The 57,367-nt window shown below is 71.0% G+C and carries 54 protein-coding genes and 1 pseudogene (1 of these 55 cut by a window edge); 35 read left to right on the forward strand and 20 right to left on the reverse strand.

Annotation, left to right across the window (positions count from 1 at the left end):
* Together FCN22_RS09705 and FCN22_RS09710 are read left to right on the forward strand one after the other, a co-directional pair.
* Positions 1-918, forward strand: a 918-nt coding sequence (locus FCN22_RS09705) for an ABC transporter substrate-binding protein (protein ID WP_238384644.1), incomplete at its 5' end; no start/stop codon positions are given.
* Between the two features lie 63 nt (positions 919-981).
* Positions 982-1,239 carry a WhiB family transcriptional regulator gene (locus tag FCN22_RS09710; protein ID WP_274381573.1) on the forward strand — a complete coding sequence of 86 codons (258 nt, stop codon included), beginning with the start codon at positions 982-984 and terminating at the stop codon, positions 1,237-1,239.
* Positions 1,240-1,267: 28 nt separating this feature from the next.
* On the opposite strand, the gene FCN22_RS09715 is transcribed toward FCN22_RS09710, so the two are convergent.
* Positions 1,268-2,245, reverse strand: coding sequence for an SAM-dependent methyltransferase (locus tag FCN22_RS09715; RefSeq protein ID WP_137121354.1), 978 nt, complete (start codon positions 2,243-2,245; stop codon positions 1,268-1,270).
* Positions 2,246-2,289: 44 nt separating this feature from the next.
* On the opposite strand from FCN22_RS09715, the gene FCN22_RS09720 reads away from it, so the two are divergent.
* From FCN22_RS09720 to FCN22_RS09755, 8 genes are all read left to right on the forward strand, one after another.
* A complete protein-coding gene (locus FCN22_RS09720) occupies positions 2,290-3,189 on the forward strand; it encodes a Rossmann-like and DUF2520 domain-containing protein (protein ID WP_137121355.1) in 900 nt (299 codons plus the stop codon).
* Complete coding sequence (gene panC / locus FCN22_RS09725) at positions 3,186-4,118, forward strand: pantoate--beta-alanine ligase (protein WP_137121356.1); 933 nt, start codon at positions 3,186-3,188, stop codon at positions 4,116-4,118. The genes FCN22_RS09720 and panC overlap by 4 nt, the downstream gene beginning before the upstream one ends.
* Entirely contained in the window at positions 4,115-5,806 is a 1,692-nt protein-coding gene (locus tag FCN22_RS09730; protein ID WP_137121357.1) for an L-aspartate oxidase, read from the forward strand. Before panC ends, FCN22_RS09730 begins: the two co-directional genes overlap by 4 nt.
* Positions 5,803-6,696 carry a carboxylating nicotinate-nucleotide diphosphorylase gene (nadC, locus tag FCN22_RS09735; protein ID WP_137121358.1) on the forward strand — a complete coding sequence of 298 codons (894 nt, stop codon included), beginning with the start codon at positions 5,803-5,805 and terminating at the stop codon, positions 6,694-6,696. Before FCN22_RS09730 ends, nadC begins: the two co-directional genes overlap by 4 nt.
* A gap of 138 nt (positions 6,697-6,834) precedes the next feature.
* A complete protein-coding gene (locus FCN22_RS09740; protein WP_137121359.1) occupies positions 6,835-8,313 on the forward strand; it encodes a DNA-3-methyladenine glycosylase 2 family protein in 1,479 nt (492 codons plus the stop codon).
* A 69-nt stretch (positions 8,314-8,382) separates the two neighbouring features.
* Positions 8,383-8,946 carry a methylated-DNA--[protein]-cysteine S-methyltransferase gene (locus FCN22_RS09745; RefSeq protein ID WP_238384646.1) on the forward strand — a complete coding sequence of 188 codons (564 nt, stop codon included), beginning with the start codon at positions 8,383-8,385 and terminating at the stop codon, positions 8,944-8,946.
* 117 nt (positions 8,947-9,063) lie between these two features.
* Positions 9,064-9,249, forward strand: coding sequence for a hypothetical protein (locus tag FCN22_RS09750; RefSeq protein ID WP_137121360.1), 186 nt, complete (start codon positions 9,064-9,066; stop codon positions 9,247-9,249).
* A 70-nt stretch (positions 9,250-9,319) separates the two neighbouring features.
* Positions 9,320-9,646, forward strand: a complete 327-nt coding sequence (locus FCN22_RS09755; RefSeq protein WP_137121361.1) for a histone-like nucleoid-structuring protein Lsr2 — start codon at positions 9,320-9,322, stop codon at positions 9,644-9,646.
* A gap of 53 nt (positions 9,647-9,699) precedes the next feature.
* Here FCN22_RS09755 and ligD (FCN22_RS09760) read toward each other — a convergent pair whose 3' ends face one another.
* Together ligD (FCN22_RS09760) and ligD (FCN22_RS09765) are read right to left on the reverse strand one after the other, a co-directional pair.
* Positions 9,700-10,626: a non-homologous end-joining DNA ligase gene (gene ligD / locus FCN22_RS09760; RefSeq protein ID WP_373681294.1), complete on the reverse strand. Its 927-nt coding sequence runs from the start codon at positions 10,624-10,626 to the stop codon at positions 9,700-9,702.
* A gap of 3 nt (positions 10,627-10,629) precedes the next feature.
* Positions 10,630-11,589, reverse strand: coding sequence for a non-homologous end-joining DNA ligase (ligD, locus tag FCN22_RS09765; protein WP_137121362.1), 960 nt, complete (start codon positions 11,587-11,589; stop codon positions 10,630-10,632).
* Positions 11,590-11,678: 89 nt separating this feature from the next.
* On the opposite strand from ligD (FCN22_RS09765), the gene ku reads away from it, so the two are divergent.
* Complete coding sequence (ku, locus tag FCN22_RS09770; RefSeq protein WP_137121363.1) at positions 11,679-12,662, forward strand: non-homologous end joining protein Ku; 984 nt, start codon at positions 11,679-11,681, stop codon at positions 12,660-12,662.
* Positions 12,663-12,665: 3 nt separating this feature from the next.
* On the forward strand, positions 12,666-13,547 hold the full coding sequence (locus tag FCN22_RS09775) for an Fpg/Nei family DNA glycosylase (RefSeq protein ID WP_137121364.1): 882 nt from the start codon (positions 12,666-12,668) through the stop codon (positions 13,545-13,547).
* Positions 13,548-13,917: 370 nt separating this feature from the next.
* On the opposite strand, the pseudogene FCN22_RS22805 reads toward FCN22_RS09775, so the two are convergent.
* The 4 genes and pseudogenes from FCN22_RS22805 to FCN22_RS09795 form a co-directional block, all read right to left on the reverse strand.
* Positions 13,918-14,148: pseudogene (locus tag FCN22_RS22805) on the reverse strand (FAD-linked oxidase); the annotation flags it as partial.
* A gap of 63 nt (positions 14,149-14,211) precedes the next feature.
* Complete coding sequence (locus tag FCN22_RS09785; protein WP_137121365.1) at positions 14,212-14,892, reverse strand: LutC/YkgG family protein; 681 nt, start codon at positions 14,890-14,892, stop codon at positions 14,212-14,214.
* Entirely contained in the window at positions 14,889-16,436 is a 1,548-nt protein-coding gene (locus FCN22_RS09790; RefSeq protein WP_202911507.1) for a LutB/LldF family L-lactate oxidation iron-sulfur protein, read from the reverse strand. The genes FCN22_RS09785 and FCN22_RS09790 overlap by 4 nt, the downstream gene beginning before the upstream one ends.
* Positions 16,433-17,257 (reverse strand): (Fe-S)-binding protein, encoded by an 825-nt coding sequence (locus FCN22_RS09795; RefSeq protein ID WP_137121366.1) that lies wholly within the window; start codon positions 17,255-17,257, stop codon positions 16,433-16,435. The genes FCN22_RS09790 and FCN22_RS09795 overlap by 4 nt, the downstream gene beginning before the upstream one ends.
* A 197-nt stretch (positions 17,258-17,454) precedes the next feature.
* Here FCN22_RS09795 and FCN22_RS09800 point away from each other — a divergent pair, with 197 nt between their 5' ends.
* The 8 genes from FCN22_RS09800 to FCN22_RS09830 all read left to right on the forward strand — a co-directional run bounded on the left by FCN22_RS09800 (position 17,455) and on the right by FCN22_RS09830 (position 29,051).
* On the forward strand, positions 17,455-19,329 hold the full coding sequence (locus tag FCN22_RS09800; protein ID WP_137121367.1) for an ABC transporter substrate-binding protein: 1,875 nt from the start codon (positions 17,455-17,457) through the stop codon (positions 19,327-19,329).
* 88 nt (positions 19,330-19,417) lie between these two features.
* Positions 19,418-20,464 (forward strand): ABC transporter permease, encoded by a 1,047-nt coding sequence (locus tag FCN22_RS21875; protein WP_202911508.1) that lies wholly within the window; start codon positions 19,418-19,420, stop codon positions 20,462-20,464.
* The gene (locus FCN22_RS21880; protein ID WP_338016644.1) at positions 20,461-21,381 is read left to right on the forward strand and encodes an ABC transporter permease; all 921 of its coding nucleotides are present in this window, start codon (positions 20,461-20,463) and stop codon (positions 21,379-21,381) included. The genes FCN22_RS21875 and FCN22_RS21880 overlap by 4 nt, the downstream gene beginning before the upstream one ends.
* Complete coding sequence (locus tag FCN22_RS09810) at positions 21,381-23,192, forward strand: dipeptide ABC transporter ATP-binding protein (protein WP_137121368.1); 1,812 nt, start codon at positions 21,381-21,383, stop codon at positions 23,190-23,192. Before FCN22_RS21880 ends, FCN22_RS09810 begins: the two co-directional genes overlap by 1 nt.
* A gap of 303 nt (positions 23,193-23,495) precedes the next feature.
* A complete protein-coding gene (locus FCN22_RS09815; protein WP_137121369.1) occupies positions 23,496-26,027 on the forward strand; it encodes an ATP-dependent Clp protease ATP-binding subunit in 2,532 nt (843 codons plus the stop codon).
* A gap of 270 nt (positions 26,028-26,297) precedes the next feature.
* Complete coding sequence (locus FCN22_RS09820; RefSeq protein WP_162308178.1) at positions 26,298-27,185, forward strand: phosphatase PAP2 family protein; 888 nt, start codon at positions 26,298-26,300, stop codon at positions 27,183-27,185.
* 281 nt (positions 27,186-27,466) lie between these two features.
* The gene (locus FCN22_RS09825) at positions 27,467-27,724 is read left to right on the forward strand and encodes a CBU_0592 family membrane protein (RefSeq protein WP_137121371.1); all 258 of its coding nucleotides are present in this window, start codon (positions 27,467-27,469) and stop codon (positions 27,722-27,724) included.
* 103 nt (positions 27,725-27,827) lie between these two features.
* Positions 27,828-29,051, forward strand: coding sequence for an LCP family protein (locus FCN22_RS09830; RefSeq protein ID WP_137121372.1), 1,224 nt, complete (start codon positions 27,828-27,830; stop codon positions 29,049-29,051).
* A 74-nt stretch (positions 29,052-29,125) separates the two neighbouring features.
* Here the strand turns inward: FCN22_RS09830 and FCN22_RS09835 are convergent, their stop codons facing one another.
* A complete protein-coding gene (locus FCN22_RS09835) occupies positions 29,126-30,094 on the reverse strand; it encodes a sigma-70 family RNA polymerase sigma factor (RefSeq protein ID WP_137121373.1) in 969 nt (322 codons plus the stop codon).
* A 39-nt stretch (positions 30,095-30,133) separates the two neighbouring features.
* Between FCN22_RS09835 and FCN22_RS09840 the strand changes: the two genes are divergently transcribed.
* Positions 30,134-30,628, forward strand: a complete 495-nt coding sequence (locus FCN22_RS09840) for a DinB family protein (RefSeq protein ID WP_202911509.1) — start codon at positions 30,134-30,136, stop codon at positions 30,626-30,628.
* 39 nt (positions 30,629-30,667) lie between these two features.
* Here FCN22_RS09840 and FCN22_RS09845 read toward each other — a convergent pair whose 3' ends face one another.
* A complete protein-coding gene (locus FCN22_RS09845) occupies positions 30,668-31,420 on the reverse strand; it encodes a DUF4352 domain-containing protein (protein ID WP_137121374.1) in 753 nt (250 codons plus the stop codon).
* Between the two features lie 166 nt (positions 31,421-31,586).
* Between FCN22_RS09845 and FCN22_RS09850 the strand changes: the two genes are divergently transcribed.
* The 3 genes from FCN22_RS09850 (at position 31,587) to FCN22_RS09860 (ending at position 34,248) form a co-directional block, all read left to right on the forward strand.
* Positions 31,587-32,972, forward strand: coding sequence for a sensor histidine kinase (locus FCN22_RS09850; protein ID WP_137121375.1), 1,386 nt, complete (start codon positions 31,587-31,589; stop codon positions 32,970-32,972).
* On the forward strand, positions 32,962-33,645 hold the full coding sequence (locus tag FCN22_RS09855; protein ID WP_238384647.1) for a response regulator: 684 nt from the start codon (positions 32,962-32,964) through the stop codon (positions 33,643-33,645). The genes FCN22_RS09850 and FCN22_RS09855 overlap by 11 nt, the downstream gene beginning before the upstream one ends.
* 105 nt (positions 33,646-33,750) lie before the next feature.
* Complete coding sequence (locus FCN22_RS09860) at positions 33,751-34,248, forward strand: amino-acid N-acetyltransferase (RefSeq protein ID WP_238384648.1); 498 nt, start codon at positions 33,751-33,753, stop codon at positions 34,246-34,248.
* Between the two features lie 128 nt (positions 34,249-34,376).
* Here FCN22_RS09860 and FCN22_RS09865 read toward each other — a convergent pair whose 3' ends face one another.
* The 3 genes from FCN22_RS09865 to FCN22_RS09875 are packed head-to-tail and all read right to left on the reverse strand — an operon-like array spanning position 34,377 to position 37,061.
* Positions 34,377-35,423, reverse strand: a complete 1,047-nt coding sequence (locus FCN22_RS09865; RefSeq protein ID WP_238384649.1) for an ABC transporter ATP-binding protein — start codon at positions 35,421-35,423, stop codon at positions 34,377-34,379.
* Positions 35,420-36,259, reverse strand: a complete 840-nt coding sequence (locus FCN22_RS09870) for an ABC transporter permease (protein WP_238384650.1) — start codon at positions 36,257-36,259, stop codon at positions 35,420-35,422. Before FCN22_RS09870 ends, FCN22_RS09865 begins: the two co-directional genes overlap by 4 nt.
* A complete protein-coding gene (locus tag FCN22_RS09875; RefSeq protein ID WP_238384651.1) occupies positions 36,252-37,061 on the reverse strand; it encodes an ABC transporter permease in 810 nt (269 codons plus the stop codon). The genes FCN22_RS09870 and FCN22_RS09875 overlap by 8 nt, the downstream gene beginning before the upstream one ends.
* Before the next feature lie 112 nt (positions 37,062-37,173).
* On the opposite strand from FCN22_RS09875, the gene FCN22_RS09880 reads away from it, so the two are divergent.
* Both FCN22_RS09880 and FCN22_RS09885 read left to right on the forward strand, forming a co-directional pair.
* A complete protein-coding gene (locus FCN22_RS09880; protein ID WP_137121377.1) occupies positions 37,174-37,701 on the forward strand; it encodes a gluconokinase in 528 nt (175 codons plus the stop codon).
* Complete coding sequence (locus FCN22_RS09885) at positions 37,698-39,188, forward strand: GntP family permease (protein ID WP_137121378.1); 1,491 nt, start codon at positions 37,698-37,700, stop codon at positions 39,186-39,188. The genes FCN22_RS09880 and FCN22_RS09885 overlap by 4 nt, the downstream gene beginning before the upstream one ends.
* Here the strand turns inward: FCN22_RS09885 and FCN22_RS09890 are convergent.
* From FCN22_RS09890 to FCN22_RS09920, 7 genes are all read right to left on the reverse strand, one after another.
* Positions 39,181-41,583, reverse strand: a complete 2,403-nt coding sequence (locus FCN22_RS09890) for a patatin-like phospholipase family protein (RefSeq protein WP_162308179.1) — start codon at positions 41,581-41,583, stop codon at positions 39,181-39,183. The two genes, FCN22_RS09885 and FCN22_RS09890, sit on opposite strands and share 8 nt — an antisense overlap.
* 150 nt (positions 41,584-41,733) lie before the next feature.
* Entirely contained in the window at positions 41,734-42,624 is an 891-nt protein-coding gene (locus FCN22_RS09895; RefSeq protein ID WP_137121380.1) for an iron-sulfur binding domain-containing protein, read from the reverse strand.
* 16 nt (positions 42,625-42,640) lie between these two features.
* Entirely contained in the window at positions 42,641-43,717 is a 1,077-nt protein-coding gene (gene disA / locus FCN22_RS09900) for a DNA integrity scanning diadenylate cyclase DisA (RefSeq protein WP_137121381.1), read from the reverse strand.
* A gap of 175 nt (positions 43,718-43,892) precedes the next feature.
* The gene (locus FCN22_RS09905) at positions 43,893-45,851 is read right to left on the reverse strand and encodes a S53 family peptidase (protein WP_137121382.1); all 1,959 of its coding nucleotides are present in this window, start codon (positions 45,849-45,851) and stop codon (positions 43,893-43,895) included.
* A 184-nt stretch (positions 45,852-46,035) separates the two neighbouring features.
* On the reverse strand, positions 46,036-47,403 hold the full coding sequence (radA, locus tag FCN22_RS09910) for a DNA repair protein RadA (RefSeq protein ID WP_137121383.1): 1,368 nt from the start codon (positions 47,401-47,403) through the stop codon (positions 46,036-46,038).
* 74 nt (positions 47,404-47,477) lie between these two features.
* Entirely contained in the window at positions 47,478-48,191 is a 714-nt protein-coding gene (locus FCN22_RS09915; RefSeq protein ID WP_238384652.1) for a class I SAM-dependent methyltransferase, read from the reverse strand.
* Positions 48,188-49,063 carry a DUF3109 family protein gene (locus FCN22_RS09920; protein WP_238384653.1) on the reverse strand — a complete coding sequence of 292 codons (876 nt, stop codon included), beginning with the start codon at positions 49,061-49,063 and terminating at the stop codon, positions 48,188-48,190. Before FCN22_RS09920 ends, FCN22_RS09915 begins: the two co-directional genes overlap by 4 nt.
* 263 nt (positions 49,064-49,326) lie before the next feature.
* On the opposite strand from FCN22_RS09920, the gene FCN22_RS09925 reads away from it, so the two are divergent.
* The 8 genes from FCN22_RS09925 (at position 49,327) to FCN22_RS09960 (ending at position 55,383) form a co-directional block, all read left to right on the forward strand.
* The gene (locus FCN22_RS09925) at positions 49,327-50,112 is read left to right on the forward strand and encodes a sugar phosphate isomerase/epimerase family protein (RefSeq protein ID WP_137121384.1); all 786 of its coding nucleotides are present in this window, start codon (positions 49,327-49,329) and stop codon (positions 50,110-50,112) included.
* Positions 50,109-50,705, forward strand: coding sequence for a TetR/AcrR family transcriptional regulator (locus FCN22_RS09930; RefSeq protein WP_137121385.1), 597 nt, complete (start codon positions 50,109-50,111; stop codon positions 50,703-50,705). Before FCN22_RS09925 ends, FCN22_RS09930 begins: the two co-directional genes overlap by 4 nt.
* 101 nt (positions 50,706-50,806) lie before the next feature.
* Positions 50,807-51,562 carry an ABC transporter ATP-binding protein gene (locus FCN22_RS09935; RefSeq protein ID WP_137121386.1) on the forward strand — a complete coding sequence of 252 codons (756 nt, stop codon included), beginning with the start codon at positions 50,807-50,809 and terminating at the stop codon, positions 51,560-51,562.
* Positions 51,559-52,293: an ABC transporter permease gene (locus FCN22_RS09940; RefSeq protein ID WP_137121387.1), complete on the forward strand. Its 735-nt coding sequence runs from the start codon at positions 51,559-51,561 to the stop codon at positions 52,291-52,293. Before FCN22_RS09935 ends, FCN22_RS09940 begins: the two co-directional genes overlap by 4 nt.
* Positions 52,294-52,342: 49 nt before the next feature.
* Positions 52,343-53,296 carry a proline dehydrogenase family protein gene (locus FCN22_RS09945; RefSeq protein WP_444965518.1) on the forward strand — a complete coding sequence of 318 codons (954 nt, stop codon included), beginning with the start codon at positions 52,343-52,345 and terminating at the stop codon, positions 53,294-53,296.
* Positions 53,297-53,301: 5 nt separating this feature from the next.
* Positions 53,302-54,108 carry a pyrroline-5-carboxylate reductase gene (proC, locus tag FCN22_RS09950; RefSeq protein WP_137121388.1) on the forward strand — a complete coding sequence of 269 codons (807 nt, stop codon included), beginning with the start codon at positions 53,302-53,304 and terminating at the stop codon, positions 54,106-54,108.
* Positions 54,109-54,174: 66 nt separating this feature from the next.
* Entirely contained in the window at positions 54,175-54,636 is a 462-nt protein-coding gene (locus tag FCN22_RS09955) for a GNAT family N-acetyltransferase (RefSeq protein WP_137121389.1), read from the forward strand.
* Between the two features lie 207 nt (positions 54,637-54,843).
* A complete protein-coding gene (locus FCN22_RS09960; RefSeq protein WP_137121390.1) occupies positions 54,844-55,383 on the forward strand; it encodes a GNAT family N-acetyltransferase in 540 nt (179 codons plus the stop codon).
* Between the two features lie 82 nt (positions 55,384-55,465).
* Here FCN22_RS09960 and FCN22_RS09965 read toward each other — a convergent pair whose 3' ends face one another.
* A complete protein-coding gene (locus FCN22_RS09965; protein WP_137121391.1) occupies positions 55,466-56,134 on the reverse strand; it encodes a potassium channel family protein in 669 nt (222 codons plus the stop codon).
* A 162-nt stretch (positions 56,135-56,296) separates the two neighbouring features.
* On the opposite strand from FCN22_RS09965, the gene FCN22_RS09970 reads away from it, so the two are divergent.
* Positions 56,297-57,367, forward strand: partial view of an acetoin utilization protein AcuC gene (locus FCN22_RS09970; RefSeq protein WP_137121392.1) — the 5' portion only. Its footprint extends 126 nt past the window's final position; 1,071 of the gene's 1,197 nt are visible here — the first part of the coding sequence; the start codon lies at positions 56,297-56,299; its stop codon lies beyond the right edge, outside the window.

Below are 57,367 nucleotides of genomic sequence, written 5' to 3' on the forward strand. Positions count from 1 at the left end.
AACGAGATCATCGCCCAGCGGCTGATCGCCGACAACGGCAATGACAAGTACGCCGTGTCCGACCGGTCCGTGCCGCCATCCCTGCAACCGCAGGTGATCGGCAACCCCAAGGCCAAGGAGCGGGCCACCAACCCCGTGTCTCCCTACGTCTACTACCTGGTGCCGAACTTCGCCAGCAAGACGATGCAGAACCCGAAGGTCCGCGAGGCACTGGCGCTGTCCACCGACAAGAGCGCCTACATCACCGCGAACGGCGGACCGACCTTCGGCACACCTGCCACGGGGATCATCAATCCCAACACCCCCGGCTACAAGAAGTTCGACGTCTTCGACGCACCGCCGCAGGGCGACCCGGCCAAGGCCAAGCAGCTGTTGAAGGAGGCAGGCGTCTCGACGCCGGTCAAGATCAACTACATCTACAGCGGTGGCACCCCGACCTCCGACAAGGCGGCCGCGGCGCTGAAGGAGGGCTGGGAGAAGGCGGGCTTCAAGGTGAGCCTGCAGCCGGAGACCCAGAACTTCTACACGATCGTGCAGAACCCGGCGAAGCAGTCCACCTGGGACGTGGCGTGGGGAGCGTGGGGTGCCGACTGGCCAGGGGCCTCGACGGTGATCGCGCCGCTGTGGGACTCACGCGTCAACCTCGCCAAGGGCACCAACGGCCAGGACTACGGCCGTTACCGGAGCGACAAGGTCAACAAGGCGATCGATGCGGCCTACCAGCTCACCGACCCGGACAAGCAGAACGCCGCCTGGGGCGACATCGACGAGATGCTGGCCAAGGACGGCGCCTACGTCCCGCTCACGGCCACCAAGTTCTTCCTGATCCGCGGGTCGGGCGTGACCAACTGGATCGACAACCCCGCCATGGCGGACGCGCCCGACCTGGGCTCGCTCGGCACGACCGCCAGCCGGTGAGACCGCCGCTCGGGGGAGGTGTCACCTGTGGGACCCACCAGGTCTGATCGACGACTCGAGCGGGTGTCGGCATCGGGAGCCGAGATCCCTTGCCGACAGGAGGATCCCGAGCTGTGGTTTGCCGAGCACCCGCGTCACATCGAGCGGGCGAAGGCGTTGTGCCGCTCGTGTCCCGTCAGGGCGGAGTGCCTGGGCGCAGCCATGGAACGAGGTGAACCCTGGGGCGTCTGGGGAGGCGAGCTCTTGGTCCGGGGCAGGATCCTCGCGCACAAGCGGGCCCGTGGCCGGCCGCGCAAGGTGCCTGCTCCGGGTGTGGCGTAGCCAGCCAGAACAGGCCGAGTCGCGACCCTCACGGTATGCCGTCCGCCCCCCGATTCACGACCACCCACCAGAATCCGCCCAGCCCCTCGGGGGCCAGCAGCGCCGTGGCAGCGCTCGAGCGGGTGAGGGCGGCCAGGTAGGCGGCGGGGTCCTTGGCGGCGAGCTCGCGGTCAGGGAGCGAGCCAGCGATTCCCAAGCGCCGCAACGCCTCCCGCTGGGTCACCAGCTCGGTGTGCGCCAGCGAGTCGACGGCGACGTGCGCCGTCAGGTCGCAGCTGCCGTCGGCGATCGGCGCGCAACTGCTCCCGCGCCGGAAGCCGGTGAGCGACCCGCCGGCCGGCCGCGACGTCCGCAGGTGCCCGTAGTCGATGGCCACGGCCAGGCCGTGGTCGACGCGGGAGACCAGGTCCGACCAGGCGCGGTCGCGCGCCAGCCCGACCTCCACCCGGTCTCCTGGCTGGGCGCCCTGCATCGGCCAATTTTGTGCTTCGCCTCGACACCAGTCGAGCTCGGCGTCCGAGAGCGTCTCGCCAAGTCGTTCCGCGCCGGTGCAGGGGTCGACCAGGACCGTCCGCGGCACCAGGTCCTCGTCCAGCTCGGCGACGGTGCACGGCACCACGTCGAGCCACTCGTTGGCCACGACGAGGACGCCCGTGAGCCCGGTCAACCGGTCCGGCAGATCCGGGCCCCCGTGCGAGGTGAGCCAGCCGACCGGCTCCGGCACCGAGGGTCGGTCAGAGACGTCGACCCCGAGGCAGGACAGATCGGGGGCGATCCGGTGGACCTGCTCGAGCAGCTCACCGCGCCCGGCACCGATGTCCACGAAGGACGTCAACGAGGCGTGACGGGCCAGCGCGACGAGAGCCTCCGCGAAGGTCTCGCCGAGACCGGGCGCGCCCTGCGTCGAGGTGGTGAAGTGCCCCCCGGGCCCGCGGTCCGCGCGATAGAAGCCCCACCCGCCATACAGCGCCTCCTGCCACGCCTGCTGCCACGGGACCCACGTCATGACCGACACGGTAGGGCCCGGTCCGGCGCGCTAGCGTTTCGGTCGTGACGTCACCGCCGGACCGCCCCGCCCGCCTCGAGGTGGGCATCGTCGGAGCCGGCCGGGTCGGTGCGGTCCTGGGGGCCGCGCTGCGCCGGGCCGGTCATCGCCTCGTCGCCGCCTCCGGGGTGAGCGAGGACTCGCGTCAGCGTGCCGGGAGGTTGTTGCCGGACGTGCCGCTGCTGCCGGTCGAGGAGGTGGTCGCCCGTTCGGAGCTGGTCCTGCTCACGGTGCCCGACGACGACCTCGTGGACCTGGTGCGGGGACTGTCCGCGACGAGCAGGTGGCAGGCCGGCCAGCTGGCCGTGCACACCTCGGGACGGCACGGCGTATCGGTCTTCGAACCGGCGCTGCCCCAGCACGTGCTGGGGCTGGCGCTGCACCCGGCGATGACGTTCACCGGCACCGCGATGGACCTGGACCGGCTGGTCGACTGCTGTTTCGGAGTCACCGCGCCGGAGCCCCTGCGGCTGGTGGCCGAGGCCCTCGTCGTCGAGATGGGCGGCGAGCCGGTGTGGGTGGCGGAGGAGGACCGCCCTCGCTACCACGCTGCCCTCTCGCACGGCTCCAACCACCTGGTCACCCTCGTGGCGCAGGCGATGCAGGTGCTGGAGTCGGCCGGGGTCGAGGACCCGAGGCGGGTGATCGCGCCGCTTCTCCAGGCTGCCCTGGAGGGTGCGCTCAGCTCGGGAGACCTGGCCCTCACCGGGCCGGTGGCGCGCGGGGATGCCGGTACCGTCGCGGCCCACCTGCACGAGCTGATCGACGAGACGCCCGACGTCCGACCGACGTACCTCGCTCTGGCCCGGGCCACCACCGAACGGGCCCTCGCGAGCGGCCGGCTCACGGCCACGCGGGCGCAGCCGTTGCTCGACGTCCTCGCCACTCCCGAGGAGCGACCGTGACCACACCAGCACCAGGCACCTCACGAGCGCCCCGCGTCGCCCATACCAGGCACGAGCTCGCGCAGGCACGGGCAGAGCTGAGCGACGGGCACGTCGCCGTCGTGATGACCATGGGCGCCCTCCACGAGGGACACGCGACGCTGATCCGCCGTGCCCGGGAGCGGGCGGCCCACGTCGTCGTGACGATCTTCCTCAACCCCCTGCAGTTCGGCGCCGGCGAGGACCTGTCGCGCTACCCGCGCACCGTCGACGACGACCTCGCCATCTGCTCCCGTGAGGGGGTCGACCTCGTCTTCCTGCCGACCCCCGACGTGATGTATCCCGACGGGGACCCCGGCGTCCGCGTCTCGGCGGGTCCGCTGGGCGCAGTCCTGGAGGGGCAGTCGCGACCGGGGCACTTCGACGGCGTGCTGACGGTCGTCGGCAAGCTGTTGCACCTCACCCGTGCCGACAGCGCCTACTACGGGCAGAAGGACGCCCAACAGCTGCTGCTCATCCGGCGGATGGCACGCGACCTCGACTTCCCCGTCCAGATCGTCTCCGTCCCCACGGTCCGCGAGCCCGACGGCCTGGCCATGAGCAGCCGCAACACCTACCTCACCACGTCCGACCGGCAGGTCGCGCTGTGCCTGTCCAAGGCCCTGTATGCCGGTGCTGACGCCGCCTCCGAGGGGCCGTCGGCGATCCGCCGGGCCGCCCGGGAGGTGCTGGTGCGTGAGCCCCTCGCCCTGGTCGACTACCTCGTCCTCGTGCACCCGAGCACGCTCGAGGACGTGCCGGAGTGGTATCGCGGCGAGGCCCTGCTCGCGGTCGCCGGCCGGGTCGGCACCACGCGCCTGATCGACAACCTGCCGGTCGCGGTGGGCCCGGGCGGCGGGGCGCGCGAAATCTTCTCCGGGACCGGGGACGTCACCGGGGGCGGTGCATGACGCCCTACCTTCCGGACCGGCTGGTGTCCCCCGAGCCGGGCTGGACGACGACCGCCGACGTCATCGTGGTCGGATCGGGCATCGCCGGGCTCACCGCGGCGCTGCGGCTGCGGCAGCGGGTCGACCGGGTGCTGCTCGTCACCAAGACCGTGCTGTCGGAAGGCTCGACCCGGTGGGCCCAGGGCGGCATCGCCGCCGCCCTCGACCCGGCCGACTCCCCGGCCGAACACCTGCACGACACCCTCGTCGCCGGGGTGGGCATCTGTGACGTGGCGGCGGTCGAGGCGCTGGTCTCCGAGGGGCCGGTGCGGGTGCGCGAGCTGGTCGCGCTCGGCACCGAGTTCGACCGTGGGCCGGACGGCCAGATCTCGCTGACCCGCGAGGGCGGGCACCACCGCGACCGGATCGCCCATGCCGGAGGAGACGCCACGGGCAAGGAGATCTCGCGCGCGCTCATCGCGGCGCTCGACGCCGTCATCGACGACCCGGGCATCGAGCTGCTCGAGCACGCCCTCGTGGTCGACCTGCTGCGCGGCGGCGACACCGACCCGCGCGTGTGCGGGGTGACGCTGCACGTCATCGGCGAGGGGGAGGTCGACGGCGTCGGTGCCGCCTACGCCCGGGCCGTGGTGCTCGCCACCGGAGGCATCGGACAGGTCTACTCGTCCACCACCAACCCCTCGGTGGCGACCGGTGACGGCGTCGCGGCGGCGCTGCGGGCCGGTGCCGTGGTCACCGACCTCGAGTTCGTGCAGTTCCACCCGACGGTCCTCTGGCTGGGGGAGGGTTCGCGAGGCCAGCAGCCGCTGATCTCAGAGGCGGTGCGCGGCGAGGGGGCCATCCTCGTCGACGCCGAGGGCGTGCGGTTCATGCAGGGACTGCACGAGCTCGCGGAGCTGGCGCCGCGCGACGTGGTGGCGCGCGCCATCGTCGACCGGATGGCGCAGACCGGCGCCGACCACGTCTTCCTCGACGCCAGACACCTCGGCCGCGAGTTCCTCGAGCGCCGATTCCCGTCGATCGTCGCGCGATGCCGGGAGCTCGGTTTCGACCCCGCGACGGAGCTGCTGCCCGTCGCGCCGGCCCAGCACTACGCGAGTGGTGGCGTGCGGACAGATCTACGGGGACGCACCTCGCTCGATGGCCTCTACGCCGCGGGCGAGGTGTCGTGCACCGGGGTCCACGGGGCCAACCGGCTGGCCTCCAACTCGCTCCTGGAGGGCCTCGTGTTCGCCCACCGCCTCGCCGACGACGTGAGCGCCCGCCTCGCGGCCGGTGAGCTGCCGCCCGCGGCGGCGACCGGGCCGGCGACCCGTCCGGGAGGGCCTGCCCTGGTGTCGCCACGCGAACGCACCGCGATCCAGCGGACCATGACCACCGGCACCGGTGCGGTGCGCTCGGCCGGCACCATGTCGCGGGCGGAGAAGGAGCTCGCGGCGATCGCGGAGGCAGAAGCGGCCCAGACGCTGCCCGGCCCGGAGGCGTGGGAGACCACCAACCTGCTGCACCTCGCCCAGGTCCTCACGCATGTCGCCGCCCTGCGTGAGGAGACCCGCGGCGGGCATGTCCGTTCCGATCACCCGCATCCGGACGATGCCCACTGGCGCGGACACACCACCGCTGTCCGTGGCGAGGACGGCCTGCTCTCGACGGCATACCACCCCGTTCCCGCCCAAGAGCTGACATGACCGAGTTCCCCGAGCAGGCCGCTGGACTCGTGGTTGACACTGCCCTCACCGAGGACCTGGGCGGCCACCCGGGTGTCGATGTGACGAGCAGTGCCACCATCCCGACCGAGCAGGTTTCGGCGGCTCACGTCGTGGCCCGCGCAGAAGGCGTCATAGCGGGAACCCCGTTGATCTCCATGGTTTTTCACGCGGTCTGCGAACGGCTGGGACTGAGTGGAGTCGACGCCGAGGTGGTGCGGCAGGACGGCGACCCGGTGGCACGGGATGACGTGATCGCCGTCCTCCGCGGTTCGACCCAGGCGACCCTCGTCGGCGAGCGCACCCTCCTCAACCTGCTCAGTCGCCTCTCCGGCGTGGCGACCCACACCCGGCTCTGGGCGGATGCGCTCGAGGGCACCGGCGCGCGCGTCCTGGACACCCGCAAGACGACTCCCGGGCTGCGGGCGCTGGAGAAGTATGCCGTGCTGTGCGGTGGCGGCACCAACAAGCGAATGGGCCTGTTCGACGTCGCGATGATCAAGGACAACCACAAGCTGGCCGCCGGCTCGGTGTCGGCGGCCTTCGACCTGGTGCGGACGGCATACCCACACGTCGATGTCCAGGTGGAGGTGACCACGACCGCGGAGGCGCTCGAGGCGGTGGCCGCGGGAGCCCGGTTCCTGTTGTGCGACAACATGTCCGTGGACCTGCTGCGCACCACGGTGGAGTCCGTCCGGAACACGGGCGAGCGGGTGGAGCTGGAGGCCACCGGCGGCCTGACGCTCGGCGTGGCCCGCGACTACGCGTTGACCGGCGTCGACTACCTCAGCGTCGGGGGGCTGACCCACTCCTCCCGGATCCTCGACATCGCCCTCGACCTGGTGCCCCAGCCTTCGACAGGACACCCGTAGCGCGAGTGCACCCTGCTGCAGGTGGGGCGAGCATCCCCGGTGTTGCCTCGGGAAGGCGCGCGGAATGGCCGGGGCACACAGCTCGTCCGTGTCGTATTTCGGCTAGACCTCGAGCTGCCCGGAGGACATGCTTGCGGCATGCACGAGGACCGAGACAGCTGCCTGCGCGCCGTGGCGTCCCACGATGCGCGGTTCGACGGCTGGTTCATCACCGCCGTCCTGACGACGGGGATCTACTGCCGGCCGAGCTGTCCGGTGCGCCCGCCCAAACCCGAGAACATGCGGTTCTACGCGAGCGCCGCCGCCGCGCAGCAGGCGGGCTTCCGCGCCTGCAAACGCTGCCGACCCGACGCCAGCCCCGGATCCCCGGAGTGGAACGTGCGGGCCGACGTGGTGGCCCGCGCGATGCGGCTCATCGCTGACGGGGTGGTCGACCGGGAGGGCGTGAGCGGCCTCGCCGCACGGCTCGGATACAGCGTGCGCCAGCTCGAGCGTCAGTTGCGGGCCGAGCTCGGGGCCGGTCCCCTGGCCCTCGCACGAGCGGGGCGCGCCCAGACGGCGAGGCTGCTCATCGAGACCACCGCGCTGCCGATGACGCAGGTGGCCTACGCCGCAGGCTTCTCGAGCATCCGTGCCTTCAACACCACCGTCCGGGAGGTCTTCGCCCTCACCCCGACGCAGCTGCGGTCCCGCCGGCGCCGGGCCGTGGCTGCGGCGCCCGGGGAGGTCCGCCTGCGGCTTCCCTACCGCCAGCCCTTCACACCGTCGAACGTCTTCGGCCACCTCGCCGCGACGGCGGTGCCCGGCGTCGAGGAGTGGCGCGACGGGGCCTACCGGCGCACGCTCCGGCTGCCGCACGGCCCGGGCGTGGTCGCCCTGCGACCGGAGAGTGACCACGTCGCATGCCGGCTGTGGCTCACCGATCTGCGCGACCTCGGCATCGCGACGAGCCGGTGCCGGTGGCTCCTCGACCTCGATGCAGACCCGATGGCCGTCGACGAGGCCCTGTCGGGTGATCTGCTGCTGCGTCCCCTGGTGCGCAGAACGCCGGGGCGCCGCGTGCCGCACACCGTCGACCCCGACGAGATGGCCGTGCGCGCCGTGTTGGGCCAGCAGGTCTCCACCGCCGCTGCCAGGACGCTGGCGGCCCGGCTCACGATCGCCCACGGGCAGTGCGTCGAGGACCCCGGTGGCGGGCTCACCCACCTCTTCCCCGCGGTGCAGGACCTGCTCGGCCTCGACCCGGAGGCGCTGGCGATGCCCCAGGCTCGGCGCCGCACCCTCACCGGCCTCGTCGGGGCGCTGGCGCAGGGACGGTTGGTCCTCGACATCGGCAGCGACTGGGATGCGGCCCGCACCGTCCTGGCGGCGTTGCCGGGAGTGGGACCGTGGACCATCGAGACGATCGCGATGCGCTGTCTGGGTGATCCGGACGCGTTCCTGGCCAGCGACCTCGGTGTGCGAAGCGCCGCCCGGACGCTGGGCCTGCCGGACAACGCCCGAGCCCTCGCGGCGCGCGCCGGAGACTGGCGACCGTGGCGCGCGTATGCCGTGCAGTACCTCTGGGCCGCGGGTGACCACGCCATCAACCGGCTGCCGAGCGACTCGGCCGCGTGACCGGTATCCCCGCCAGCGACCCGCCCGACCCCGTCCGGAGACGAGCACGATGAACCCGAGGACAGACACATGACACACATGACAGGCACGACACGGACAACGCAGACGCCTCCCGCGGGACCGACGACCAGCCCGGCCGGCGAGCGTGCCCACACGGTCCTCGACAGCCCGATCGGGCCGCTCACCCTCGTCGCCGAGGACGGCGCGCTGACCGCGCTGCTGATGGAGGTGAACCGGCACGGCCCCCGCAACCCCGACCGGGGCCGGCGCCACGACGCGGTGTTCGGCGCGGCCGCCGAGCAGCTGCAGGCCTACTTCGCGGGGGAGCTCACCGAGTTCGACCTGCCGTTGGCGCCCGAGGGCACCGCCTTCCAGCAGCGGGTCTGGGAGGCGCTGCGCCAGATCCCCTACGGCGAGACCCGCTCCTACGGCCAGATCGCCACGTCGCTGGGCACGCCGGGCGCCTCTCGCGCCGTGGGACTGGCCAACGGACACAACCCGATCAGCATCGTCGTGCCCTGCCACCGGGTGATCGGAGCGGACGGCAGCCTGACCGGCTACGGCGGCGGCCTCGAACGCAAGCAGTACCTCCTCGACCACGAGCGCCGGGTCCGGGGAGACCTGCTCTTCTGATCGCCGGTGGGACGGCTCCGGGAGCGCGGTTATCCTTGGTCGGACGGGCACGAGGCGCCGACCGGCGCTCTCGACGCCCGACGAAGCGACCCGGCACCAAGACCAGGAGGAACAGCCATGGACCAGGTCTGGCCGGCCATCATCACCTTGATCCCCTCGGTCGGGATCTTGTACCTCTTCTGGTACATCATGAAGCACATTCTCGAGGGCGACCGGCGAGAACGTCTGGCCCACGCACAATGGGAAGCCGAGCAGGACCGGCTGCATTCCTCCGAGGGCGGGAATTCCACAAACTCGCAATAGGGCGTCGTTGTCCGTTAGTCTCCATCACGGAAGAGTCGAATTTCCTTTACTTTGACGTTTGGAGACATTCATGGCCCAGCGCGTGCAAGTCCTGCTCGTCGATGACATCGACGGCGGGGATGCCACTGAAACCGTGAGTTTCAGTCTCGACGGGGTGCATTACGAGATTGATCTCTCAGAAGCAAATGCCGGCAAGCTCCGCAAGGATTTCGCCACTTGGGTCGGTCACGCGCGCCGTGCGGGCGGACGCAAGAGCAGCGGTCGCCGCGGCAGCTCGGGATCGCGCCGTGATGACCTGAACGACGTGCGCAAATGGGGCCGCAAGAATGGATTCAAGGTGAGTGACCGTGGACGCGTCTCCGCCGAACTCCTCGAGGCCTACGACAAGGCCAACTGAAATCACTTCCCTCCTCCGCGGCAAATGGCGCCGCGGAGGAGCGCGGCAAGGGATCAGCCCAGCTGGAGGGTGAACAGGTCGCCCTCGGAATCGATCCGTTCGAGCACCTCGGACATCTGCAGCTGACGCAGGGCGTCCTCGTGCTCTGCCCCGTGCTCGATCTCCTCCCACGTCCTCGGCGCGGCGACGAAGGGGGCGGTCCGGCCGCGCAGCGAGTAGGGCGAGATGGTCGTCTTCGCGGCGACGTTCTGGCTCCAGTCGAGCAGCACCTTGCCCGGCCGCATCGACCTGGTCATCTTCCACAGCACCAGGTCCGGCTCGGCCTTGGTCAGCTCCTGCGCGATCTCCTTGGCGAGGTCGCGCACGGTGTCGGAGTCGCGGCTGCCGTCGAGCGTCGCGTAGAGCTGCATCCCCTTGCTGCCGCTCGTGACCGGCGCGCACGTCATACCGAGCTCGGCGAGCCGGTCACGGACGAGAAGCGCCACGCGGGCGCACTCGTGCAGCCCGGCGGGCGGCCCGGGGTCGAGGTCGATGACCAGCCGGTCCGGGGGCAACAGCTCATGGCCCTCACCGCCCTCATCGCCTCCGCCGATCCGCCACTGCGGCACGTGCAGCTCGAGTGACGCGAGGTTGGCCAGGTAGGTCAGCGTCGCGACGTCGCCGACGAGCGGATAGGTGACCTCGTCGTTGCCGCTGCGTGAACCCGGCGCGTCGATGGTGACCGCCGGCAGCCAGCCGGGTGCGCCGGAGGGAAGGTTCTTCTCGAAGAAGGACTGTCCCTCCACGCCGTTCGGCCAGCGGATGCGGGTGACCGGCCGGTCGGCCAGGTGGGGGAGCAGGGTCGAGGCGACCTGGGCGTAGTAGTGCAGGACCTCGCCCTTGGTGGTCTCGGTGGCCGGGTAGAGCACCTTGTCGAGGTTGCTGACCTTGAGCCGCCGCCCTTCGACCTCCACCGTCATGGTCTCGCTCGCTGCCGCCACGGCTCAGCTCCTTCGTGAGTCGGTGGGGGTATTGGTGGAGGTGGCCAGGTCGCTAGGCCTGAGGTCACTGCGCACCCCGCGGTAGGCCGGCTGGCGCAAACGACCGGCTGTGGTCACGCGCAGCGCGGCCAGGTCCACGACGAGCTCGGGACGCAGCCAGGTCGCGCCCAGCGCATCGACGCGGGGCACCTCGTCGACGAACGGTGACTCGTCGGTCTCGAGCGGGCGCAGCAGCTCCAGCAACCGCCCGCCCGCCCTGCCCGCCAGCCCTGCGCCGGATCGTCCGCGGTAGAGCAGCCCTGCCTGACCCGGGACCCCCACGAGGATCGAGCCGAGCCGCCCCATGCTCCCGGTCTCGGGCCGCCATCCGCCCACGACGCACGAGATCGTCGGTCGGTGGGGAAACTTCAGCCAGTCCTGGCTGCGCCGGCCCGGGCGGTAGGGGGAGTCCAGCCTCTTGCTCACGACGCCTTCGAGTCCCTGCTCGCGTGTGGCCTCGGCCAGGGCCCTGCCGTCGTCGTAGATCGGTGGCACCTGGACGGATCCGCCGGCCAGCTCGAGGCGCTCGAGCATCGCCCTGCGCTCGGCCAGCGGCCTGCCGGTGAGGTCCTCGCCGTGCAGCCGGAGCAGGTCGAAGGCCACGTAGGTGACCGGGGTCGTCGACGCCAGGCGCGCCGCCTTGCGGCCGTCCTGCACGTGCATGCGTTCGGCCAGGGCCTCGAAGGACGGTGTGCCGGCGCGGAAGGCCACGACCTCGCCGTCGAGCAGCAGGTCGTCGGCCACCGAGCCTAGCGAGCGCAGCTCGGGAAAGCTCACGGTCACGTCGTTCTCGCTGCGGGCGAACAACCGCACCGTGCCCTCGCGCACGTCGGCGAGGACCCGCATCCCGTCCCACTTGATCTCGTGTGCCCACTGCGAACCGGTGGGAACGGTGGTTCCCGGGGTGGCGAGCATGGGGCGCATGGCCCCATCCTGACCGACAATGGGCACAGGCCGCGAACCCCTGCCAGAATGGGCCCGGTCAGGACCTCGACGAGAGTGGGTGGCTCACAGTGCGCGCGATCTGGAAGGGCGCGGTGTCCTTCGGGCTGGTCAACGTGCCGGTGAAGTTGTACTCCGCCACGGAGAACCACGACGTGCAGTTCCGGCAGGTGCACCGCGAGGACGGCGGCCGCATCCGCTACCAGCGGGTCTGCAGCATCGACGGCGAGAAGGTCTCCTACGACGACATCGCCAAGGGCTACGAGACCGAGGACGGCCAGATGGTCGTGCTCACCGATGAGGACCTGTCCGAGCTGCCGATCAACAGCAGCCGCGAGATCGCGGTCGAGAAGTTCGTGCCGGTCGACCAGATCGACCCGATGCTGCTCGACAAGTCCTACTACCTCGAGCCTGACAAGGCCGCTGCGAAACCGTATGCGCTGCTGCGGGAGGCGCTCAAGGAGGCCGACCGGATGGCGGTCGTGACGGTGTCGCTGCGCACCCGCACCACGATCGCGGTGCTTCGGGTCCGCGACGACGTCATCGTGCTGCAGACCATGCTGTGGCCGGACGAGATCCGGGAGCCGGATTTTGCCGGCCTCGACGGGACCGACAACGCCGCCAAGCCGCAGGAGCTCAAGATGGCGCGGATGCTCGTCGACTCGCTCGCGGGCGACTACGAGCCCGACGAGTTCGAGGACGAGTACGAAGCGGCGGTCGAGGCCGTGGTCAAGGCCAAGCTGGAGGGCGGCGAGGTCAAGGCGCCGCCGCAGGCCGAGGACGAGGGCGGCGGCGAGGTCGTCGACCTGCTCGCGGCCCTGCAGCGCAGCGTCGACCGGGCCAAGGCGGCTCGGGGTGAGCCGACCGGCGACGGGGGCTCGGACCAGGAGCCGTCGGGCAAGGGCAGCGCGAAGAAGTCGGCCGGGAAGACCGAGAAGAAGACCACGAAGCGCGCCGACAAGAAGGCGGACACGTCGGAGAAGAGGCCGGCCAAGAGGACCGCGAAGAAGTCCGCGAAGACGGAGAAGACGGCGCGCAAGAAGGCCGCGAGCTGAGCGATGCCCGAAGGACACACCCTCCACGCGCTGGCGGGCCGGTTGGACCGCGCCTTCGCGGGCTCCCCGGTCGCGGCGACCAGTCCGCAGGGCCGGTTCGCGGCGGGGGCGTCCCGGCTCGACGGCACCGTCCTCGTGGGCTCGTCGGCCTGGGGCAAGCACCTGTTCGTCGAGTTCGACGGTGAGGTCTGGCTGCACGTGCACCTGGGGCTGATCGGCACCTTCCCCGTGGTCCCGCTGCCAGCGGAGCTCGTCGGTATGCCGGCCGCCCACCTGCCGGTGACCGGCCAGGTTCGCCTGCGGCTGGCGGGTGACGGGCACGTCGCCGACCTGCGTGGCCCCAACCTGTGCGCCGTCATCACGCCCGCGGAGGTGCACGCCGTCGAGGCGCGACTGGGCCCGGATCCGCTTCGCGGTGATGCCGATCCGGAACTGGGGTGGTCGCGGATCTCGAACAGTCGCAGGCCCATCGGTGAGCTGCTCATGGACCAGGCCGTGATCGCCGGTGTCGGCAACGTCTACCGCTGCGAGGTGCTGTTCCGCCAGCGCGTCAACCCCTTTCGTCCCGGTCAGGAGGTGCGTCGCACGACCTGGCAGAAACTCTGGGACGACCTGTCCCAGCTGATGCGGATCGGTGTGGCCTACAACCAGATCCTCACCATGGACGACCAGGTGACCGAGGCGCTGGGGGAGGTGGCCAGCGGTGCGGCGGCCCGCCATACGCCCACCCTGACCGGCGAGCGGCTGGGTGACCGCTACGAGCGCCGGTTCTACCTCTACCAGCGTGCCGGCGAACCGTGCCGGGTGTGCGGCTCTTGGGTGCGGTCGGTCGCTGCGGCGGGTCGCACGCTCTACTGGTGCGGGCGGTGCCAACGCCGGCGTTGACGGGCGCGTGACCCGCGGCCAGGCGTCGCGGGTCCACCCGCTGCTTGGTCGCACGCAGGGCCTCGAGCTCGGGTGCCGTGAAGGCGCGCTGGACCGGGTCGTCGGCGGAGAGCATGGTGAACGCCGTGCGGCCGGTCAGCTCGGGTCCGAGTGCTGAGGAGAGCTCGCCGAAGCGGTCGGTCATCGGCGGCCCGAACGCGAGGGCGACGACGAACAGCAGGAACGGGTCGTCGATCGGCCCGGAGGCTGTCGGGCGATGACTCGGCAAGGCGAAGGCCCCGCCGAGGTGGCGCACCTGCGCCATCAGGATCGACTGCTGGCCGGGCGCGCCTGCCGCCGCCACGAACCGGTCGACGAGCAACTGGGCCCACGAGACCCCGGCGCCGATGCGCGCCATGCGGGCAGCGGTGTCCACCTCCACCTGGCCCAGTCGCGCCGTGCGCTCCACCACGGTGTCGTCGAGAGCCCGTGTCGCGGCGTGGCCGCTGAACTGTGCGGAAACGGCGTGACCCAGGCCGGTGGCGGTGCGTACGGCCGACTGCGCGTCGGACGCCGAGGCGATCTCGACGACGGCGGCAGGACGCTGGTCCACCGCCTGCACCCCGAGGGTGCCCCGCAGCGGCCAGCTCGTCCGGAGAACGCCGTGATCGCGTGCCGGGCCGGGTCAGCTGCGGGCGAGGATGACCACCAGCGTGCGGGGACCGTGGACACCCTCGACGCGGCTCAGCTCGATGTCACTGGTCGCGCTCGGTCCGCTGATGAAGGTCAGCGGCCGCGCCGGGTCGAGCCGCGCGAGCGCCTCGGGCACCGTCTGGACCACCTGGTCGGGCCGCACCACGCACACGTGGATGTCGGGCACCAGCGTGATCGCGCGCCGACCGCACGTGGGGCCGCCGTCGAGCACGATCGTGCCGGTCTCGGCGATGGCGACCGCGGAACCGGTCACGACCGCGTCGATCCCGTCGAGGGTGTCGGCGTCGAGGCTGCCGTCGTCGGCCACGATGCGCACCGGTCCGGCGTTCTCCGCCCGCGAATCGATCCCACTCTCCTGGTCACCGTTCGGAGCCAGGAAGTGGGCCGCGACGGCCGGTGGGCAGACGACGGACGTCACACCCAACGAGCCGAGGACGGACCGGACTGCCACCACGATCTCCTCGTCGCTGCCGCCGGTGCGTTGCACCGTCGCGCGGTAGTCCTCGATCCGCTCGACCAGCAGGTCGTCGAGCTCCGAGCTGCCGGCGGGCAGGTCGCCGCTGGTCCGGTAGGCACGAGGGGGCGGCGTCGTCCCGCCGGTCGACCCGACCGCCTCCCGGACCCGCCGCAGCACCTCGTCGCGGGCGCTCACGCCCGGGCCTCGCTCGCGTCGCTCTGGTCGCGGTGCGCCCACCACTCACGGAACGTCTCCGGTGGTGGCGAGGGCACGTCGCGAGACGCGGTCCAGCCGGACAGCGGTGGTGGAAGCGGCACCCGGACCCTGCCCCGCCGGATCATGGGACTGCCCATCCGGGCGGCCCTGCCCGCCTTGGCGAACCGCCCCTCGTCGCCCATGGTCCACGCCGCCGCCGCCATGGCGACCGCCTCCGCGGTGGGTACCTTGCTGCGGGCCTTGCGGGCCTCCACGTGCTCGGCGCGCAGCTGGACGAGGATCGACGGGATGTCGATCTTGACCGGGCAGACCTGGTAGCAGGCACCGCACAGGGAGGAGGCGAACGGCAGGGAGTCGTTCGGCTCGTCGCCGCCGGTGATGCCGGTCAGCTGCGGTGAGAGCACCGCCCCGATCGGTCCCGGGTAGACCGAGCCGTAGGCGTGCCCCCCGGTGCGCTCGTAGACGGGGCACACGTTGAGGCACGCCGAGCAGCGGATGCAGTGCAGCGCCGTGCGACCCAGCTCGTCGGCAAGGGCCGCCGTCCGGCCGTTGTCCAGCAGCACCAGGTGGAAGGTCTGCGGACCGTCGGGCACACCCTCGGTGCTGTGCACCCCGGTCCACGCGGAGGTGTAGGGATTCATCCGTTCACCGGTCGAGGACCTCGGCAGCAGCTGGAGGAACACCTCCAGGTCGCGCCAGGTGGGCACGAGCTTCTCGATGCCCATCACCGTGATCAGGGTCTCCGGCAGCGTCAGGCACATCCGCCCGTTGCCCTCCGACTCGAGCACCACCAGCGTGCCGGTGTCGGCGACCGCGAAGTTGGCGCCGCTGATCGCGACCTTGGCGCGCAGGAAGCGACGGCGCAGGTAGCCCCTCGCCGCCTCGGCGAGCGCCCGGGGGTCGTCGGTGATGGCGGGGTCGACGTTCGGCATCTCCCGCAGGAAGATCTCGCGGATCTCGCTGCGGCCGCGGTGGATCGCTGGCACGAGGATGTGCGACGGGGCGTCGTGTCCGAGCTGCACGATCAGCTCGGCCAGGTCGGTCTCGTATGCCGTGATGCCCGCGTCTTCGAGGGCCTCGTTCAGGCCGATCTCCTGCGTCGCCATCGACTTGACCTTGACCACCTCGGTCTCACCGGTCTGCTTCACCAGCCGCGTGACGATCGCATTGGCCTCCGCGGCGTCCCGGGCCCAGTGCACGATCCCGCCCCGCGCGGTCACCTCCGTCTCGAGCTGCTCGAGCAGCTCGGGCAGCCGGGCCATCGTGTCGGTCTTGATCGCGCTCCCGGCGTCGCGCAGGGCCTCCCAGTCGGGCACCTCGCCGACGACCGAGGCACGCTTGGCGCGGATCGTGGCGGTGGCGTGGCCGAGGTTGCGCCGCAGCTGGCTGTCGGACAGTGCGTCACGCGCGGCGGTGGGGAAGTCCCGTTCGCCCTGCAGGTGGCCCACCGCGGTGTCCGCCGTCGGACCGGGGTGCCCGGCACGCGGCATACCCAGGAACGTCTGTCCCCTTCCGCCGCTCATGCGTGCCCTCCTTCGCCGTTCCTCGGCGGCGGAGTCGCTCCGCTCCGCTCTCGCCGCCCGTCGTCACCCGCCATGCGTGCCTCCGTGGTTGCCAGGATCTCGGCAAGGTGCACCGGTTTGACGCCGGTGCGCAGGCGGCCGAGGCCGCCGCCGATGTGCATCAGGCAGGAGGAGTCACCGGCGGTGACGAACTCGGCGTCGGTCTCCAGCACGTTGCTCATCTTGTCGGCGAGCATCGCCGTGGAGGTGTCGGCGTTCTTGACCGCGAAGGTCCCGCCGAAGCCGCAGCACTGGTCGGCGGCCGGCAGCTCGACCAGGTCGATGCCGCGGACCGCCCGCAGCAGCTGCAGCGGCTTGTCGCCCACGCCGAGCATCCGCAGCGAGTGGCAGGTGGGGTGGTAGGTGACCCGGTGGGGATAGTCGGCGCCGACGTCGGTCACCCCGAGCACGTCGACCAGCAGCTCGGACAGCTCGTGGGTGCGCTCGGCCACGGCCCGCGCGCGGGCCGCGAGCCGCTCGTCACCGGCCCGCTCGGCCACCACCGCGTGCTGGTGCCGCACCGATCCCACGCACGATCCCGACGGCGCCACGATCGCCTCGACGCCGTCGGCGATCGCCTGCTCGAAGACGTCCACGTGGTGACGGACCAGTCCGAGCGCGTCCTGTTGGTAGCCGGTGTTGACGTGCATCTGCCCGCAGCAGGTCTGGTCGGTGGGGAAGACGACCTCGTGCCCCAGCCGCTCGAGCACCCGCACGGTCGCCTTGCCTACGTCGGGGAACAGCACGTCGCCGAGGCAGGTCACGAACAGCGCGATCTTCATGCGGACAGTCTGCCCGTGGTGCGCAACCTCGGCGAGCGGCGACCGCGTGGAGGTTATTGCCGTTTGATAACCACTGATCGAAACTCGTTGACATCTGGGCGGCACGGTGATTGGTTGTCCGAATCGGCCGTGGAGTGTCGGGGTGCCCGCATCCGCCTCCTTCCGGACCGGTCCCCACCCTGTGAAGGAGCACGCACATGAGGTCCCCCGCCCACCGAGGTGTCCGTCCCATCGCCGCCACGGCGACCGCATCGGCGGTCCTTGCCCTGGCGGGAGTGCCGGCCCTCGCCTCCACCGCGTCGGCGGTCGACGAGGGTGGCAAGCACATCCTCAAGGTCGCCTACAGCTCGACGATCGACACCTTCAACCCCTTCGTCTCGATCTACCTCACGCCAACCGGCATCAACCGGATGGTCTACGAGAACCTCGTGCAGTACTCCGCCAAGGACGGCTCCCCGATCCCGGGCCTCGCGGAGAGCTGGGACACCAGCAAGGACGGCAAGACCTGGACCTTCCACATCCGTCCGGGCATGAAGTGGTCCGACGGCCAGCCGATCACCTCTGCGGACCCGCAGTGGACCTACACGCAGATGATGACCAACGAGGCCATGTCGCAGGCCAACGGCTCGCTGGTGACCAACTTCGCCAAGGTCTCGGCCCCGGACCCGGACACCCTCGTCATCACGATGAAGGAGGGCACAGCGGTCAACCCGGGCATCGAGATCCCGGTCGTGCCCAAGCACGTGTGGAGCAAGCTGAAGAACCCGGCCAAGTTCGACAACTCCAAGGACGTCGTGGGTTCGGGTCCCTATGTGCTGGAGTCCTACAAGCCCAGCCAGCAGGTGGTGCTCAAGCCCAACCCGAACTTCTGGCGGGGCAAGCCGAAGATGGACGGCGTCACCTATGTCAACTTCAAGAACGGCGACGCCGCGGTGCAGGGTCTCAAGGCCGGCACCATCGACCTGATCGGCGGCCTGGAGGTGCCGCAGTTCGACGCGCTGAAGGATGCCAAGGGCGTAACGGTCAACTCCGGTAGCGGCCGTCGCTTCACCGGCCTCGGACTCAACCCGGGGGCGACCACCAAGGACGGCACCCCGATGGGTGACGGCAACCCGGTCCTCAAGGACCCGGTGGTCCGCCGCGCCATCCGGCAGGCGATCAACATCCCGGCCCTGATGGACAAGATGCTGCAGGGACACGGCACGCTCGCCACCTCGTTCGTGCCGGCCGTCTTCCCGCAGTGGCACTGGCACCCGGACAAGTCGAAGCTGGCGACCTATGAGCCCGACGCCGCAAACGCCGCGCTCGACCAGGCCGGCTACAAGAAGGGCCCGGACGGCATCCGGCTGGGCAAGGACGGCAAGCCGATCGTGCTGCGCCTGCTGGGGGACAACTCCGACTCCACCGACAAGCAGATGGCCGACTACATCATGCCGTGGCTGAAGAAGATCGGGATCAAGGTCGACCTGCAGATGTCCGACGGTGACGCGATCTCGGTCGACCTGCAGAAGGCCAACTACGACATGTACTTCACCGGCTGGAGCCTCGGGTCCGACCCCGACTTCCAGCTCGGCATCAACACCTGCAGCGCGCTGCCGGTCAAGCCGAACGGCGAGGGCGGCACCAGCATGGACTTCTGGTGCGACAAGAAGTTCGACAAGCTCTACGAGGAGCAGCACGCCGAGCTCGACCAGGGCAAGCGTGAGCAGATCGTGCAGAAGATGCTCGCGATGCACTACAACGCGGCTCCCTCGATCGACTTCTGGTACGGCGACAGCCTCGAGGCCTACCGCTCTGACCACGTGGCCGGCATGATCAAGATGCCCAAGAAGGGCGGCATGCTCACCGGGCAGTCCGGCTACTGGGCGGTCTGGGGCGCCCACCCCGCGAACGCGCAGGACGTCAAGAAGGCCGAGAGCGCCAGCAACCCCACCGGCAGCGCCGGCAACGACGACGGTGGCGGCATGGGCGGCGGCGCCTGGGCGGGCATCATCGCCGCAGCGGTCGTGGTGCTCGGTGGTGGCGGCTTCCTCGCCAGCAAGAAGAAGAAGCCCGCCGACGACCGCGAGTGACCGACGCCAGCAGGCGCGGGGCGACCGATGCCTCGTGCCTGCCGGCGTGTCCGCGGCCTGGCCCGCGCCTCCCGAGGAACGAGATCGCATGTCCAACACCCTGATCGACTCCGACGCCGTCGACGCGGTCGAACCGCTCGAAGGCGACCGGGACGCACGGGTCGGGTCGTCGTTCGGCCAGTTCGCCGCGCGCAAGGTCGGTGGCGCCGTCGTCAGCATGGTCATGGTGGTGCTGCTCGGCTTCTTCGCCTTCCGCATCCTGCCGGGCGACCCGGTGCGCACCATGACCCGCGGCCGGGTCATGTCCGCCGAGCAGCTGGCCGCCATGAAGCACCAGCTGGGACTCGACAAGTCGGTGCTCCAGCAGTTCTGGATCTACCTGAAGGACCTGCCGCAGGGCAAGCTCGGCACCTCCTACGTCTACAAGCGGCCGGTGTCCGACCTGATCATGGACCACCTCGGTCCGACGCTCCTGCTCACCAGCATCGCGGCCTTCGTCGCGATCGTCCTCGGCCTGTGGGTGGGGCAGAAGGCCGCCTGGGCGCGTGGCAGCTGGTTCGACCGCACCCACACCGCGACCGCGTTGATCCTGTGGTCGGTGCCGACCTTCTGGCTGGGTCTGATCCTGCTGCTGGTCTTCGCCGGCTGGCTGCAGATCCTGCCGCCCGGTGGCTACGACAGCGGGGACGGCTCCACCGGGCTCGCACACGTCCTGGACGTCGCCCAGCACCTCGTCCTCCCGGTGATCACCATGGTCGCGGTCACCTATGCGCAGTACCTCCTGGTGATGCGCGCCTCGTTGATCGAGGAGATGGACGCCCCCTACCGGGTGACCGCCCGCGCCAAGGGCCTGCGCGAGGACCTCGTGCGCCGCCGGCACGCGGTGCCCAACGCCCTGCTGCCGACCGTGACTCTGGTGTTCCTGCACCTGGGCGGGCTCATCGCCGGCGCCGTCACCACCGAGACGGTGTTCTCCTGGCCGGGACTCGGCTGGCTCACCTACTCCGCCCTCGACGGTCCGGACCTGCCGCTGCTGCAGGGCACCTTCGTCGTCTTCTCCGCCATCGTGATCCTGATGAACCTGATCGCCGACCTCATCTACCGCTTCCTCGACCCTCGGGTGCGTGCGCTGTGAGCACCAGTTCGTCCAACCGGACACAGCGCGCACCGCGCAACGTCACCTCCGCCCGCCGCCGGGCCCGGATGGCGCAGGTGTGGCGTGAGTTCCGGCGCAGCCGCAGTGGCGTCGCCGGACTGGTCATCCTGCTCGTGGTGGTGGCGCTGGCCCTGCTCGCCCCGGTCATCGCGCCGGACCGGCTGCTGGACGTCACCCAGCTGCTCGACAACCCGATCAACCACCCGCCGACCTGGCAGTTCCCGCTCGGCACCGACCCCTCCGGCCGGTCCGTCCTGGTGGTGCTCCTGTGGGGCGCACGGGTGTCGCTGCTCGTCGGCGTGGTCGCCACCGTCATCTCGATGGTGATCGGCACGACCGTCGGTATGGCGGCCGGTCACTTCGGTGGGTGGACCGGCGCCGCCCTGATGCGGGTCATCGACTTCTTCCTCGTCCTGCCGTCGCTCGTCCTCGCGATCGTGCTGGCGTCCGTGCTGAGCCGCAGCGTCTGGACCGTCATCCTCGCGATCGGCATCACCAGCTGGGCCGGCACCGCCCGCGTCGTCCGGTCGCAGACGCTCACCGTCGACGCCCGGCCGTACATCGAACGGGCGTGGGCCCTCGGGGCGGGGCACGGACACGTCATACGCAAGCACGTGCTGCCGGCGGTCATGCCCCTGGTCATGGCCAACACCACCCTGACCGTCGGCTCGGCGATCATCGCGGAGGCCACCTTGTCCTTCCTCGGCCTCGGTGACACCAGCAAGCAGTCGTGGGGGACCATGCTCAAGCTGGCCCTCGACTCCGGCGCCGCGACCGGCGGCTTCTGGTGGTTCATCCTGCCGCCGGGTGTCGCCATCGTCATCGTGGTGCTGGCCTTCACCCTCGTCGGTCGCGCCTTCGAGGCCGTCATCAACCCGAGCCTGCGGGAGCGCTGATGCCCGAGCTGATCCTGGAGGACGTCTCCATCACCTACGCCTCCCGCATCGACACCTCGCGCGGTGACGTCCAGGCGGTGCGCGGAGTGAGCCTCACGCTGCCCGAAGGCGGCACGCTCGGCATCGCCGGCGAGTCGGGCTCCGGCAAGTCCACGCTGGCCATGTCCATCCTGCGGCTGCTGCCCAAGAGCGCGCGGGTCGAGGGCCAGGTGCTGCTCGACGGCGAGGACGTCCTGGGGCTGTCGTGGGGCAGGCTGCGGGCGCTGCGGTGGAGCGAGGCGGCCGTGGTCTTCCAGGGCGCCATGCACTCGCTCAACCCGGTCCGGCGGATCGGCGCGCAGATCGAGGAGGCCCTCGAGCTGCACGTCAAGGACGACTACCGCACCGAGAAGGCACGCAAGGCCCGGGTGCACCGGCTCCTGCGCGACGTGGACCTGCCGCAGGCGAAGGCGTCGTCGTTCCCGCACGAGCTGTCCGGCGGCCAGCGGCAGCGCGCGATGATCGCCATGGCGCTCGCCTGCGACCCGGAGATGATCATCGCCGACGAGCCGACCACGGCCCTCGACGTCGTGGTGCAGGCGCAGGTGCTCGAGTTGCTGTCGGGTCTGGTGCGCGAGCGCGGCCTCTCGCTGATCTTCATCAGCCACGACCTGTCCGTGCTGCGCACCGCCTGCGAGCGCATCGCCGTCATGCGCGACGGCGTCGTGCTCGAGGAGGGGCCGAGCGAGCAGGTCGCGACGGCGCCGCGCCACCCCTACACCGCAGCGCTCGCGGCCGCGTTCCCCCGGATCGGCGACCCCGCGTCGCGCATGCACCCGGTGTCGCGGCGGGACTTCGCCGGTGCCGAGACCGCCGAGCAGGTGAGGGAGCGAGGCGCCGCCGACCGGGCGAGGGGCGGTGCGGCCTCTGGTGAGCCGGCCGAGCAGCACGCCGCCGCGGCCGAGGAGGCGGAGTCCCCTGAAGGCGAGGGCGCGACGTCGAGCGGGGCCGGCCGGCACACCGGACCGGGCGAGGTGCTGCTGGAGGCGCGTGGCCTGTCCGTCGCCTTCCACACCAAGCACGGCCTGGTCAAGGCGGTCGACGACGTCTCGCTGGAGTGCCGGCGCGGCGAGATCACGGCCCTGGTCGGCCAGTCCGGGTCGGGCAAGACGACCCTGGCCCGGGCCCTGTTGCGGCTGCAGCCTCCGACGCGGGGTGACGTGTACTACCGCGGGGAGGCGCTGCCCGCCAGGGCCGGTGCGCTCAAGGAGTTCCGGCGGCAGGTCCAGCTGGTGCTGCAGGACCCGGCCAGCGCCCTCAACCCCAAGCACTCGGTCTACGAGTCCGTCGCCGAGGGTCTGCGCATCCACGGGATGGACGCCCGGGAGCGCGAGCTGGTGAGCGAGGCGCTGGCCAAGGCCGAGCTCTCACCGCCGGAGGACTTCTTCTCGGCCATCCCCGCCGAGCTGTCCGGTGGCCAGCTGCAGCGGGTGGTCATCGCCGGCGCCCTGGCGCTCGAGCCGGAGTTCCTCGTCGCCGACGAGCCGGTGGCCTCCTTGGACGCCTCGGTGCGCGGCGAGATCCTGGGGCTGCTGCTCCAGCTGCGCCGCACTCTCGGCCTCGGAGCGCTGGTCATCACGCACGACCTCGGCCTGGCCTGGAACATCGCCGACCGGGTGATGGTGATGTACGAGGGCAAGATCGTCGAGTCCGGCCCGGTCGAGGACGTGCTGTTGCACCCGCAGCACGACTACACCCGGACGCTCCTCGCGGCGGTTCCCCTCACCGCCGCCGTCCCGGTCGACTCCGCCCTGGCCGCCCCCGCCGACTGAACCGAGTCGCGCCGATCATCGTGACAGGGACGTCGCCCTCGGCAACGAAACCACAACGATGATGGGCCGAGGGTCCAGACCGTATGCCGGCCGGTCGACCCGGAGCGCGAGCCTCCGGGTTCCGACTCGGGTCGCTGTCGCTACGCCGTGGGCGAACACGTGGCGTGCTCACCCACGCAGCGGAACAGACCGGCATACGGGCACGTTGGCTCCCACAGGCACCAGACCCCGCGGACGTGGGGTGTGTGCGCACGAAAGCACAGATAGCATCGAGGTATCTCTCGATAGCGAGGAGCGAAAGCGATGTTCGAACGGTTCACCGACCGGGCCCGCCGGGTGGTGGTGCTTGCGCAGGAGGAAGCGCGCATGCTCAACCACAACTACATCGGGACCGAGCACATCCTGCTCGGCCTGATTCATGAGGGCGAAGGTGTCGCCGCCAAGGCTCTGGAGAGCCTCGGCATCTCGCTCGACGACGTCCGCGGACAGGTGCAGGAGATCATCGGTCAGGGCCAGCAGGCCCCGTCCGGGCACATCCCCTTCACCCCGCGCGCCAAGAAGGTCCTCGAGCTGTCCCTGCGCGAGGGGCTCCAGCTCGGCCACAACTACATCGGCACCGAGCACATCCTGCTCGGCCTCATCCGTGAGGGCGAGGGCGTCGCGGCGCAGGTGCTGGTCAAGCTCGGCGCCGACCTCAACAAGGTCCGCCAGCAGGTCATCCAGCTGCTGTCCGGCTACCAGGGCAAGGAGCCTCAGGGCGCGGGCGTCGGCGCCTCCCAGGAGGGCACCCCTGCCGGCTCGCTGGTGCTCGACCAGTTCGGCCGCAACCTGACCCAGGCCGCCCGCGAGGGCAAGCTCGACCCGGTCATCGGACGCGCCAAGGAGATCGAGCGCGTCATGCAGGTCCTGTCGCGCCGCACCAAGAACAACCCGGTCCTGATCGGGGAGCCCGGCGTCGGCAAGACCGCCGTCGTCGAGGGCCTCGCGCAGGACGTGGTGCGCGGCGACGTGCCCGAGACGCTGAAGGACAAGCAGCTCTACACGCTCGACCTCGGCGCGCTCGTGGCGGGATCCCGCTACCGCGGTGACTTCGAGGAGCGCCTCAAGAAGGTGCTCAAGGAGATCCGCACCCGCGGCGACATCATCCTGTTCATCGACGAGATCCACACCCTCGTCGGGGCGGGTGCCGCGGAGGGCGCGATCGACGCCGCCAGCATCCTCAAGCCGATGCTGGCCCGCGGCGAGCTGCAGACCATCGGTGCCACCACGCTGGACGAGTACCGCAAGCACATCGAGAAGGACGCCGCGCTCGAGCGCCGGTTCCAGCCGATCCAGGTCAACGAACCCGACCTGGCCCACGCGATCGAGATCCTCAAGGGGCTGCGTGACCGCTATGAGGCGCACCACCGGGTCTCCATCACCGACGGCGCGCTGGTCGCGGCCGCCAACATGGCCGACCGCTACATCAACGACCGGTTCCTGCCGGACAAGGCGATCGACCTGATCGACGAGGCCGGTGCGCGGTTGCGGATCCGCCGGATGACCGCACCGCCGGACCTGCGCGAGTTCGACGACAAGATCGCGCACGTCCGCCGCGAGAAGGAGTCGGCGATCGACGGGCAGGACTTCGAGAAGGCGGCGTCCCTACGCGACGACGAGAAGCACCTGCTCGAGGAGAAGGCGCACCGCGAGAAGGAGTGGAAGTCCGGCGACATGGACGTCGTCGCCGAGGTCGACGAGGAGCTCATCGCCGAGGTCCTGGCCGCCTCGACCGGCATCCCGGTCTTCAAGCTCACCGAGGAGGAGTCCTCGCGGCTGCTCCACATGGAGGACGAGCTGCACAAGCGCATCGTCGGCATGGACGAGGCCATCAAGGCCCTGTCCCAGGCGATCCGGCGCACCCGCGCCGGCCTGAAGGACCCGCACCGTCCCGGCGGCTCGTTCATCTTCGCCGGGCCCACCGGCGTCGGCAAGACCGAGCTGGCCAAGACGCTGGCGGAGTTCCTGTTCGGCGACGAGGACAGCCTGATCCAGCTGGACATGAGCGAGTACTCCGAGAAGCACACGGTCTCGCGGCTGTTCGGGTCCCCTCCCGGCTACGTCGGCTACGAGGAGGGCGGTCAGCTCACCGAGAAGGTGCGCCGCAAGCCGTTCTCCGTCGTGCTCTTCGACGAGGTCGAGAAGGCTCACCCCGACATCTTCAACTCGCTGTTGCAGATCCTCGAGGACGGCCGGCTCACCGACTCCCAGGGCCGGGTGGTCGACTTCAAGAACACCGTCATCATCATGACGACCAACCTCGGCACGCGGGACATCGCCAAGGGCGTCTCGCTCGGGTTCGCCTCGGGCGGTGACGTGCACTCGAGCTACGAGAAGATGAAGAACAAGGTCAACGACGAGCTCAAGCAGCACTTCCGGCCGGAGTTCCTCAACCGCGTGGACGACACGATCGTCTTCCCGCAGCTGACGCAGGACGAGATCGTCGCGATCGTCGACCTGATGATCGCCAAGCTCGACCTGCGGCTCAAGGACAAGGACATGGGTATCGAGCTCACGCCCTCGGCCAAGCAGCTGCTCGCCAAGCGGGGCTACGACCCGGTGCTCGGCGCCCGTCCGCTGCGTCGGGCGATCCAGCGGGACATCGAGGACGTGCTGTCCGAGAAGATCCTCTACGGCGAGGTCGCGACCGGCGAGATCGTCCTCGTCGGCACCGAGGGCGAGGGCAAGTCCGCGTCGTTCACCTTCAAGGGCACGCCGCACACCCACGCGCCGGACTCGCTGCCGGTCGAGGCGGCCGGCACCTCGTCGGGGTCCACCGCCACCGGCACGGAGTGATCGGCGGTATGCCGGCCGCCCACCTGCCAAGGTGACGCGGCCGCGCATACCGAGCAGGCTGGAAGGGGCCGGGCGCACCACGCGCCCGGCCCCTTCGTCTGCCGGCAGACCCCGGCGGCGCCGTGGCGAGGCGCCGTGTGCCACATCACGCCACGTCCCACGGGGGAATCATCGCGAGGTTTCGGACGTCCTACGGGCATGCAACCTCGCAATGATCCCTCGCAGGGTGTGGCGACCCGCCCGGGGCCGCGCGTCGGGGAGACTGTCAGCATGGATCCCGCCGGCGAGCCGCCTCGCACCCTTCGTGGGGAGGCGCCCCAGCCGCTCCGGCCGGCCCAGGGTGGGCGACGCCAGGGACGGGGACGGCTGGTCGGGGAGGCGGCGCTGGCAGGTCTGGTCGCCCTGGCCCTCTTCGTCGTGACGGCGTATGTCGCGCTGCGCACCTACGAGGGTCAGCGGGTCGACCGCGAGGCGATGTTCGCCGTCAGCGGTCCCCAGGACACGGTGCAGAACGCGCACGAGGTGCTCAACACCGTCTCGGTCGGGACGGTGGCGCTGGTCGTGCTCGGTTGCATGGTGCTGGCGCTCGCGCGCCGGCGTTGGGCGCTGTCCATTGCCGCGCTGGTGCTGGTGGCCGGCGCCAACCTCAGCACGCAGCTGCTCAAGCACGAGCTGCTGTCGCGGACGGACTTCGGGCTCGGCACCCTCAACGGCCTGCCGAGCGGGCACACGACCGTGGTGGTCTCCCTCGCCCTGGCCGCCCTGCTGGTGTCACCGACCTGGCTGCGAACCCCCGTCACGCTGGTCGGCGCGTGCGCCGCCACGCTGATCGGCGTGGGCACGGTTGTCGCACGCTGGCACCGCCCGAGCGACGTGGTCGCGGCAGTCGCGGTGTGTGTGGTGTGGGCCGCCGTCGCGCTGCTGATCGCGGCCGCCGCGGGCCACGGCTACCGCCGCAGGCTGGCGCGGCGCGGCCAGGGTCACTGGGTGGCTCTCCTCGGTGCCCTGACGGTGGGGGTGCTGGTGGTTTTCGCCGGCATCCGGCCGAGCGGGTCGCCCGGCTCACTCGACCTGGTCGTGGGTGCGCTGTCCCTCATCGGCCTGGCCTGCGCCCTCGCGGTGGGCTGGATGTCGCACGTCGCACGCCACCTGGACTGACCGTGCTCGCTCCAGACTGCTTCGCGGGGGTCGGGAACCGGCCCGGGGTGAGCACAGGGGCGCGTGGGGACGGCCCGTGCTCGTTCCAGACCGCTTCGCGGCGGTCGGCAACCGGCCCGGGGTGAGCAAAGCCGCCCGGGGTGAGCACGGGCACCACGGGCGAGGTGGAAGGGCGGCGGCCCGTCGTGCTATCTGTGGACCAGGTGGCCCGAGTCCGCGGCGCCGCCCCGGACGAGAGCACGCCGTACCCGGACCCGACGACGGCCTGCAGGAGGAGATCCATGTCCGACCCCTCGCAGATCGTGCAGGTCCTGGGTGCCCTGCTCATCCTTGCCGCCTTCGCGGGCGTGCAGCTCGGGCGACTGCGCCCCGACACCTGGTCCTACCTGTGGCTCAACCTCGGGGGCTCGGCCGTCCTCGCCGTGCTTGCCTGGCAAGGCCGTGACTGGGGGTTCCTGCTGCTGGAGGGCGTCTGGGCCCTGGTCTCGGTGTGGTCCCTCGTGCGCAAGGCCCAGGGAGTGGAGACCGTCGCCCACTGAGGGGCGGGCACCGGAAGCTCACCGACCACGCCGCCGGTTCACTGGGTGGGACGGGCCGCGCGCCACGTCGCATCGACGCGGCCGGTCTGTCTAGGGTGTCCCGGTGACACAGCGCTCAGCCCGTCCTTCCTGGTCCACCCGCACCCGGGCACTCGCGGTCGGCGGCGTGTGTCTCTGCCTCGCGGCCGCGGGCTGCTCCGGCGATTCCTCGTCGGAGGCTGACAGCCCCAGCCCGAGCACCACCACCAGCGACGCCCCCGCGCCGAGCCCCGCCGCGCCCACGACGTCTCGCGAGACGCCGAGGCCACCGGGGGCCGGCCTGCCAGACGGCCTCGCAGCCGTCATCAACCCCCTGTATGGCGTGGGCCGGGTCCCCGCGAGCAGCGCCGCCACCGCGGCGCTCGAGCATCGTCAGGTCTCCGACCGGCAGGTCCGGGTGAAGGGCACTGTCGGCCGCTTCAAGGACGCCCGGGTCGCGGTGGTCACCGCGGGCAAGGACGTCACGCTCGCCGTGAAGCAGGGCAAGAGCTGGCGGGTCGTCGGCGGCTGGTGGCCCTCGCTGCGGGTCAAGCCGGTGCTCGGCGGTGACCGCCGGGTGCTGCTCATCGGCTCGGACGCCCGCGTGAGCCACGGGCAGAGAGTCGACCGTTCCCGCGCCGACAGCCTGCACATCGTCGGAGTGGACGGGAAGGGCGGCGGCGGCGTGCTCGGCATACCCCGTGACTCCTACGTGTCGCTCTCCACCGGGGGCAAGAACAAGATCAACGCCGCCATGGTGTTCGGTGGGCCGAAGGCACAGCTCGAGACCGTGCGCCGTGCCACCCGGTTGCCGATCGAGGGCTACGTGCTGACCGGGTTCGGGGGCTTCAAGAAGGCGATCGACGCGGTCGGCGGCCTGCGCATCGACGTGCCCAAGGCGGTCAAGGGGGAGGCGTCCGGAGCGGACGTGGAGAAGGGCAGGCAGAAGCTCTCGGGCAAGGAGGCGCTGGCCTACGCGCGGGAGCGCAAGACGCTGCCGGACGGCGACTTCGGCCGCAGCCGCAACCAGGGCCTGGTCCTGCTCGCCGGGGCCGGCATGGTGCGGCTGTCCGGACCGCGCTCGCTGCCGACCTACCTGCAGAAGGTCGGGCCGCACGTCGAGACGGACCTGTCACCGGCACAGGTGCTGACCCTGACCGCCACGATCTTCCGGATGAACCCGGCCAAGGTGCGCAATGAGGTGGCCGTCGGCGGGTTCGGCACGTCTGCGGCCGGCGCGTCCATCGTGGTGCTCGGCGACACCGCGCGCCGGCTCTTCGCCGACCTGCGGGACGGCAACCTGTCCTAGGGTTCTGGTCCTCCGGTCGGCCATGCTCTCCGCGCGCCAGCCGGGTCGGCCGGCCCGCGGCACGCCGTTGCCGGTCAGGCGGTCACAGGCAGCCCGAAGCTCGTGAACGCGTCGACCCCGATGAACGAGGTCACGTCGCCGATGGCGTCGTCGTGCACCGTCAGCACGTTCAGCGACCAGGCCCGGTAGGCGTCGTCGCCGGGGGCACGCAGATAGAGCGCGACCATGGGCTGTGCGTTCGCGGTGAGGGTTCGCGCGCGCCACTCGCCACACGAGCCGAGCGGCACGGCTCGCACGAACGGGCCGACGTGCTCGAGGCCCTGGTACCAGTGTGGGAGCGGTGGCATCGACCAGGTGACCCCCGCGCTGAGCAGCTCGATCAGCTCGTCGGCGTCGCCCCGCTCCAGGGCGGCGGCGAACCCGGTGACCAGCTTGCGCAGCCTCGTGTCGCCGAGCCGCCGCAGCGCCTGCTGCTGGCTGCCGGACGGCATATGCTCCCTGAGCGCCGCGCGGGCCCGTTGCAAGGCACTGTTCACGGCCGGCGTCGAGGTCTGCATCATGTCGGCGATCTCCTGCGCGGAGAAGCCCAGCACCTCGAACAGCAACAACGCCGCACGCTGGTTGCCGGGGAGGTGCTGCAGGGCTGCGACGAACGCGAGCTCGACCGCCTCGCGCTCCTCGAAGCGCGACTCCATCCCGCCGTCAGGATAGGGACCGAGCCACGCGACATCGGTGCGTGGCACGTCGTCGACGACCGGCTCCTGACTGGACGGGCCGAGATCGATCGGCAGGGCCCGGCGGCGACGCTCCGCGATCAGGTCCAGGCTGCACCGGGTGGCGATCGTGTACATCCACCGCCGCAGCGAGCTGCGGCCCTCGAAGCCGCCGAACCCACGCCAAGCCTGCACCAGCGCGTTCTGCAGGGCATCGTCGGCGTCGTGGACCGAACCCAGCATCCGGTAGCAGTGGGCGTGCAGCTCCCGTCGCAGTGGCGCGACGAGGTCGGTGAACGCGTCGTCGCTCGTGACAGAAACCTCACCCACAACCGATGATTATGCTCCGCCTGCTCCGTCACGACTTCCGTGACAGACAACGACGAGACGATGACCCTGCTGCACTACCTGGACGCCCAGCGCGACAGCGTCGTGGCGATCCTGGACGGGCTGGACGACAACCAGCTCAACACACCGGCAGTCGCGTCCGGGTGGACTCCGCTCGGGCTGGTGGCTCACCTGTGCGGCGCCGAGCACCTGTGGCTGCACCATGTGCTGGCCGGCTCGGCCGGCAACCTGCCGCCGTGGCCGCTGGACGGTCCCTACAGCCCGTTCACGGTGCGCGCGCAGACGGCCGACGTGGTCGACTTCTACCGGAAGCAGGCCGCGATCTCGGACCAGAACGTCGTCGTCGCCGACCTGGCGGCGCCACCCCGGGTCGCGCCACCGCCCGAGCTGGCCGAGTACGCACCGGACGGCCGCTCCGTGGTCGTGCACATGATCGAGGAGACCGCGCGGCACGCGGGCCACCTGGACATCGTCCGCGAGCTGATCGACGGCCGCACCGGGCTCGGGCCGCGATGACCCCTGCCCGGCGGTGCCCTCACGCATGTGGGGGCAGCGTCACCGGAGGCTGACCATCACGCCGCCGGAGAACATCGAGTCGTGCAGCTCGATGCTGGCGGGCTCGGCGTCCTTCGGCATGTCATAGACGAGCACGCCCTTGACGGTGTTGCCGGGGTTGATCTCGTTGAGGAAGACGTCGTTGCCCTCGATGGACATGGCCGCCACGGAGTCCGCGTCGAACTCACGGCCAGTGGCATCGCGGACGACCTGCGAGGTGTCGTCGAGCAGCTGGGACTCGTCGCCGATGTTCTTGACCGTGACGTGGACGAGCGCGAACCGGCCCTGGGCCTTCTCGCCCAGCAGGTCGCCGCCCACCTGCTTGATCCCGCGGTCCACCTTCGTCACGGTGAACTCGAACTTGCCGTCGCGCACGGCGGTGCCGATGCGCGGGAGACCGGCCCCGCTCGCATCCGGTCTCTCTGCCGCGTCTGCCGCCCCCGCAGCGTCTGCCGGCTTCGGGTCGTCGGCCTCCGGCCGGTCGGCGGCGCTCGGGCCGGCGGCAGGCTGCTGGGCGGTGGGTTGGCTCGTGGCGACGGCTCGAGCTGCCTGCTCGGTCGCCGAGTCCGAGGAACCGCCACTCAGCTGGACCACTCCCGCCAGCACCGCTAGGGCGGCGAACGCGGTCAGCAGGCGGTGCCGCCGGAACCACCCCCTGGGCTTCTCGGGCCGTGGCGGAGCGCCGACCGGTTGCCATCCCTCGAAGTGCGTCAAGCGCTGCTGTCGACGGTCGTGGTCGTCGTGCGGGGACATGGGTTCTCCTTCGTCGGTGGTGAAGTGCGCACAGTCCACCTCGGGACAACCGCCGGGGTCTTCACTCGATCGGCTGGATCACCTTGGCTCATCGGATGATCCGGCGGACCACACCGCAGCCGGATGACGGAGGACCACTGTCGGACCCCGGAGCTAGCCTCGTCGCATGTCCACGAGCCAGGCCCTTTCGGCGCCGATCCGGCTGCCTGGTGCGCTCGCTGCGCTCGGCCGGCTGCTCCGCGGCGTGAGGTCCCGTCGACGTGGGTGCACGGTCTTCGTGGTGGTCACCTGCCTGCTGAGCTCGTCGCTCGCGGTGTCCCTGGCCGACAGCCGCCGGCTGGCCGCGGCCGGCCTCCCGCCCGATACCCCGCTGTCCGACAGACTGGCGCTCGCGTTCCTGGCCGGTGCCGCCGTGGCTGTCTCCATGACCTGGCGGCGCCGGTGGCCGTTATGGGTGACGATGGGTGCGGCGGCCGCCGCGCTGCTCTTTCCGCTGGATGTGCTCGGCCTGTTGATCGGCCTCACCCACGTCGTGGCTCGCCTTCGCGGCAGGGCCGTGTGGGCCGGAGGGCTCGCGGCCGGCCTGGGCACCACGGCGTCCGTATGGCGTGATGCCCACGGCCACGCGCCGGGCACCTCGTTCTGGGGTGACGTTTTCGTCGGGTCCTCGGCTTCCGGCGCCACGTCCACGGCCCTCAGCTGGTGGGCGCAGGGCCTCATCGTGGTCGTGCTGGTCGCTCTGTCGGTCGGCGCAGGCCTCTTCTTGCGCACGCGACGCGACCTGCAGGCGACCCGTGCCGAGCAGCGCACCGATCGCGATGCGGTCGGGCGGCTCAGCGAGGAGATGGGCCGCCAGGCGGAGCGCGAGCGGATCGCCCGCGAGGTGCACGATGTCCTCGGGCACCGGCTGTCGCTGCTCTCGCTGCACGCCGGAGCCCTGGAGGTGGCCGCCGGCGAGGACCCACGCGTGCGCCACAGCGCCTCGCTCGTCCGCGAGGGCGCCCAACAGTCCATGGACGACCTGCGCTCCCTGCTGTCAGTCCTACGCGACCCCAGCCAGAGCGAGAGTGTGCATCCCACGCCCTCCCTCGCCGAGCTGCCCCGAGTGATCGAGGAGAGCATGAGCGGAGGCATGCAGGTCCAGTCGACGGTCTACCTCGACGGCGCAGCGCGAGCGAGCCACCAGTTGGCCCGGGCGGTCTACCGGATCGTGCAGGAGATGTTGACCAACGCCCGCAAACACGCGCCGGGCGCTCCGGTCCGACTGCGTGTCGAGGGTGACGACCGGCACGGCATACGGATCGAGGCCGCCAACTACCTGGTGGCACAGTCTGGCTCGGTGCGCCCGGGTCAGGAGCGCCACGGGACGGACGCACCGCCCCACGGTCGAGGTGCCGGGCTCGCGGGCATCGCGGAGCGGGCCGCCCAGCTCGACGGAGAGTCGCGGCACGGCGTGGACGCACTGGGGGTCTTCCGGGTAGAGGTGTGGCTGCCCTGGACCGGCGGCGTGCAGAGCCTTGGTGAGGACAAGGAGGTGACCCGTGCAGGGTGATGAGCGGCCGCTCCGTGTGCTCCTGGTCGATGACGATGCCCTGGTCTGCCAAGGCCTCGAGCTGATGCTGTCCACCGCTGACGACCTCGAGGTGGTCGGGGCGGTCCACGACGGCGACGGGGTGGTCGAGGCGGTCCACCGGCATGCCCCCGACGTGGTGCTGCTCGATGTGCGGATGCGACGGCAGGACGGGATCACCGCCACACGATCGCTGCGTCGGCTGGCGGATCCCCCGAAGATCATCGTGCTGACCACCTTCGACCACGACGAGGTCATGCTGCGCGCCGTGGAGGCGGGCGCCGACGGCTTCCTGTTGAAGACGGCTTCGCCGGCCGAGATCCTCGCTGCCGTCCGGAATGTCGCGGCCGGAGGCGGAGCGGTTTCCCCGGGCAGCGCCCGACAGCTCTTCCACCACGTGCGCCACGACCCCTCCGCGCTTGCCCGCCGGTCCGCTCAGGCCGCGATGGTCACGCTGACGGCCAGGGAGCGTGAGGTGGTCCGCGCCGTCGCCCGCGGGCTGTCCAACGCGCAGATCGCGGCCGAACTTTTCGCGAGCGAGGCGACGGTCAAGACGCACCTGGCTCACGCGCAGGCCAAGCTCGGCTGTTCCGGCCGAGTCGAGGTGGCCGTCCTGGTCGAGCGCTCGGGGCTGCTCGCCGGTGTGGGCAGCTGACGGCATCGCAGTCGGCCGTAGGACGGTCGCCGCACCGCCGGTTGGCCGGTCTCGGCGAGTGGACCGATGCGTGCGCGTGTAGGCGCCGCGTCTACTGTGCTTTGGGTGAACGAGATCCGCAGGGCACGCACGAACGATGTGCGGGCCATCCGTGCGCTGGTCCAGCCGTTGGCCGAGACGAGGGTGCTCGTCGCGAAGGACGCGGTCACCTACTACGAGGCGCTGCAGGAGTTTCGGGTCGTCGAGGACGACCGCGGGAAGCTGATCGGGTGTGGCGCGCTGCACGTGATGTGGGAGGACGTGGCCGAGGTGCGCACCCTTGCGGTGGATCCGTCGGTCACCGGGCGGGGCATCGGCGGAAAGCTGCTCGAGACGCTGCTCGAAGACGCACGCGAGCTCGGGGTCGACCGGGTGTTCTGTCTGACCTTCGAGGTCGACTTCTTCACCAGGCACGGATTCACGACGATCGACGGGCAGGCCGTCGACCCGGAGGTCTACGGGCAGCTGCTGCGCTCGTATGACGAGGGCGTGGCCGAGTTCCTCGACCTGGACCGGGTGAAGCCCAACACCCTCGGGAACACCCGGATGCTGCGCATCCTCTGACGCTTCCTCGTTCGGGCATGCCTCGGTGCCCGCCCGTGCTGGCAGCGACCCCGACTGCGGGCAGCGCGCCGCCGTTTCGCCGCCGTCGAGCCAGTGGGTGACCGGGTGCCGGGCGGCCGAGTGGTCGGTCAGCGGCGACGCGACTGGTAGATGCGTCGGACGACGTCCTCGATGTCAGGTTCTTCGACTGACAGGTCGCGCACCTCACAGACATCCGACACGCCGGCCAAAACGGCTGCGGCTGTGGTTGATTCGGGGTCGAAGGCTAGTCGCTGCCGCAGCCCGTCCCCCTCGCTGCCCAGGTGCACGGCACCCGGTATGTCAGTCAGGTCACCCGTCGGCTCGGCCAGGTCGACGACGAGGACCCGCTGGGCGCCGACGGTTGCGCCCAGACCGGCGAGCGTGCCGTCATAGGCCAGGGCACCGCGGTCGACGACGAGCACCCGGTCGCAGAGCCGCTCGATGTCGCCCATGTCGTGCGTCGTGAGCAACAGGGTGGTGCCGCGGGTGGCGCGCTCGTGGATGAGGAACTCGCGCAGTCGTTGCTTGGACAGGACGTCCAGCCCGATCGTCGGTTCGTCGAGGATCAGCAGCTCGGGGGAGTGCAACAGGGCGGCGGCGATCTCGGCGCGCATCCGCTGCCCGAGCGAGAGCTGGCGGACCGGGGTGTCCAGGGTCTCGGCCATCTCCAGTTGCTCGACGAGTTCGGCTGTGCGGCCGCGGGCCTCGTCCGGCCCGAGTCGGTGGATCGCTGCGAGGATGGCGAACGACTCGCGCAGCGGCAGGTCCCACCACAGCTGCGAACGTTGACCGAAGACCACGCCGATCCGGCGTGCCAGCTCCCGACGGCTCGTCAACGGGTCCAGCCCGCAGGTGCGCACGCTTCCGGCTGTGGGCACCAGGATGCCGGTGAGCATCTTGATCGTCGTCGACTTGCCGGCGCCGTTGGCCCCGATGTAGCCGACCGCCTCCCCGGGCCGCACCGTGAACGTCATCGCGTCGACAGCGGTCACGGTGGAGCGTTCGCGCAGCAGCCGCCGGCGCGAGGCCACAGGTCGGCCGGATGCACGCATCCTCGCTGACTTCCGCCGCACCACGAACTCCCTGGTGAGGTCGTGCACCTCGACGATCGGACCGATCGCTCCGTCTCGCAACGCAGTCGCGTGCTGACTCATCCGCCGCCTCCCTGGTAGTGCCGGGTGCCCCATCGCCAGAGGGTCAGGGCGAGTGCCCACACCCAGGCCGCGGCGAGCGGGAGCAGCCAGGCCAGCCAGGTCGGCAGTCCGGCAGGCCCCGGCAGGTCGAGGATCGCGAGCGTGGGCAGGTATGCCGTGAAAGCGACCGGGACGAGATAGCCGAAGATCATCTTCAGCGGCGTCGGGAAGATCGAGGCCGGCTGGCTGGAGGCGTAGGACCCGCCGTAGGTGAACGAGTTCGTCAGCTCCGCCCCGTTGATGAGGAAGAACTGCAGGCTCGCCGCGCACACGAACAGCCCTGCGAAGATGGCGGTCCCGAAGACGATGGCCATCGGCAGCATCGCCCTGGTGGCCAGGGACCAGTCCACGTCGCACCGCACCAGGCCGGCGACCAGGGCGGTCGCCGCCACGCCGATCCGGGACAACCGGCGCAGCGAGAACTCGCACGTCATCAGTTGCGCCAGCACTGGTTGCGGCCGCAGGTAGAAGGCGTCGAGGGTGCCCATGCGCACGAAGGTCGGCAGCCCGTCGATGTGCCCGACCAGCAGGTCGGCGAGGGAGAAGGCGAGGTTGGACAGCCCGAACACCAGCAGTATGGCGTTGAAGTCGAGCCCGCCGAGCACCTGGACGTTGTGGAAGATGACCCACACCTCGGCGAACTCGGTCAGGCCGACGAGCAGGGAGCCGAACAGGTCGAGCAGGAAGGACGCGCGGTAGGAACGTTGCGCTCGGATCCGCGAGCCGATGACAGCGGCGTATGGCGTGTGCCAGGTCCCGTGCAGTGGTCGCCTGGTGCGCGGCGCGAGGTCAGCCACCCTGTACCTCCAGCTTGCGACGACCGGCCGTCGTGAGGACCCGGCCCAGGGCACCGATCACGAGGACCCAGAAGGCCTGGATCACGAGGAGCTGCACCGAGTCCCAGCCGGTCACCCGTCCCGACAACACATCGATGGGGCTCTGCAGGATGGACGGAAAGGGGGTGGCGTGCGCCAGCGCGGACAACCATCCGGGGAAGATGTGCACCGGCACGTAGAGCCCCGCGAGGAAGGTGGCGGTCACGCCATACAGGGAGCGCACCCCGCGCGTCTCGACGAGCCAGAAGCCGAGGACGTTGACGGCATACCGGCACAGGAAGGACACCGTCACGGCGAGCACGATGCTGACCACACCCAGCAGGTAGGGCAACGCGGTCTCCGGCATCGTGAGCCCCACGGTCAGCGCGCCGACGAGGACGCTTGGGAGCCCTCGCGGGATGAAGGTGTATGCCGCCCGGCCCAGGTCGGCCGCGAGATAGGTCGCCTGCACGTCCACCGGGCGGGTGAAGTCGATCGCGATGTCGCCGTTCTTGATGCGGTCGCCGATCTCCGACGGGGCGAAGCCCAGCTCCACGGCGCCGAGCAGGCCCTGCGAGAGCCAGACGTAGGCGCTGATGCCGTCCTGGTCGTAGCCAGACAGCTCGCCCCCCGCGGCAGCCACGGCGGCGAACAGGATCGCGGCCCGGATGAACCCGAAGACGACGTTGGTGGTGAGCCCGGCCAGCATGGCGAGCCGGTAGTTGGCCTGCTTGCGGAACCCCGCCCTGGTCAGCTGCCAGTAGGCGGAGAGGTCCGGGCGCACAACCGCAAGAACCTAGTCGGGCTCGGAGGCTGGCGCAAGCGGATGTGCCGGGCAGGCGGACCCAGGGCGCGCATCCGGGCAGGATGCCCCGGTGGGGCGTAGCCTCCCGGGCATGGATGGAGCCGATTACATCATCGTCATGGGGGTGTCCGGGTCGGGGAAGACCACGGTCGCCAAGGGGATCGCCGAGCGCATGCATTGGGATTTCGCCGAGGGTGACGACTTCCACTCCGAGGCCAACGTCGCCAAGATGCACTCGGGCCACCCCCTCACCGATGAGGATCGGTGGCCGTGGCTGCGGTCGATCGGAGACTGGATCAATGAGCGCGAGAAGCAGGGCACCAGCGCAGTGCTGACCTGCTCGGCCCTCAAGCGGGTCTACCGCGATCTCCTGCGGGAGGGGCGTCCGGGCGTGCGGTTCTGCCACGTAGAGGTCGACGCCGAGCTCATCGCCAAGCGGCTCGCGGCGCGTCAGGGCCACTACATGCCTCCGTCATTGCTGCCGAGCCAGCTGGCCGCGCTGGAACCGCTGGAGCCGGACGAACCCGGAGCCACCGTGTCCGCGGCGCCCACACCGGAGGAGGTTGTGGACAACGCTATGAAGGCTCTGGGTCTTCACGAGGGAGGGAACCAACGATGACGACCACCTACGCCCTGCACCTACTGGCTGCGGACGACAAACCGCTCAGCAGCGCCGGCAACGGTCAGCTGATCGCGGCGGCGCTGCTCGGCATCGCGACCGTCGTGGTGCTCATCGTGTGGGCGAAGTTCCATCCCTTCATCGGGCTGATCCTCGGCACGGCCGTTCTCGGCGCGGTGGCCGCGGTCGCGCCCGGCGACATCGTGACGAGCTTCGTCGACGGTCTCGGCTCGACCTTTGGCGCGGTCGGCCTGTTGATCGCGTTGGGCGCCATGCTCGGCAAGCTGCTCGCCGACTCGGGCGGCGCCAACCAGATCGTCGACAGCATCATCGCCCGGGTGGGGCCGAAGACCCTGCCGTGGGCCATGGCGCTGATCGCGGCGATCATCGGGCTGCCGATGTTCTTTGAGATCGGTGTCGTCATCCTGGTGCCGATCATCCTCCTGGTCGCCCGCGAGACCGGAGTCTCGTTGATGAAGGTGGGGATACCGGCCCTGGCCGGCCTGTCCATCCTGCACGGCCTGGTCCCGCCGCACCCCGGCCCGGAGACGGCGATCAGCCTGCTGCACGCGCCGCTCAGCTACACCCTGATCTTCGGGCTGATCATCGCGGTGCCGACGCTGATCCTCGCCGGGCCGCTGCTCGCGCCGCTGATGGACCGGCTCGTGCCCGTGCACGTCGGCGCCGACGGCAACGCGCGCTCCGGCGTCGCGGCCGACCAGCAGCCGGACGCCGACTCGAGCGCCACCGCCGACATCTCCGGCGACGAGCCGGGCGGGACCGAGGCAGGGGACGGGCAGGTAGCCGCGGGCGCGACCCGCCGGCCCAGCTTCTGGGGCGCGATCATCAGCGTGGCGCTGCCCGTCCTGCTGATGCTGGTCAAGGCGGTCGGGGACCTCACCCTTGACGAGGGCACAGGCGGCCGGGACTTCGTGGACTTCATCGGTGAGCCGTCGGTCGCGCTGCTCGCCGGCGTGCTGGTGGCGATGCTGGCCGTGGGCCGGGCGTCCGGGATGCCCCGGGCCAAGATCCACCAGTCGCTCGGATCCGGGCTGCCGGGTGTCGCCTCGATCATGCTGATCGTGGCCGCGGGCGGCGGGTTCAAGACGGTGCTGTCCGACTCGGGCGTGTCCGAGGTCATCGCGGGCTACGCCAAGGACTCCCACATGTCGGTGCTGCTGCTCGGGTGGCTGGTAGCCGTAGCGATCCGGCTGGCAACCGGCTCGGCGACCGTGGCGACGGTCACAGCCGCGGGCATCGTGGAGCCACTGGGGCAGACGCTCGACCAGCCGCACCTTGCGCTGCTCGTGCTCGCCGTCGGGGCGGGTTCGCTCTTCTTCAGCCACGTCAACGATGCCGGGTTCTGGCTGGTGAAGGAGTACTTCGGACTCACCGTGTGGCAGACCATCAAGTCCTGGTCGGTCATGGAGACGGTGATCTCGGTGGTCGCGCTGATCTGCGTCCTGATCATCGGCACGATCATCTAGCCCCACCCGACGTCGAGGTGGCCGGGACGGCACTCCGCAGGAGCGCGGTCGTCACGTGTGACCCGAGAGCGCGGTAGGCCTCGAACTCATCGGCGTCGTAGAGTTGCTGCACGGTGCTGTCGATCGGGAACGTGGGGTGCGCCTGGCGGTAGGCCTGCACGTCCCACGGCGCGTCGTCCGGGACGGCGAGCTTGCCGTAGACGAGGTGGTGGGGGTTCCCCGGATCATCCGGATAGCAGAACGTGCCGAGCACCGTTGCGGTTTGGCTCAGTCCGTCCGGCGACGGGGAGATCGCACGCGGGTCGATGTCGACCTGCACACCGCAGTCGGTGCGCGCCAGGGCCACCGCCTGACCGAGGGTGTCGTAGCGTCCGGCCCCGTCGGCCGAGGCGTCGAGCACGATGACCAGGTCGGGGCGCCGGCGCAGGGCCTCCACCAGACCGAGGTTCTCGTAGTGTCCGCCGTCGGTGACGTAGAGCCAGCGACCGTTCAGGTGCATGCGACCGAATGCCTCGGCGAACAGCCGGGTGAGGTCCGGCTGCCGGAGCCGGCGCACGGCCTCGTCGCGCAGCCTCCCGGGCAGCGAATCGCTGGCGCGGTCGTCGGCAGCGTCCCCGGCGTGAGCGTGCAGCCACCACGGCGGACGGACCCAGAGGCCGAGGCGCACGTTGGCCAGCGTGAACAGCAGCCGGTGGGACAGTCGGGTCATCTTGCCCATCACGGGGGAGACCGCCGCACCGCTGACCGCGACCGCATCGAAGAGCGTGAACAGGTCGCGGTCGCGGACCGAGCCGTGGTGCTCTCTGCGCTCGAACGTCCGCGTGTCGATCCGGTGGCGGCTGACCGCGTCGGAGGCACAGGACGCCGCGGTGCTCAGACCGACGTCGGCGGGGGTGAAGGTGAACGACACGGCCCTGCGGCCCGGGGGCAGGCTGCCGGTCTCGGTGCAGTTGGCCGCCGCGCAGACCACCAGCTCGGGGCCCGTGTCCTTCAGGCTGGACAACGGGGTCGCGGCGGCGGCGCGGACTCCTGCCGGGCCGCCCCGCACGACCGCGTAGGCGGCCGCCAGCCGGTCGCGGTAGAACCCGTGCAGGGAGGTCTCGTTGACGTCCACGAACAGCTTGATCGCGAGGAGCAGCAGCAGCGCGTAGCCGGTCAAGGCCGGTGGCGAGCTCCACAGCGGGTCGGAGAGCAGCGGGGCGGCGTTGGCAGCGCCGACCCACCGCAGGAAGAGCAGGCCGAACACGGTGACCACCAGGGCGGCCCCGACCCAGGGCAGCAGCTGATGCCTCAGCCAGTCGGCGGCCCTGCCGACGGTCGCGCCGATCAGGCTGCTACGACGCAGATCTCGCTCGACCACCTGCACCCGGCCGAACACGGTCCGCGCCATCAGCGCGAGCGCCGACACGAAGGCCGCCAGGCCGCCGAACCGCTGTCCGTTGCCCCGACCGCTCGCGCCGTTCGCCGACGCCATCGCGGCGTCGCCGGCCCCCGCACCGCAGGCCGGCTCCGGTGCAGCGCCGTTCTGCCCGGTGACGATCGCTCGGCATCCGGCACCGGAGGAGAAGCCGAGGGTGCGGGCGACCGTGCCGACCGCGGTGTCCTGGCGACCCACGCCGTAAAGGCCCTGCACGGCATACGGCGTGCCGATGACCAGCAGCGCCGACAGGACCGCCGACAGGGCGAGGACGCCGGCGACCCGCCCCCGCGGCGGTGGGGCGTCGGTGCCGCCGGGGGATTCCTTGGCGGTGCCACCACGGGTCAGGCGGGAAACCAGGACCGTTGCGACAGCGAGGGCCACCGGAGCCCACACCCAGGCCCCCAGACTGACCACCGGGTGCTCCGCGCCGGTGCCGTGCAGGACCCCTGTCGCACGCAACAGCCAGCCGACCACGTGGGCCACGGCGTAGAGCAGGGCGCTGACGAGCAGGACGTTGACGAGCACGCCACGCAGCAGATGGCCGAGACCGCCGAGCGCGACCCGCCAGTCCTCCATCAGGTAGCGCGTGTGGTCGCGCAGGTGCGACTCCTCGGGAGAGCCCAGGGCGTAGGCCTTGGGCGTGGCCGGTCTCGACCCCTCCCGTTGCCCAGCCCCGCTCTGCTCTCCGTCCGCGCGCTGTTGCACGGCGTCGTCGACCTGCTCGGCGAGGGCATGTTCGGCAAGGGCGTGTGCCGCTGCGATGTAGGAGCCCCCGGAGACCGCGGTGATCGTGCGGACCCGTCGGTAGACGTCGTCGTGCTCCTGCAGGGTCTGCAGCGCGCCCAGGTTGAACGCGGCGGACCGGATGCCGCCACCCGAACAGCACACCGCGATGCGGGCGCCGCTCGGCAGCGCGTCGAACACGGTGCGAGGCGGGGCTGGCGCCTGCGGTCGGGTCGGGACGGGGATCCGCACGGCCGGAGTGTGCTTCCGGGCGCGCCGGGGTGCGAGGAGAGAGGGGCTCGCCATGGTGGGACCTGCTTCCGGGGACCGGCGGCCGGAGGCCGTCGCGATCGCTGATGCCGGTGAGGAGGCGGCTCGGCGGTCGCTGATACCTGCGGCCGGCTAGGTCGGCAACCGGAAGCGGCCACCGGCCAGAGGCTCCACCAGCCCGTCGGCGACCAGCCCGTCCAGGCACCGAGCCCGCTGCCGCCCGTCATCGGGCCAGGCGGCGGCGAGCGCCTTCGCGCCCACCGGTCGGTCCGACTCGCGCAGCACCGCCAGCAGTGCCCCTCGCACCTGACGATCCGTGCCGTGCCACTTCTGCGTGCGTCGCGCGGGGCCGTCGTATGCCGGGTGGCCGGCCAGGCGCCAGGCGCACAGCTGCGCGACGGGGCAGTCGCCGCAGCGCGGCGCGCGTGCCGAGCAGACCAGGGCGCCGAGCTCCATCACCGCGACGTTCCACCGGGCCGCCTGCCCGTCGTCGTCCGGCAGGAGGGAGGTGGCCAGGTCGGTCTCGGCGCGGCTGAGGGAGGGCGCGGGGCAGGCCGCACCCTGGACGACCCGGACCAGGACCCGGCGGACATTGGTGTCGACGACGGTCGCGCGCTGCCCGTGGGCGAAGCTGGCGACCGCGGCGGCCGTGTAGGTGCCGACGCCCGGCAGGGCCCGCAGGTCGGCCTCGTCCAGGGGCACCTCGCCCTGGTGCCGTCCCACGATCGCGGCAGCGGCCTGGTGCAGGCGGAGCGCCCGGCGTGGGTAGCCCAGGCGACCCCACGCGCGCACTGCCTCCCCGGCTGGTGCGGCCGCCAACGCTGCGGGGCTCGGCCAGCGCGCCATCCACTCCCGCCAGACCGGTTCGACCCGGGCGACCGGGGTCTGCTGCAACATCACCTCGGACACCAGGACCGCCCAGGGTGAGGCGTCGTCGCGGCGCCAGGGCAGGTCTCGCGCGGACACGGCATACCAGCGCAGGAGGGCGTCGTGCAGTGCTGCGGCAGAGGCGGATCGGGCCACGGAGCGGTGCGGCCGATCAGACGTAGCGCTCGAGGATGCTCGACTCGGCGAGCCGGGACAGCCCCTCGCGCACGGCGCGGGCCCGGCCCTCGCCGACCCCCTCGACGGCCATCAGGTCCTCGATGTTGGCAGCCAGCAGCTTCTGCAGGTTGTCGAAGTGCTCGACCAGCCGGTCGACGATCGCCCCGGGCAGGCGGGGGACCTTGGACAGCAGTCGGTAGCCCCGGGGACTCACCGAGGAGTCGAGGGAGTCGCCGACGATCGCGAAGCCGAGGGCCTTGGCGCCGGCAGCGAGGTCGAGCAGCTCGGTGGACGACAGCTCCTGCATGTTGTGCAGGACCTGGTCGACGGAGTTCAGCTGGCGCGCGGCGCCCAGGTAGTCGCGGATGACCAGCTCGCGGTCGTTGCCGAGCCCACCGATCAACTCCTCGAGCTGCAGGCTGAGCAGCCGTCCGTCGCTGCCGAGCTCGAGCACGTAGTCGGCGATCTCATCGCTGATCCGGCGGACCATCTCGAGTCGCTGCAGGACGCTGGAGACGTCGCGGACGGTCACCAGGTCCTCGATCTCCAGAGCGGACAGGGTGCCGGTCACCTCGTCGAGCCTGGCCTTGTAGCGCTCGAGGGTCTGCAGGGCCTGGTTGGCGCGGGAGAGGATCGCGCTGGACCCCTCGAGCACGTGTCGGCGGTTGCCGACATACAGCGCGACGATCTGCATGGACTGGCTCACGGACACGACCGGCAGGCCGGTCTGCTTGGCGACCCGCTCGGCGGTGCGGTGCCGGGTGCCCGACTCGGTGGTCTCGATGGTCGGGTCTGGCAACAGCTGGGTTGCGGCCCGCAGGATCCGGGTCCCCTCGCGGTCGAGCACGATGGCACCGTCCATCTTCGCGAGCTCCCGCAGCCTGGTGCTGGAGAACTCGATGTCGAGCGGGAAGCCTCCGGTGGACATCGACTCGACCACCTTGTCGTGGCCGAGCACGATGAGGGCGCCGGTCCGGCCGCGCAGGATGCGTTCGAGGCCGTCGCGCAGCGCGGTGCCGGGCGCCACAGCGGCCAGCGTCGCGCGCAACAGCTGGTCGTCGCTCAGTTCCACGGTGAGACCCCTCGAGTTCGGTGTGCCAGGGGACGAATGCCCTGACCGGAGTCTAACCGCGCACCCTTTCGGTGTCGGTCACCACGCGGGCACCTCGGCTCCGCTGCGAAGCCAACAGACAGCGGGACGGGCCCGGCGGCACGAAGCGCCGGGCCCGTCCGGTGGAGCGGGTTGGTCAGTCTCCGGCCACGGCGTCCAGCCACGCCTCGCCGTCGGGCACGCCGATGCCGGTGACGTCGTCGTAGCCGGGGCGGACGTGGATCGTCAGCGACTCGTCCCGGTCGAACCAGCGGGCGGAGTAGACGTAGCCGTCGCTGGCGTCGACGCCGTTGACGAAGTCGGAGCGGACGTCACCGGGGTAGGCGTCGCGTTCCGCCTTGGTGATGTCGATGCTCTGGGCTCCCGCCGTCGCGTACAGCGTGGGGTTGGCGAGGCCGAAGTTGTGCCCGGCCTTCTGGACCGCGAGGGCGAACATGCCGGCGTAGAGCGGTGAGGCCAGCGAGGTGCCGCCGATGCGGTACTCCGAGTAGGCGTCGTGACCGTCGGGGAAGCGCTGCGTCTCACCGACGAGCATGCCCGTGTTCGGGTCGCCCAGCGCTGCGACGTCCGGGACCGCCCGCATCGCCGGACCACCGTAGGTGTTCGCGATCGACGCCGGGACGACTCCCGCCTGGTAGGACGGCTGGGCGAACAGGCGGGACGTTCCGCCGCCGCTGCCGTACAGGTAGGCCGGGTCGCTCCACGTCGGCGGGGTGGTGCTGTTGAGCGTGCTCTTGGTGGTCTCCCAGCCGAGCTCGAAGACCCGGCTGTTGGTCTTCGACACGCCTGCCGAGGTGCCGCCGACGGCGGTCACCCACGGGCTCGAAGCGGGCCAGTCGGGCGTCGGGGTCGCGCCGGCCACACCGAAGGTCTCGTCTCCGGAGTCACCCGAGGAGAAGAACAGCGAGATGCCCTCGGCCGCGGCCTGGATCTGGGTGTCGACCTGCGGCTTGATGTAACCGGGCGGCAGCGACTCGCCGGCGTATCCGTAGGAGTTGCTCACGATGTCGGCCAGGTGCTTGCTGACCACCTTGTTCATGATCGCGTCCATGTCGCGGTAGTTGTTGGGCGCCCCGATGTAGGCGATGTTGGCGCCGGGGGCCATGGTGTGCACCGCCTCCACGTCCAGCGTCTCCTCACCGGCCCAGCCCTCTGGATCGTGGGCCGGGTTCTCCGGGTGCTGAGAGGTGCCGGGGGCGGCGTACTGGCGGAACTGCCCCTTCGTGAAGGTCGGTATGCCGTGCCTGCTGAAGTAGGTGTTGGCGTCCGACTCGATGGTCGGCGAGGCGTAGGCGTCGATGATGCCCACCGTGACACCGCTGCCGTCGTTGCCTGCCGCGATGGCGTCGGTCATGCCGTAGAGGCCCTGCAGCTGCGCGCCCGAGTACCCGCAGGGGGCGAAGGCGCTGGGGCTGTTTGGCAGCTCGGTGCCGTCGGGCGTGGCGGTGTTGTCGACCGTCTTCTGGCCCCAGTAGGTGGAGCAGGGTCCGGCGTTGCGGAACACCGGCGGTGGAGGCGTCGGCTTGTTGGGGCGGACGAGGGTCTGGGACTCGTCGAGCCCCACCACAGCCTGGACCTGGGTCAGCTTCGAGGGGACCTGCAGCGGCGAGGTGTTCGAGCGCACCGTCCGTCCCTGCGTCGAGTACTCGGCGAACGATGTGGCGAAGGTCTTGCTGGCCTGGGCCAGGGTGCCGGTGGCCTCAACATACTTGCGGTTGCTCGGCACGCCCGTGACGCGGAAGCCCTGGCTCTGCAGCCAGGAGGAGACGGTGTTGACGTCTGACTGGCTCGGGGAGAAGCGCGCGCGGTACTGCGCGGTCGTGAGGAACTTGCCGTAGAGGGCGTTGCCCGGCGTGGAGACGGCCCGGGCGTAGGCGGCCGCGGCCGCTCCGCCGCGGTTGTTCAGGTAGACGCGGAAGGTGACCGACTGGGACGCGGACACCGAGCCGACCCGGTGCGTCGCAGTGGCCCACGAGGGGACGCTGCCGGGCAGCGAGTGGGACGACGAGGGCGCCGAGACGGCGACGCCGGCGGTGGCGGCAACCAACGCGGCTGCGCCGGCGACGGCACACACAGTGCGGGGAAGACGGGACACGGGACCTCCAGGGTAGGGACAAGAACTGCCGGCCCGGCCCCCGGGTTTTCCAGGCTCAGTCAGTTGACACCCGTGCGAGTCCGGACTGCCAGTGACAAATGTCATGGATATGTCACCGGTGCGCGAAGAGCCGACCGACCTGACCACCAGCCCGCAGGCCGCGCCCGCCAAGGGTGCGTGCGGGCTAACCGGTCAGCAGCGAGACCGCCTGCCGGATGTCGGAGACCTCCCGCACGTCCATGCCCTCCGGGGTGGGGCCGGTGCCGAGCGACCCCCGGGGCACGACCGCCCGGCGAAAGCCGATGCGCGCCGCCTCGGACAGCCTCCGGGGTATGCCGGTGACCGCACGGATCTCGCCTGCCAAGCCGACCTCGCCCATCGCGATCGTGCCCTGGGGCAGTGGCGTGTCGGTGATCGATCCGACCATCGCCAGGGCGACGGCCAAGTCTGCGGCCGGTTCGGCCAGGCGGACGCCGCCGACCGTCGAGACGTAGCAGTCGGACTGCCGCACGCGCTGATTCGCCCGACGGTCGAGGACCGCGAGGATCATGGCGATCCTCGTGCCGTCCAGCCCGCTCGTGGTGCGGCGAGGCGAGGGGGCGTTGGTCTCGACGAGCAGCGCCTGGACCTCCGTGACCAGGGGGCGGCGGCCCTCGAGGGTGACCGTGACGCAGGTGCCGGGTACGACGAGGTCGCGGCTGGTGAGGAAGAGCCCGCTCGGATCGGGCAGCCCCACGATGCCCACGTCGGACAGGTCGAAGCAGCCGACCTCGTCGGTCGGGCCGTAGCGGTTCTTGACCGCGCGCACGAGCCGCAGCCGGGAGTGCCGGTCGCCCTCGAACTGCACGACCACGTCCACCAGGTGCTCGAGCACCCGCGGCCCTGCGATGGACCCGTCCTTGGTGACGTGCCCGACCAGCAGCACCGCGATGCCGCGAGCCTTGGCCACCTGGATGAGCGAGGCCGCGACCTCGCGCACCTGGCCCACGTTGCCGGCCGCGCCCTCCACGTCGCCGCTGGAGATGGTCTGGACGGAGTCGACGATCACGAGGTCGGGCCGGGTCGACTCGATCTGGCCGAGGACGGTGGCCAGATCGGTCTCGGCGGCCAGGAAGAGGGTGCGGGCCATCGCCTCGATGCGCTCGGCACGGACCCGCACCTGGGCCGCCGACTCCTCGCCGCTCACGTAGAGCACGGTCTGCCCACCGCGTCCGGCCCGGGCCGCGACATCGAGCAGCAGGGTCGACTTGCCGATGCCGGGCTCCCCGGCCACCAGCACGACCGCGCCGGGCACGAGCCCGCCACCGAGCACCCGGTCGAACTCGCCCACACCGGTGGAGCGCGCCTCGGCCCGCCGCGCGTCGACGTCGCCGATGGGGATGGCCGGACGCTCGACCCTGGTCGCCGCCGTGGTGCGGACGGTGACGGCGCCGATCTCGCTGACCGTGCCCCAGGCCTGGCACTCGCCGCACCGACCGACCCACTTGATCGCGGTCCACCCGCACTCCGAACAGCGGTAGGCGTTCGTCTTCGCCGTCGACTTGGATGCCATGGAGCCCAACCTAGGGCCCCGCCCCGACACTGCTGGCGTGGCCACTGGGTCGAACCGGGCCGGGCAGCGATGCGTCAGAAGGTGCGGTGCCAGAGGTTGACGGCGTAGTCGACGCCGGCGCCGTCGTGGTGGGCGAGGATCCAGTCGGCCACAGCGGGGCTGAACTCGATCCGGACGACCGCCTCGAAGTCCTCCCGCGAGCCGAACGCCCAGCGCATGTCGACTCGCTCGCGCGACCAGCCATGCCGCGCCCAGAAGCGTTCCACCGCAACGGGGTCGTAGGCCGGCCACGCCCGCAGGAACCACGACCCGAAGGTCGACCGGGTCGCGTCGTTGTCGATGACGTATGCCGTGCCGCCCGGAGCCAGCACCCGCTCCACCTCGGCGAGCCCCGGCTCGCATCCCGGACCGAAGAAGTAGGCCCACCGGGCATGGACGATGTCGACGCTCGCGTCCGGCAGAGGGACGTCCTGGGCCGCGCCCGCCCGCACCTCCACCGATGGGAGGTCGCGGACGCGCTCCCGGGCTCGCGCGACGAGCGGTGGGTGCGGCTCGACCCCGACGACGGTCGCCGCGTCAGCAGCGAAGAGCGGCAGGTGGAACCCGGATCCACAGCCGAGGTCGAGCACCCGCCGACCCGACCAGCCGTGGACCGATCGCATCGCGGCGAGGATCGCGCCGTCGGGGTCGACGCCGCGGTTCTCGATCTCGTAGACATCCGGCGAGTTCCAGATGTTCGGGCTCGGGACGGCCGCCTCCTTGGGTGCAGCCTGCGCCGGCTCGGTCACCGCTTCGGGCGCCGGCCCGACTTCGAGCCGGACTTGCGCGCGGATTCCGGTGTGGCAGCTTCGCTTTCGCCGCTCTGCCGCTCGCGGGCCTCCTGCTCAGCCAGCAGTGTGGCGGGGTGCACGAGCAGTGGCAGCAGCTTGCGGGTGCCGTTGCTGCGAGCTGCCTTGACCTGCGCGAGGTGCGTCTCGCAGTGGAGGACCAGCTCGTCATACGCCGCCTGGCCCATCAACTCGACGAGCTCGGCCTCGTTGCCGCGGAAGACCGGCTCCTTGCCGACGTGCGCCTCGCTGTTGCTCGAGCAGTACCAGTCGAGGTCATGGCCGCCGGGCCCCCAGCCTCGGCGGCTGTACTCCTCGATGGTGATCTCCAGGTAGGACGTGTCGTCCGGACGCTCGACGGTGCGGTAGGTGCGCCGGATCGGCAGCTGCCAGCAGACATCCGGCTTGGTGGTGTGTGGCGGCTTGCCGTGCAGCAGGGCGTGCTGGTGCAGGGCGCAGCCGGCTCCCGCCGGGAATCCCGGCCGGTTGAGGAAGATGCACGCGCCGTCGACGACGCGCGTCTTGAGATCGCCGTCCTCCTTCTCCTTCCACTTCCCGCCCTGGCCCTGCGAGTGGTACTGCCACTCGTCCTCGCCGAGCTCAGCGACCACCTTCTTGACCCGGCGCACATCGTCCTTGTCGGAGAAGTGGGCGCCCAGGGTGCAGCAGCCGTCGTCCGGGCGGTCGGCGTAGATGCCCGCGCAGCCGCTGCCGAAGATGCAGGTCCACGACGAGGTCAGCCAGGTGATGTCACATCGGAAGCGTTGGTCGGGGTCGGCCGGGTCCGGGAACTCGACCCAGTTGCGGGCACCGTCGGAGGCGATCTCAGGCACCGTCCAACCCTAGACGGCAACCGCTCGGGGGCCCCAGCCGGTGCGGCGTCGCGCGGAGGGCAACGCCGACAGGACGTTCAGGGGACGACAGAGCCAGGAGCGCCCGGACCGCCGCATCCGACTCGCTGCTCACGTGGGTAGCGTGGCCCCATGCGACTCGGTGCGATCGACGTGGGCTCCCGCCGCGCTTCGTTGCACCTGCTCGCGACCCCCGCTCACCGATCGCCCGGCCGCTGGAGCGGGTGGCTCGAGGGGATCGCGGCATGACCATCGCGGTCACGTTGTCGACCTCCTCGGTCTACCCGGAGAACTGCGCGGCGGCCTTCGGGCTCGCCGAGCGCCTCGGCTATGACGGCATCGAGGTGATGGTGTGGACCGACGTGGTCTCGCAGGAGGCGGGGGCGTTGAAGGCGCTGTCCGAGCTCCACGGCATACCAGTGCTTTCCGTCCACGCGCCGACGCTCCTGCTGACCCAGCGCGTCTGGGGCCCGGAGCCGTGGACCAAGGTCGACAGGTCGATCCAGTTGGCCCAGTCCCTGGACGCACAGACCGTGGTGCTGCACCCCCCCTTCCGTTGGCAGAAGGAGTATGCCGTCGAGTTCGTCGAGGGGGTCGCGCGCCGCGAGGAGGAGAGTGGGATCCACCTCGCGGTCGAGAACATGTTTCCGTGGCGCGCGGGTGGCCGGGAGATGCAGGCCTACCTGCCGCACTGGGACCCGGTCGGGTTGGACTACGCCCACGTCACGCTCGACCTGTCACACACGGCCACCTCCGACTCCGACGCGATGGCGATGGCTCACGAGCTCGGGTCGCGGCTCAGCCACCTCCACCTGGCCGACGGGTCCGGGTCCAACAAGGACGAGCACCTCGTGCCCGGTCGCGGGCGCCAACCGTGCGGGCAGTTGTTGGAATCACTCGCCGACCAGGGGTTCTCGGGCTGCGTGGTGGTCGAAGTGGGCACCCGAAAGCGGTCGCGAGAGGTCCGCGAGCTCGATCTCGCGCAGGCGCTCGCGTTTGCTCGGCTCCACCTCGGAGAGGCCACTCCGTGACGCCTCGCGGCCGGCGCCCGGCGGGCGAGGACACCAGGGGCGCGATCCTCACCTCGGCCCTGGCGGAGTTCTCGGCGAAGGGCTACGACGGGGTGTCGATGCGGGCAATCGCGCGGGCCGCCGGAGTCGACCCGGCGCTGGTCCACCACTACTTCGACGGCAAGAGAGCGCTCTTCGTGGAGAGCATGGACCTGCCGGGCAACCCGGGTGAGATCCTCGTCGGCCTGGTCGACGGTCCGGTGGAGACGGCGGGGGAGCGGGTGGTGCGGGGGTTCCTCGCCGCCTGGGAGCCGCCTGAACGCCGTAGCCGACTGGTCGCGCTGCTGCGGTCGGCCCTCGTCGACGAGCAGGCGTCGGCGATGCTGCGGGAGTTCCTCATCCGTGAGGTGTTCGGCCGCGTCGCCGCCACCGCCGGGGTGCCGGACGTGCCCCTGCGCGCCAGCCTGGCTGCCAGCCAGATGATCGGGGTCGCAGTGATGCGCTACGTGTTCGTCCTCGGACCGCTGGCGGAGGCCGACGCCGAGGACCTGGTCGTCCAGCTGGCCCCGACCCTCCAGCGCTACCTCGCCGACCCCACCCTCCCCGTGCCCTGACCGATCCTGGTGGCATCCGCCGCGTCGACCCCTGGGACGCCACGACGATAGGCACAAAGCTCTTGCCGCGGGACTCTGAGGAGCGTACATTTCATCGAGTGATGAATGAGTCTCGGCCGGCCGTCGTCGTCGAGGACCTGACCGTCGTGCGCGGCGCCCGCACCGTGCTCCCGGGGATCTCGCTCGTGGTCCCGCCGGGCCAGGTCGTCGGCCTGCTCGGTCCGAGCGGCGGCGGAAAGACCACCCTGTTGCGAGCCATCGTCGGCGTCCAGGTGGTGCGCAGTGGCACCGTCACGGTGCTCGGTGCCCCAGCCGGGTCCGCGATTCTGCGGTCGCGGGTCGGCTACGTGACCCAGGCGCCGAGTGTCTACACCGACCTCACCGTCCGGGAGAACCTCGACTACTTCGCCGCCCTCGTGGGCGCCGCGCCGGGTGCGGCGGCCGAGGCGCTGGCGGCCGTCGACCTGGGTAGTCACGTCGACGCGCTCGCGGGCCAGCTGTCGGGTGGGCAGCGGTCGCGGGTCTCGTTGGCCGCAGCCCTGGTGGGGTCGCCGGACCTGTTGGTGCTCGACGAGCCCACCGTCGGCCTCGACCCGGTGCTGCGCCGGGACCTGTGGGAGCTCTTCCACCGGCTCGCGGACGGGGGCACGACCCTGCTGGTCTCGAGCCACGTGATGGACGAGGCCTCCCGCTGCGACCGCCTCCTGCTGTTGCGCGAGGGGCGGATCCTCGCGGACGACACCCCCGCCGGGCTGCTCGACCGCACCGGCGCCGCCGACGCCGAGCAGGCGTTCCTGCGGCTCATCGACCAGGCCACCGGCGTGGCCGGGGACTCCGCGGCGAAGGAGCGGTCATGAGCCTCCGGCTGACCCTGGCCACCACGGCACGGGTGTTGCGGCAGGTCAAGGCCGATCCGCGCACCGTGGCCATGCTCGTCATCGTGCCCTGCCTCCTGATGGGGCTGCTCGCCTGGATCTACCACGACAGTCCGGTCTTCGACCACATCGGCGGGCCGCTGCTCGGGATCTTCCCCTTCGTGGTGATGTTCCTCGTGACCAGCGTGGCCACCCTGCGCGAGCGCACCTCCGGGACCCTGGAGCGGCTGCTGTCCACGCCCCTCGGCAAGGGCGACTTCCTCGCCGGATATGCCTTGGCCTTCGGCCTGCTGGCCGTCCTGCAGGCCGTCGTCGTGACCGCCTTCGCGGTGTGGGTCTGCGGTCTCGACGTGGCCGGGTCCGTGTGGGTGCTCGTGGTCGTCGCGGTCGTCGACGCGGTGCTCGGCGCGGCGATCGGCTTGTTCGTCAGCGCCTTCGCACGCACCGAGTTCCAGGCCGTCCAGTTCATGCCGGCGTTCGTCCTCCCACAGTTCCTGCTCTGCGGCCTGCTGGTCGCCCGGGCCGACCTGCCCGGCTTCCTGCACGCGGTCTCGGACGTGCTGCCCCTCTCGTATGCCGTCGACGCGATGGTCCACGTGAGCTCCTCCCCTGACGGCACCGGAGCCGCCTTCGCCGACGTCGGTATGGTGGCCGGCTTCGTGGTGGTCGCGATCGCGCTGGGGTCGCTCACCCTGCGGCGCCGCACGCCCTGATCGGGACTAGCCTGTGAGCGCACTGCAGGCACATCCCACGGAGGACCACGTGATCGACGCGAGCGGCGTGCTGCGCCAAGGACTGCTCCAGCTCAGCCGGAGCAACCAGCTGCGCAGCATCATCGAGAAGGCGCCGGTCAGCCGGTCGGTCGTGCAACGGTTCGTCGCCGGTGCCACCACGGCCGACGCCGTCCGGGCCACCCAGGCCCTGTGCGACTCCGGACGACTCGTGACGATCGACTACCTCGGCGAGGACACCCTCGACCTCGATCAGGCCAAGGCCACCCGCGACGCCTACCTGACGCTGCTCGCCGCGCTGGGCTCGTCGGGCCTGGCCGAGGACGGCCGGGCCGAGGTCAGCGTCAAGCTCAGCGCGGTGGGACAGTTCCTGCCCGGCGACGGCCACAAGATCGCGCTCGACCACGCGCGAGAGATCTGCCAAGCGGCCGTCAACGCCGGCACGACCGTGACGCTCGACGCCGAGGACCACACCACCACCGACGCGACCATGGAGACGCTGCTCGAGCTGCGCCAGGACTTCCCGAGCACCGGAGCGGTCCTGCAGGCCTACCTGCACCGCACCGAGGGTGACTGTCGCGACCTGGCCCACGAGGGCAGCCGGGTCCGGCTGTGCAAGGGCGCCTACAAGGAGCCGGAGTCGGTCGCCTACCAGAAGTCGTCGGACGTCGACCTGTCCTATGTCCGCTGCCTCAAGGTGCTGATGGAGGGCAAGGGCTACCCGATGGTGGCAAGCCACGATCCCCGGCTGGTGCAGATCGCGGGAGCGCTCGCGGCCAAGGCCCGCCGCCAGGCCGACTCCTTCGAGTTCCAGATGCTCTACGGCATCCGTCCGGACGAGCAGAAGCGGATCGCCGAGCGCGGCGACCAGATGCGGGTCTACCTGCCCTACGGCGAGCAGTGGTACGGCTACCTCATGCGCCGTATGGCCGAGCGACCCGCCAACACCTTCTTCTTCCTGCGCGCCGTCGCGACCAAGGGGTGAGCGACGTGTCGACAGTGGCCATCCTCGGCACCGGGGTCATGGGTGAGACCCTCCTGTCCGGCCTGATCCGCTCGGGGCGCGATGCCGCCGACCTGGTCATCACCGGCCGCAACGAGGAGCGCACACGGGAGCTCGCGGCGCGGTATGCCGTGCGCCTGGCCGACAACGCCACCGCCGCTTCCGAGGCCGACACCGTCGTGCTCGTCGTGAAGCCGCAGGACATGGCGGCGTTGCTCGACCAGGTCGCCGACCACCTGCGTCCCGGCGCGCTGGTGGTCTCGGTCGCTGCGGGCATCACCACGGCGTCGGTGGAGGCCCGGCTCGCAGCCGGCACGCCGGTGGTGCGGGTCATGGCCAACACCCCCGCCATGGTCGACCAGGGGATGGCCGCGGTCGCGGGGGGCCAGCACTGCGACGAGGACCACCTGGCCGAGGCCGAGGCACTGTTCCGGTCCTGTGGCAAGGTCCTGCGCATCCCCGAGCGGCACCTCGACGCGGTCACCGCGATCAGCGGCAGCGGACCGGCATACATCTTCTATGTGGTGGAGGCCATGATCGAGGCGGGCGTGCTGCTCGGGCTGCCCCGCGGCACCTCCACCGAGCTCGTGGTGCAGACGGTCACCGGCGCGGCCACCATGCTCAAGGAAACGGGGCAGCACCCCACCGTCCTGCGCGAGCAGGTCTCCAGCCCGGGTGGCACCACGATGGCCGCGCTGCGCCAGCTCGACGACAACAAGGTGCGGGCGGCCTTCCTGACCGCCATCGAGGCGGCGGCCCAGCGCTCCCACGACCTCGCCTCCGGGCAGGTCTGATCGGCCGTGTCGGCTCCCCAGGCGCGACCCGCTCGCCCCGCCCGTCTCGAGGGAGCGCCGGTCACCGTGCGCGCCCTGGAGCCCGACGACTGGCAGGTCTACCGCGAGATCCGGCTGGCCATGCTCGCCGACTCGCCCGAGGCCTTCGCGTCACGCTACGAGGACGTGGTGCGGCGGGACGAGACCGAGTGGCGCCGGGTGCTGACCGACTGCGACCACTTCCTCGCCGAGCAGGACGGGGCCACGGTGGGCGGCGCCGGGCTGGTCGAGCACGAGGGTGAGCTCAACCTCATCGGGATGTATGTCGTGCCGGACCACCGCGGCGGGCCGGCGGCCACGCTGCTGGTTGCCGCGGTCGCTGACCGGGCGCGGGCGCGCGGTGGCCGACGGGTGCTGCTCGACGTCGTGATCGGCAACGATCGGGCGCGTCGGTTCTACGAACGGTGCGGCTTCGTCCCCACGGGGCGCACCCAGGTCGTTCCGGGGCGGGTCAGCGACCTCGAGGTCCAGATGGCGCTCGCGCTCTGAGCCGGGGCGCCGTCCGACGCCCTGGACGCATCCCGCCCCCGTCCTCGTGAGGAATCATCGTGAGGTTCGAGGCGGGTCTGCGGCCTGCTTCCTCACGATGATTCCCCACGAGCCGTCGCGTGGGGTGTGATCGGTTCCACGCACAGTTGTTGACTCTTTACCGGGTGCGGCATGGATCGGCGGGGGCGAACATGCCAGAGTGTCGTCATGAGTGAGATCAGCGTCCGTGCCCTCGGGGAAGAGGATTGGCAGGAGTACCGCGAGATCCGACTGGAGGCGCTGAAGGAGTCTCCGGAGGCGTTCGTCGCCACCCATGACGAAGAATCCGGCTACGAAGAGGACCGCTGGCGCGACCGGATGAACCGCTCCCGCCGGTTGCTGGCGCTCGTCGACGACGTCCCCACCGGGGTCGTGTCGGTCGGCCGCTCCAAGACTGGTCCGGACGTCGCGGAGCTGTTCGGCCTGTGGGTTCGGCCGGACGCACGCGGGACCGGCGTGGCTTGGCGGCTGGTCGAGGCCGGCGCCCAACAGGCCCGCGAGGACGGCCGCACCCACCTGGCCTACTGGGTGGGCACGGACAACGGCCGTGCCGTGGCCTTTGCCAGCAGCTTCGGCTTCCGCCCGACCGAGAACCGCCGCCCCATGCGGGTCCAGAGCGCGGACGGCGACGGCGAGGAGACCGAGATCGCGATGGTGCTGCCGCTCGGCTCCGACCCCGGAGCGGTGCCGAGCTCCCTCCTGCACTGAGGACGTTCAGGGGCGCGAGGCGAGTCGCTCGATCAGCTCCGTAGGGCCGCTCACGATGATCTCGTCCGGATAGGGACAAGGATCAGGGGCGCGAGGCGAGTCGCTCGATCAGCTCCGTAGGGCCGCTCACGATGATGCTGTGGTGGGCGCCCACCTTGGTGTCGGGCACGGCATGGGTGAAGGCCTCGCCGGGAGCCTTGACGCCGACCACGGTGACGCCGTACTTGCTGCGGATCTGGCTCTGGCCGAGCGTGAAGCCGACCATCTCGCGCGGTGGCGTCATCTTGACGATGGCGTAGTCGTCGTCGAACTCGATGTAGTCCCGCATCTTGCCGTTGACCAGGTGTGCCACCCGGCGCCCCGACTCGGCCTCGGGAAAGACCACCTGGTGCACGCCGATCCGCTCGAGGATGCGCGCATGCTCCGACGAGACCGCCTTGGCCCAGATCGAGGCCACCCCGGCGTCGACCAGGTTGCCGGCCGCGAGCAGTGACGACTCGACGGAGGAACCAATGCCGACCACGGCCACCGAGAAGTTCTTGACCCGGATCTGGTGCAGCGTGTGCGGGTCTGAGGCGTCCTCGGGCACCACCCGGTCGAGCTTGCCCGCGAACTTCTCCGCCCGCTCCTGGTTGCGCTCGAGGGCCAGCACCCGGTAGCCGATCCGGCTCATCTCGAGCGCGGCCGCGGCGCCGAAGCGGCCGAGGCCGATCACGAGCACTTCCTCGTTGTACAAGCGGTTCTTCGCCATGACTTCCTCTATCGGTGGAACGGCCCGGACGTCGGTGAGGCACGCTCCCACCACGTCGCGGGAGCCGCAAGCCCCCATCGTGCCCCACCCGGCGCGGCGCAGCGTGCCCGCATGTCGACGCAGGCGCGTGTGATTCCGCGGCGCACGGGTAGCGTGCCCCGCATGTCGACGCAGGCGCGCGTGATCTGGGACCCGGGCTTCACCGCCTACGACTTCGGGCCCGAGCACCCGATGAACCCGGTCCGCCTCGACCTGACGGTGCGGCTCTGCCGGGAGCTCGGGCTCCTGGACCTGCCCGGCGTCGAGGTCGTCGCCCCGAGCGGCCCCGACGACGACCAGCTGTTGACGGTGCACGACCGGGAGTACGTCGACGCCGTGCGCGCCATCTCCGCCGACCCCGCGTCGGCCGACGGGCGGTGGGGGATCGGCACCGAGGACGATCCCGCCTTCCGCGGGATGCACGAGGTCAGTGCCCGGATCGCGGCGGGCACCGTCGACGTCGCACGGGCCGTCTGGGAGGGCCGGACCGAGCACGGCGTGAACTTCTGCGGCGGACTGCACCACGCGATGCGCCGCCGCGCCTCGGGCTTTTGCATCTACAACGACGCGGCGGTGGGCATCCGGTGGTTGCTCGACCACGGCGCCGAGAAGGTCGCCTACGTCGACGTCGACGCCCACCACGGCGACGGTGTCGAACGCGCCTTCTGGGATGATCCGCGCGTCCTGACCATCTCGCTGCACGAGAGCGGGCGGGTGCTCTTCCCGGGCTCCGGCTTCCCGGGCGACATCGGAGGCCCCGACGCCCGGGGAAGCGCGGTCAACGTCGCGCTGCCGCCGGGCACCGGCGACGGCCATTGGCTGCGTGCCTTCCACGCGGTGGTCCCGGCGCTGCTGCACGCCTTCGCGCCCGACGTCCTGGTGACCCAGCAGGGCTGCGACTCGCACTACTCCGACCCGCTGGCACACCTGGCGCTGTCCGTGGACGCCCAGCGGACGTCATACGAGTCGTTGCACCGGCTCGCTCACGAGGTGTGTGACGGCAGGTGGGTGGCGCTCGGGGGCGGGGGCTACGAGCTGGTCGACGTGGTGCCCCGGGCATGGGCGCACCTGACCGCCATCGCGGCACACCAGCCGGTCGAGCTGGTGACGCCGGTGCCAGAGGGCTGGCGCGACTACGTGCAGATGCTGCTCGGCCGGCCGGGCCCGGCGCGGATGGGCGACGGCGTGGCGGAG

This window comes from Segeticoccus rhizosphaerae, from assembly GCF_005222685.1.
GTDB classification, from domain to species: domain Bacteria; phylum Actinomycetota; class Actinomycetes; order Actinomycetales; family Dermatophilaceae; genus Segeticoccus; species Segeticoccus rhizosphaerae.

Coding starts and splice junctions, on each gene's coding strand:
- FCN22_RS09935 (WP_137121386.1), top strand. CDS start 50,807: ATGAATGAGTCTCGGCCGGCCGTCGTCGTCGAGGACCTGACCGTCGTG.
- FCN22_RS09800 (WP_137121367.1), top strand. CDS start 17,455: ATGAGGTCCCCCGCCCACCGAGGTGTCCGTCCCATCGCCGCCACGGCG.
- FCN22_RS09880 (WP_137121377.1), top strand. CDS start 37,174: ATGGATGGAGCCGATTACATCATCGTCATGGGGGTGTCCGGGTCGGGG.
- FCN22_RS09940 (WP_137121387.1), top strand. CDS start 51,559: ATGAGCCTCCGGCTGACCCTGGCCACCACGGCACGGGTGTTGCGGCAG.
- FCN22_RS09925 (WP_137121384.1), top strand. CDS start 49,327: ATGACCATCGCGGTCACGTTGTCGACCTCCTCGGTCTACCCGGAGAAC.
- FCN22_RS09850 (WP_137121375.1), top strand. CDS start 31,587: ATGTCCACGAGCCAGGCCCTTTCGGCGCCGATCCGGCTGCCTGGTGCG.
- FCN22_RS09965 (WP_137121391.1), bottom strand. CDS start 56,134: ATGGCGAAGAACCGCTTGTACAACGAGGAAGTGCTCGTGATCGGCCTC.
- FCN22_RS09820 (WP_162308178.1), top strand. CDS start 26,298: ATGGATCCCGCCGGCGAGCCGCCTCGCACCCTTCGTGGGGAGGCGCCC.
- FCN22_RS09825 (WP_137121371.1), top strand. CDS start 27,467: ATGTCCGACCCCTCGCAGATCGTGCAGGTCCTGGGTGCCCTGCTCATC.
- FCN22_RS09750 (WP_137121360.1), top strand. CDS start 9,064: ATGGACCAGGTCTGGCCGGCCATCATCACCTTGATCCCCTCGGTCGGG.
- FCN22_RS09815 (WP_137121369.1), top strand. CDS start 23,496: ATGTTCGAACGGTTCACCGACCGGGCCCGCCGGGTGGTGGTGCTTGCG.
- FCN22_RS09745 (WP_238384646.1), top strand. CDS start 8,383: ATGACACACATGACAGGCACGACACGGACAACGCAGACGCCTCCCGCG.
- FCN22_RS09845 (WP_137121374.1), bottom strand. CDS start 31,420: ATGTCCCCGCACGACGACCACGACCGTCGACAGCAGCGCTTGACGCAC.
- FCN22_RS09790 (WP_202911507.1), bottom strand. CDS start 16,436: ATGAGCGGCGGAAGGGGACAGACGTTCCTGGGTATGCCGCGTGCCGGG.
- FCN22_RS09795 (WP_137121366.1), bottom strand. CDS start 17,257: ATGAAGATCGCGCTGTTCGTGACCTGCCTCGGCGACGTGCTGTTCCCC.
- FCN22_RS09865 (WP_238384649.1), bottom strand. CDS start 35,423: ATGAGTCAGCACGCGACTGCGTTGCGAGACGGAGCGATCGGTCCGATC.
- FCN22_RS09730 (WP_137121357.1), top strand. CDS start 4,115: ATGACGCCCTACCTTCCGGACCGGCTGGTGTCCCCCGAGCCGGGCTGG.
- FCN22_RS09755 (WP_137121361.1), top strand. CDS start 9,320: ATGGCCCAGCGCGTGCAAGTCCTGCTCGTCGATGACATCGACGGCGGG.
- FCN22_RS21875 (WP_202911508.1), top strand. CDS start 19,418: ATGTCCAACACCCTGATCGACTCCGACGCCGTCGACGCGGTCGAACCG.
- FCN22_RS09715 (WP_137121354.1), bottom strand. CDS start 2,245: ATGACGTGGGTCCCGTGGCAGCAGGCGTGGCAGGAGGCGCTGTATGGC.
- FCN22_RS09740 (WP_137121359.1), top strand. CDS start 6,835: ATGCACGAGGACCGAGACAGCTGCCTGCGCGCCGTGGCGTCCCACGAT.
- ligD (WP_137121362.1), bottom strand. CDS start 11,589: ATGCGCCCCATGCTCGCCACCCCGGGAACCACCGTTCCCACCGGTTCG.
- nadC (WP_137121358.1), top strand. CDS start 5,803: ATGACCGAGTTCCCCGAGCAGGCCGCTGGACTCGTGGTTGACACTGCC.
- FCN22_RS09775 (WP_137121364.1), top strand. CDS start 12,666: ATGCCCGAAGGACACACCCTCCACGCGCTGGCGGGCCGGTTGGACCGC.
- FCN22_RS09960 (WP_137121390.1), top strand. CDS start 54,844: ATGAGTGAGATCAGCGTCCGTGCCCTCGGGGAAGAGGATTGGCAGGAG.
- radA (WP_137121383.1), bottom strand. CDS start 47,403: ATGGCATCCAAGTCGACGGCGAAGACGAACGCCTACCGCTGTTCGGAG.
- FCN22_RS09810 (WP_137121368.1), top strand. CDS start 21,381: ATGCCCGAGCTGATCCTGGAGGACGTCTCCATCACCTACGCCTCCCGC.
- FCN22_RS09885 (WP_137121378.1), top strand. CDS start 37,698: ATGACGACCACCTACGCCCTGCACCTACTGGCTGCGGACGACAAACCG.